Here is a 57,671-nt window from a genome sequence, read left to right on the forward strand (position 1 = left end):
ATTCTGATTCGGTCTTAAGTCATCTACCTTTTTCATTATTTTGGCGCGCAAGGGTAGCCTCTACCGTGGCAAACCAAATGCAAATCGTGGCAGTCGGTTGGCAGGTTTATCAAATGACCGGCAGTGCATTCGATCTTGGCATCGTCGGACTGGTTCAGTTCCTTCCTGCACTATTTCTGGCGTTGGTCGTGGGCCATGTCGCGGATCGTTATGATCGTCGCCAAATCGCCCGTATCTGTTTATTTATTGAAGGCATCGCCGCTGCCATATTGGCGCTCGGCAGCATTCAAGGATGGCTTTCAAAGGACGCGATTTTCGTCATTGTCTTTATTATCGGTGCCACTCGCGCCTTTGAATCACCCACCATGCAAGCATTAGTGCCCGGCCTGGTTCCCGCGAGACTATTACCACGCGCTGTTGCATGGGCAGCGTCCGCCACGCAAACCGCCGTGATTATCGGCCCTGCACTTGGTGGATTTATTTATGCTCTCGGAGCAAGTGCCGTATACGCCATCAGCAGCGCAGCGTTTATTATCGCAAGCGTATTGGTCAATCGTATACGAATTGAAACCGTTTTACCGAAACGAGAACCGGCAACTTTGACATCGCTATTTGCAGGTATTGCTTTCATCAAGAGTCGTCCAGCTGTTTTGGGCGCTATTTCACTCGACTTATTCGCTGTGCTACTCGGCGGTGCGACCGCTTTATTGCCGATCTTTGCGCATGACATACTCGCGACCGGCCCACTCGGGTTGGGCCTTCTTCGCTCAGCGCCTGCCATTGGTGCACTTTCCGTAGGTTTATATCTGACACGTCGTCCATTAACTAAACGCGTTGGCCGCAGCATGTTTATTGCCGTTGCGATTTTTGGCGTTGCCACTGTCGTTTTTGCCCTTTCCCGCTCCATGGCACTATCACTTGTGGCGTTGGTAATACTGGGAGCATCCGACATGATCAGCGTTGTCGTCCGATCCTCATTTGTCCAGCTTCAAACGCCAGACGCGATGCGGGGAAGGGTCAGTGCGGTCAATTCTGTATTCGTTGGAACCTCAAATCAGCTGGGTGAATTTGAATCAGGTATCACAGCATCATGGGTCGGCCCGGTTCCCGCAGTAATGATCGGTGGTATCGGCACCATTATTGTCGTGGCGCTATGGATTCGATTATTCCCTGAGTTATTTAAGGTTGATCGACTCACCGACCCATCGACCACAACAGAACACGCGCCACCTTCACAGCGCAAGCGAGCATCGAATTGAGTGGTCAAACTGACCTTCGCCACATGGGACGGCATGCATAATGCCCCGCGAAAAATAATCTGCGCCAGCAACGATCATTGGTTACCGCTATACTTTAAGACAACTAATACGCCGCATTAAATTGACCGAAAGCACGTTACAGATCACTACCATCCACAACATAAAGATCAACAGGATTAACGAAAAATCTACTGATGAACGCGATAAGTCTGATCAGTGGGCGCAGCAACGCTAAAGTCACTTTCCATATTCCAGTCAATTTCAACCGTCAAGATCGTGGTTGGCCTACCTTTCAAAGTGGTCATCGCGACAAAGGAACATACAATGCAATATCGCGAGCTGGGAAACACTAACCTAAAAGTAAGCCAGATCACGCTCGGCACGATGACGTGGGGAGAACAGAATACTGAGGCCGAAGCGCATGCTCAAATCGATATGGCGCTTGCGCATGGGGTGAATCTGATCGATGCAGCCGAAATGTATCCAGTACCACCTCGTCCTGAGACACAGGGCTTGACTGAAAACTATCTGGGCACCTGGCTAAAAAATTCTGGCAAACGCGATCAAGTATTGATTGCAACCAAAGCAACCGGTCCGGCACGCAAACCACACAATCCACGACACATCCGCGGCGGCGTCAATAATTTTGATCGTAAAGGTTTGACCGAAGCGCTCAATGGCAGTCTTGAACGGCTGCAAACAGATTATGTCGATCTATACCAATTGCATTGGCCGGATCGTAGCGTAAATTGTTTCGGTCATTTGAATTACACGCACCTTCCGGAGGAAGACACTGTTCCGATTGAGGAGACGCTGACGATCCTTGCTGATTTTATTCAATCTGGCAAAGTCCGTCACATCGGTATTTCGAACGAAACACCTTGGGGAATTGCGCAATTTATTCGCGCTGCCGAAAAATTCGATCTGCCACGTATTGTATCCATTCAAAATCCCTATAGTTTGCTGAACCGCACTTTTGAAATTGGGCATTCCGAATTTTCTTATCGGGAGCAAATTGGCTTGCTGGCTTATTCACCGTTGGCCTTTGGTGTTTTATCTGGAAAATATTTAAACGGTGCGCGTCCTGCCGGTGGGCGTTTGACGGTATTTGAGCGTTTTAGTCGATACACTAACCCGCAAGTTGATCGGGTCGCTGGCGATTACGTTGCGCTTGCACAAAAACACGGTCTCGATCCCGCGCAAATGGCTTTGGCTTTTGTAACGAGTCGCGGTTTTGTCACTAGTAACATCATCGGCGCTACTACGCTGCCGCAATTGCAAAGCAATCTGGACAGTATCAAAGTGACTTTAAGTGAGGAAATTTTGGCGGAAATCGAAGCAATTCATACGCGCCAACCTAATCCGGCACCTTGATGGTTATATGCGTTGTTCATTGCGTTATTGGTTGGGTGGCACACAGCTTTTTTCGTCAATGAATTGTACCGCCATGCTGAAGGCATTTTTTCTGCCTTCAGCACTCCGTCAATAACGCATCAAGCTTACTAAATTGGCGCAAGCAATCTGCTCTATACAAACATCAAACGGATGTTGAATCGGTCTTAACGATAATCGGCGGAGCCATAACCCTTGCCCGCTGAGAGTAGCGTTTTGCCAAAACTGCACAAACCATCAATTGTATTTGGTGAAATAACATCAGCGGCAATACCACCATCCCGACTGTGTGACTGGCAAATAATACGTTCGCCATGGGTATGCCGCTGGCTAAGCTTTTCTTAGAGCCACAAAATACGATAGTGATCTCATCTTCTTTATTAAATCCCAGGCGACGACTGAGAAAAGTCGCTATTGCCAGCATAACAAACAATAACAATGACAATACAACAAGTAATCCAAGCAACGAAATTGCGGGTAACTGCGACCATAATCCTTGTACCACTGCCTCGCTAAATGCGGTGTATACCACTAACAAAATCGATCCCTGATCTACGAACTTCAACAGGGCTTTGTGTTTATCAACCCAAACGCCAATCCAGCGTCGTGCAATTTGACCAGCTACAAACGGCAACAGCAGTTGATAGACGATATTCATAATCGAATCTAACGAACCATGGGATTGGCCATGTGCTACGACGATTAAACCAACCAGAACAGGAGTAAGAAATATCCCGATCAGATTGGATGCCGACGCACTGCACACCGCCGCTGGAACGTTACCCCGGGCGACGGAAGTAAAGGCGATCGAGGATTGGACAGTCGATGGCAAAGTGCACAAAAACAAAATACCCAGATACAAATCTGGCGTCACGAGCGGCAGGAAGATAGGTTTAAATGCCAAACCTAAAAGGGGAAATAAAACGAAACTAAATGCCAATACCGTTAAATGCAAACGCCAGTGCATCGCACCTTCGATCGCCGCTTCGCGCGACAATTTTGCTCCATGAAGAAAAAAGAGCAACCCGATAGCAAATGTCGTCAACATACTAAATCCGTGAGCGACTTCACCTTGAGCAGGTAAAAGACTCGCGATTAGCACGGTCGTGACAAGCATCAGAGTGAAATTATCAGGCAAAAAACGGGGACGAACCATGGTGGGATATGAATGTGATTAAAACGATTAAAAGACGGGCAAAATATTGCAGATAATATTGCATAGCTAAAATGTCGGCATGCAATTACCGGTGCCATGCCGCTAAGCGAGTTGAATGATTTGATCGGCCGGTGGGCTACTTGCCACATTAAGGTCAATATTTTACTCCGCCTCCACCAAACTTGCAGACTAGACATCAACTGGCTTGGGAAAATCGGTTTAAATGGCCCATTACAGCAGGATTAAAACAACAATGGCACCAAGCGGCGCCATTTAGTACATGTTAATACTTACATTTCAATAAAAAACGATAACCGTGGCAGCCAGCACCAGCAGGTGTTGTTAGGTTAACCTAGTGATTTGAGCAAACCCGGCAATTTTCACCATAACCAAAACATCAGCAACCAGGCAAAATTTACCACACCGAGAGCAGCTACTACTGGCGCCATACCAAGTAAGCGTCGCCCTGTTCCTGATGCGTATCGACCAGTTACACGCCATGCCAACCAGACGCTCCACAGCGTGGTAGCAATCAATAGAATCGCCCGCATGTCGTTCGCCCAGAACACGGGTAAATGTTCGGCCCGCAAGAGGCTGATGGTAGTCGCGGATAAGCCCACAAACACACCGCAACCCGCCAGAGGAATCGTAGACTGTACCAAATGATTAAAGCGGCTACGATCCCAATTACCCAACAAACGGGTACTCAAAGCAAACAGCAACGACAAAACGGTCCCCAGCACCAAGCCGGTGGTTAAAATGTAAGCAACTACGAGGCTTCCATCCAACCAACTGAAGACGTCACTTTGGGCAGGATAATTGGTAAATATCCACCACGGTGCATTGGTCGCAAAAGGCCACATGATGTCGCGATCTATTAACCAGGTCGCAATCGCTTGTTTGATCACAATGAACCATGGACTTGCCGACCAGTGGAATGCACCAATCGCTATTCCCATCAGGCCATAAAGTGCTAAAGCACTTTCCCACAGGCTATTTTGCTTTTCGCCCAGAGAGACTATCTCTAATGTCGGAGGACGCCATGTTAATGTGATCGCCTCGCGATGATTGCTACAGCGTCCGCACATATGGCAATCGGCAGCACCCGTCATTGCACGCAAAGGCACCAGCGGTGCACAATTAATGGCAATCGTTTTCTTACCGTGCGTATTGTACGAAGCACGCCAGGCCGCCTCATTAACCTTGTAATGAAAAGGCGCCAATTTTGCCAACAAGCCGAACACACCATTGACAGGGCAAAGGTATTTGCACCAAACGCGCTTTTCCCTACCATAAAGATATCCAACGATAATCGCACCAAAGGTCGAACCGCCCAATACAAGTAGAACCGCCTTGGGATATTGATAGACACTTACCATTTGTCCATAAACCGTCGTGAGCGCAAAAGCCACAAATGGCCATCCACCCCAACGCATCCAGCGTGGAATCGGCTTAAAGAGGCCATGCCGGCTGGCAAATTCAGTCAGTGCACCTTCAGGACATAATACGCCGCACCAGACACGCCCCATCAACACCATACTGATTAACACGAAAGGCCACCATACTCCCCAAAATGCAAACTGCGCAATTAAGGTCAGGTTGGACCAGATGTGCGCCGTTTCATCGGGTAGCGGTAGAAAAATTGGTACCAGAATCAGCAATGCGTAAATGAGAACGACGCCCCATTGGATGCCACGGATGAGCGGTGCATTGAGGCGCATCCACTCGCCGACGCGTGCCAAGCGGGTTGGCGACGTCGGCGATGCAGTTGATGTAGTGCAAGAGCTCATGAGTTTAGGTTGCCAGCTTAGCCTGTGCGGTGCTTTTTGGCGCGGCACGTTTTAAAAACAGTGACACTACCACCCAATAGCCAATGTAGACCAGTAAACTCATCAATGCCGGTTGAGCACGATAGCCGGTTAAGGTGCCAACCAAATTGCCGAAAGTACTGCTGTCATCGAGCAACCATGCGCTATTCCAGATCGGATCGATCAACGTGGGAACAATGTCTAGCGACATCAGGCGCTCAACGCCGGTGAGTAATAATCCCGCCGCCAAAAATAACAGCATGGTTTCGGTCACCTGAAAGAATCGACGCCAGGAAAAAATCTTGCCGCCTAATTGCAGAAGATAGAACGTCAAAACGGCTAGTCCAAACCCGATTATTGCAGCCAATATCAGCATCTGGAGACTGTTATGCTCGCTCTGTTTAATGCCATACAGGAAAATCACCGTCTCGCTACCTTCGCGTGCGATAGCCAACGCCGCCAGTACCGTCACGCCCCACCAGTTAGCAGCCTTTAAGTTGGCTTTCAACGAGGTTTCCATTTCGCGCTTCATCGTACGACCATGTTTGCGCATCCAGTACACCATCTGCACGATCAATACCGCCGCTATCAATACCATCGCTATCTGAAAATAGTCTTGCGAATCTCCTGACAGAATTTCGCTAAAACCCAGCAACGCAGCACCTAGGCCGATCGCCGCAATGATGCCGATGCCGACACCGGCCCACAAATAAGGCAGGCCACGGCGCGTTTCCGCTCCGCCGTTAGCCAACCAAGCGTGTAATATGCCAACCACTAGCAAAGCCTCAACGCTCTCGCGCCAGACGATGAACAAAACTTGACCCATCGCTTAATTCTCCATTACATCGTTAACAAGGTATAAACATTAAACATTTGAGCGATTTCCAGCGCCGCTTCGGTTATGAACCCGACAAAAACTCTCCTATTGAGATTACAAAAAATATCAACTAAAAAACCTGTTTTTTGTCAATTCAATTTAATGGTGTCAGGTTCCGAATAACTTTATTTGGCGACAATCAAGCCCTTTGCACTTAAATGAAAATCATCAAAAAATTTGTACTCACCAGGTGACAGCGGCGCAATCACGATAAATGACTGTGCGCCGGGTCCTAAAACTTTTTCTTTGCGTAACTGAACGCTCTCAAATTCCACCGCGGAAGAGCCGGTGTTGTGCACTTCGATCTTAATTTTCTGACCAGCCGGAACTTCAATTCGCGCCGGGTTTAAGACGCCATCTTTCATCTCCAACCTAAAAGTAGGTAAATCTACAGCGGACGAAAAGCCTGCGGTGCACAGCAAACCAATAGCCAGCACACCACGTAAATTTTGTACAAACATCGATATGACTCCTGATCGGAAAACGTCCACTTGAGGTTACTAAAGAAGCACATGGTGTTACATGCCGATTTAGCAACAGCATTATCTATTAATAGCCGCCCTTTTTACCGACGCCGGCAAAAACGAAATCATTCTTGACCTCAAACGGTTTGAACCAGGCGCTAACGCCGGTTTCCTTATCTACATGCCGACCAAAGTGCGCTGCCGCATTCGCAGACGGCGGTGAGATTTTCATAATCAACGTATATTTACCGGGACCTGCCAACTTGACGTTATCGCCATAATGCGGACCGTCGTTCGCTACCATCGGCATCATGTCGCCTTTGATGACTTCTTTTGATCCCACTTTTGTGAACTGATACGAGATAACCAAATTCGGCATCCAGTCCCCTTCAGCGAAACCATTAGGGTTATCTTTTACGGCACGAATGTCTGCCTCGACATGGATATCTGATAACTCTGCCTTGCGCATCATGCCTTCTGGTTCCATCTTGATAGGCTGCAAATAAACCGCAGCGACTTCAATTCCGTTCATGATTTGCTGTTTGCCGATTGGATATTCCGCAGCTAAGGCGCTATTTGTAAAGCCCGCAGTAAACAACATCGCCAAGGTCAAAAATTTCATATTAGATTTCGCTCCCATTATGTTGCTCTTTCAGAATAGTAAATGATAATGATTATTGTTTGATTGTATCACCGCCATCATAAAACCGCTTCCCCTCAAAGAATATGGCGGTCCATGCGCGCTTACCAATGTGAGGTACTAACGCTATAGCGGCGATTACCCCTTCTTTACCGGACGGGCTTTGACGATTAAAATTTATCCCGATTCAGAAAAATGTAGATTTTTTTAACAATAATGATTCATTCGCAATTTACCCCTTCCAAAATCACGCCACCTCGGCTATAATTTTGTCTTTCGCGGCTGTAGCTCAGCTGGATAGAGTACTTGGCTACGAACCAAGGGGTCGTGGGTTCGATTCCTGCCAGCCGCACCAGTAATACGTTGTGAAATTAAGGGGTTAGCGCTAAAAGCGTTAATCCCCTTTTTTTTGCTTGAGTGACTTTTGAATGGGTCATGTTTTTCATTGAGTGGCTGTTCGTTGCGCCAGTCGAAGACGCAGCGTGCGCATGTCGGCTTTTTTACTCCCTTACTCACTCTTAATTTCTTGCAACGCCTCGTCCATTTCCAGAATTTGAGCAACATTGTAGTGCAAGAACAGAGGTTCCTTTGCGTGCCCGAGAATGGCGTGGATCGTCATCTCCATCGGCGGTCCTTTTTTTTTAGAATCGGGCCTACACTCACGCTGCCAAACGAAAACATGCGTTTTATGCTTGCCGCGCATCGACTCGAGAACTTGTTGAGCGAAATCGCTGCAAACAATCTAATTAGCGTTACATCGAAAAATACTCTGGAGGAGAATGTTAATGGCGAGCAAGAAAGCGCAGACGCGGCTTGATGCATCACGGCAAAAGCGTCCACCATGCCAACGGAACATGATGCGTACATCAGAATAAACTATGGACCAAAATGCATTCACGCACTGTCTAGCTAGTAGGTTCAATTGATCGATTAGAAATAAAGCAGTTGTCGTAAAGCAAAGTGACATGCGGTGGTGCGACTGGGATGCCAACTTTTACTAACGCGATGTCTAGCGCGCCATATAGTGAATCCCCAAAAAACTTCAATAAACTTTTTTTTAAGCGCTATTGAGGATTTCCAAGCCTGCCATTCGATCAAATTGATTCAAAAAAAAGCCCGCATCTCAGCGGGCTTTCAGATACTTTCAACTTTTAAATACCGCCTCAGACGGCATTACTCTTTAGCTAAACAACGCCAAGGTTTGGTCTCACTTTTGTACGCAAAAAAATGGTTAAGATACATTCGGGCCGGGCGGTTAAAACCCACCGAAATTCTAGCTAGCGGTTAGATGAAGATGCCGCCCGAGACTTCGACACGCTGCGCATTTACCCAGCGATTGTCCGCAGAGAGCAAGGCTGCGACAGCCCCGCCGATGTCATCCGGCAAACCGACACGTCCTAGCGCAGTTTGGCTCGCTACAGCCGCATTCATCTCCGCGTTATCACGCACCATGCCACCGCCGAAATCCGTTTCAATCGCGCCCGGCGCCAGCGTATTAACGGCGATACCGCGTGTGCCAAGTTCCTTGGCCATGTACCGCGTCAGCACCTCGACGCCGCCCTTCATTGCAGCATAGGCAGCAAGCCCGGGAAACGTAAAGCGGGTCAGACCGGATGAGATATTTACAATACGACCGCCGTCATTCATCAGCGGCAGCAGTTTCTGCGTCAGGAAAAATGGGCCCTTCAGATGGATATTAAACAGCATGTCGAACTGTTCTTCAGTGGTTTCTGCCAGGCTTGCATGGTAGCCAACACCGGCGTTATTAACGAGAAAATCAAAGCGATCACGCTGCCAAGTAGTCGCCAGCGCAGTCTTTACCGCATCGGCAAACGCCGCAAACGACTTCGCGTCGCCGACATCGAGTTGCAGAGCCAGCGCCCGACGACCTTGCGCCTGAATCTGTTGAACCACAGCTTCTGCCTCAACTTCGTTACCCTTGTAGGTAACGATCACATCAACGCCGCGTTCGGCCAGCTTCAGCGCCGTGTTGCGCCCGAGACCGCGGCTAGCCCCGGTAATAAGCGCTATTGGAGAAGTTTGAATAGTCATTGGGAATCCTTAGTTGTTGAAACAGGTTGCGATAGCTGAACTTTAATCATTTCCTGACCGAGGATAAAGCCATCAAAACTGGTTACACTGTTCTTTTATAAAAACAATCGAGGTCGTGTAGCCATGGATTTTGATGAACTTCGGATCTTTTCAAGAGTCGCCGACTTAGCCAGCTTCAGCCGCGCCGCAGAACAATTGGGGCTGGCGAAGGGACATGTATCGACATCTATCCAACAGCTAGAAGCGCGCCTTGGTACTCGGCTGCTACAACGAACGACGCGTAGCGTGCGCCTGACAGAAGATGGCAAACGCTTTCTTGATCGCTGCAAGGAGTTGCTGATTGAAGCGGAACAACTTCAGGTCATGTTTCAACCCACTTCAGGAGGTCTCACCGGACGACTCAGAATCGACATGCCGAACATCTTCGCCCGCGATGTCATCATTCCGCGTCTGCCAGAATTTCTGAGCGCGCATCCGGGACTAGAAATCGGCATTAGTACAACCGACCGCCGCGTAGATCTGATCCAGGAAGGATTCGACTGCATCTTGCGCGTAGGCGCACTAGAAAACTCCGACCTGGTCGCCCGTCCTATCGGACTGATGCAGATGTCAAACGCGGCTAGTCCAGACTACCTAAGCCAGCACGGCGTGCCTCAGACACTCGCCGATCTGACACAACACCGCATCGTCCACTACACGCCAAATCTGACGTCGAACGATGCGAGATGGGAGTATTTCGATCGTACCAACAACACCTACAAAACATTACCGATGACCGCTGCGGTCTCAGTAAATGGCACCGATGCCTATCAGGCAGCCGCTTTGGCCGGTTTAGGCTTCATTCAGGCACCAACACTTGGCCTCCAGCGATTGGTTGATCAAGGGTCATTAGTTCTCGTACTGCCAGAGTTCACCGCGTGCCCAATGCCAGTTTCACTGCTATATGCCAATCGCCACCAGCTTGCGCCACGCGTTCAGGCTGTAATGCGCTGGCTGACGGACATCCTCACACCTTATTTGATTAAACTGAGGTGACATGCAGTGCCATGTCATCATATTTAGCTTCGTCAATTGAACGTTAAGTTTATGTGTGTTTTAAAGCAGATCTCAGTAATTTAACAGAGCGTTACTCAGCGGGAACGGGCAAAGGAACTGAAGGTCCTTGCAAAAGTGAGCGCATACCGATAAGTCCAAAAATCGGTCCGGGTAACAAGATCCAGGCAACCTTGTTGCCGACTATTGGGTAAGCCGACGTGGTAATTAGAATCGCGAAGGTTGTGAGTAGAAATCCCAGACTGTTTTGAATTGCCAACGCACTGCCAACCAATCCCGGTGGACAAGCCTTAACTGACATCGCCGAGAACTGCGGCGAGTCGGCGACCACTGCCAAGCCCCACAAGAGCATTAATGCCAGCTTCCAGAAAACTGGCAAAGTTTGTAAAAATGGAAACAGCAGGCATATCGCCCCCGATGTTGCCAACGCCCACCATGCCACGCGCGCACTTCCCACTCTTTCGCTGAGTAAGCCACCGGCGATGCACCCAATCGCACCGATGCCAATTACCGCAAATGCCCAACCTGAAATACTGTGATACGGCAGTGTTCCCGGGGATGACAGCACATCCAAAAGCAGAACAGGCACCAGAGTCCAGAACGCATATAACTCCCACATATGGCCAAAGTAGCCGAAGGCAGATGCCCGAAATTCTTTTACTCGGAATGCATCCATGACGTTACCGATCGAGCTTGATGCGTGGGTACGCCGCTGAAGGTGCGGACCATCGCCCAGCCAGCCAACCATCAACGCGCCGACAAGTGCCAATGCGGAGGATGTCAGAATAACCGTTTGCCACGAAACCATTCCGCCAACCATCCGTATTCCATGCGGCAATGCCGTGCCCAGCGTTAACATGCCCACTAGCAGGCCAAGACTTCGGCCGGCGCTTTGCGGACTCCAGCTGACGACGAGTTTCATTCCCAACGGATATATTCCGGCTAGAGACAAACCGACGACGAATCGAAACCACAAGGCGCTTTCCAGCCCGGTACTCAAAAGTGCAAAGAGGCCGTTGAAGACTGCGCCGAGGATGCAACAGACCGCAAATATCTTACTCGCGGCGAAGCGATCCGCAAAACCCGTAAAAGCAAAAATCAACGTCCCAACAATAAAGCCGACTTGAACAGCGTTGGTTAACCAACCGATATCTGCTGCACTTAATCCCCAGAGGCGCATTAAATCGTCTGCCGCACTGTTCGCACTAAACCAGAGCGATGTACCGAATAGTTGCGCCAGGACGATAGTGGTGATCGGCTTGTTCATGTAGACTGTGCTTCCGCAAAGCGGGCATCACGCCATGCGATCGCTGCCCGCATGCCACGATCTCGCGCGATGTCCATGAATGCGCGTTTGTCCGGCGAACCCTTCGACTCAATGGCGTGATCAATGTCCAGCGCTTCTTTCAACGCACTCTGCATTCCTTGAAGTTCATAGGTCCGATTCAGCGCCTTTTTTGTTTGACTGACAAGGACCGGATCCACCAATGCAATCCCGCGAGCAATGCTGAGTCCCGTCTCGACATGCGCACCTTGCGGAACTATACGGCTGATAAATCCCATACGAAGTGCATCTTGAGCACTGATTCTGTCTGCGCCGGTAAAAATGATATCCTTTGCATGCTTCGGCCCTGTCATCCAAGGCAACAACATCGTAACGATCCCCGCACCGAATTTCAGTTCAGGCTCACCAAAAATAGCATCTTCGGCAGCGATTGTAATATCGCAAGACAGTGCTATTTCAAACGCGCCGGCCATGCATGCGCCATGAACGGCGGCGATAGTCGGCTTAGGACTATTCCAGAAACGCATCGTGGTATTGAAGTCGAGATCGAGAATATCACGCCAGATTTTTGACCCTTGCGGTTGGCTTTCCATTTGGGCCTTTAAATCGAAGCCAGATGAAAAGGCACGGCCAGATCCGCTCACCAGGATAACGCGCACAGTCTCGTCAGACTCAGCACGATCGACGGCATCGTTAATCTCATGCAGCATCGTTTTATCTAACGCATTCAGGCGTTCGGGCCGGTTAAAGATGATGTGTGCGATACCGTCTTGGGACGTATATTGGATCGTAGTGAAGTCAGACATAATGGTCCTTTAATGTTCGCGTTAAACCCGGGTCGCTGCTGAGGCCGATGCGATGGCACCGGATTGGATCATCATCTTGAGCTGCCCTCTATCCGCCTTGCCAGTGCGTCCTAACGGCAGCTCATCAGATATGTAATAAGTATCGGGCTGCTTGAATTTTTCTACTCGGCTTTCAAGGTATTTTTTTAAAGACGCAATGTCAAGTGACGTACCAGTTCGGGGTACCACCAGAACGTGAATACGTTCACCGAGAACGGTATCCGCAATCCCCACGGCCATGGCGGCCGAAATATCGGGGTGAGAGCATAACAGTTGCTCCAATTCTCCTGGCGTAACCTTGTTCCCTCCGCGACTAATTATTTCCTTGCTTCGCCCCATGAGTTCAACCACCGAGCTGTCTATCAGGCGCGCCAGGTCGCCGGTTTTCAACCAGCCATCCGACAGGGCCGTGGTCGTAAGCTCTGGCTCATCAAGATAGCCGATCATCAAATAGGGACTGTGTATTTGTAGCTCTCCCAAAGTGCCCGATAGAACCGGTGCATCATAAGCATCAACTATGCGGAAACTAACGTTGGGCGACGGGCGGCCGATGCAGCCCGGATATTTCGCATAATCTTCCGGGAAAGAAAAAAAGTCACAGGTCGCCGTTTCGGTCAATCCGTAAATATCGATCAGGTCCGTACCCGAAAAGCGTTGTCTGATGGTAGACGCAAGCGAATGACCCAGTGATTCTCCACCAATTAAAATCTGGCGCAATTTATCTTGCGCAACTACTCGATCAATTTCTGATAGTAATCCTGAATCAGAAAACAGAACACGCATCATTGTCGGCACCATCCCGACACGCGTGATGTTGTTATCGACCAGCGTTCCCAGGAAGGTTGTTGGGTCAAATTTTTCAGCCATGACTAGCGTGCCGCCCCGCATCAATGTCAGCAAACTTATCCAGAGACCAAAGCTGAAAGTAATATTCAATACCAGCAACGTATTCTCGTAGGGTTGGAAATTAAGTAAGCTATCGATCTGCTGAATCTTGCCGTAAAACGCATCATGCGAGACCACTACTCCTTTCGGCGTACCGGTGGATCCCGAGGTAAATATAATGAATGCGGCATTCTCCAACAACGGCCTGTCAGGCGGGCGTGTCATTGTGATCATAGTTACTACGCTTGCGGGGTTGGCGGCGGCTGCTTGCATGTCAATCATCAATCGTGCCTTGGTTTTATCCAGAACCTTGGCTGCCACTGCTGCCGGCGTGGTGCGATGCACTGGAACCACGACCCCGCCCGCATTCCATACCCCTAACAATGCCGCTATATCTAGTGGATGATTCGACACGTGGACATGCACAGGCTCATTGGGCCTGATCCCAATGTTGCGAAGCGCATGTGATACGCGCTCCGCCTCGTACGCCAGCGCCGTATATGACAGCGAACCATGCGTTCCAGTGAGCGCGACAGCATCGTCAAACCTGCCGCACGCATTCTTCAGCGCATTTCCCAAGCCCATGTTTAATTTTATTTGCACAGCAGTCTCCATCCAGTTTTTTTGAGCGGTTTTACATCATTACGTTACCTTCGCAATGATCAGACAGCGTTCACATCAACTAGTACACGTCCTTTGAGTTTGCCGCCCAGCATGTCTTCCGCCGCACTCTTGACCTCGGTCAATGGCACTGTCGCCGCCGTAATACCATTTAACACTTCCAATGGCAGATCGTTGACGATACGCTGCCATGCACTAACGCGATCTTTGGTTGGCAGCATCACGGAGTCAACGCCGATCAACTTTACACTACGCAGAATGAACGGCATAACGGTTGTGGGCAGATCAGCACCGCCAGCGAGACCGCACGCAGCAACAACGCCGCCATAGTGCATTTCCGCCAGAACGCGCGCCAACACTTTAGAGCCGACAGTGTCGATCGCCGCGGCCCACCGTTGCGCTTCCAAGGCACGTGGAGCCTCACTCCACTCCAGTCCGTCCGCAAATGCGGTTGCACCAAGATGTTTTACGTAAGTGTGTTTGTCGGGATCGCCAGTGAGTGCAGTAACCGAATAACCAAGATTTGTGAGAATGGCGACCGCTACACTCCCTACTCCCCCCGCAGCACCAGTGACCAGCACTGGCCCGCTTTGCAGCGTGATATTGGCCGCTTCCAGCGCGTTAACGCAGAGCATTGCGGTAAAACCAGCGGTACCAATCATCATCGCCTGTCGCGTAGTCAGCCCTTCCGGTAGCGGGACCAACCATTCGCTTTTGACACGCTGGTACTGACTGTAACCGCCCCAATATTTTTCACCGACACTCCATCCTGTCAGTACCACTCTGGTCCCCGGCTGGTATTGCGGGTTGCTGGATTCAACGACAGTACCCGCAAAGTCGACTCCAGGCACCATTGGCCAAGTACGCACAATCTTGCCCTTACCGGTGACCGCCAGTGCATCTTTGTAATTCAGCGTGGAATAGTCAACTTTGACCAACGTATCTTCATCAGGCAGCGCATCCAGAGTCAGTGTTTCAATTGACGCATTGGTTTTCTTGTCTTCTTCGCGAAGAACCAGAGCTTGAAATTTGTTTTGCGACATGAGAGTCTCCTTAATTTTTAATGGGATTTACCCCGAAAAAAAGGCGGATGCAGGTGAACCTACGCAACAACCGCCACTATATTCAACTTGCTAGTCGAGTAGTCAAATATTTACCTGGGCGGAGTTCGACTTCAACACAAGCAGTTGCACTCGCCCATTTTTTTACGTCACTTTATAGTGTGCATTGATCGAACGGCAGCGGCCTAATGTGGAAAAAAAAGTAATGTGCCGCCCATTACTGCGCACATAATGAAAAAAGCGACCACGGTATAACCCATGACACGCCCCATCCCCACACCGGCAATTGCCAGCAGCGGAATGACCCACATAGGCTGAATCATGTCGGCGGCGCTCTCGCCGAGTGCGACTGCAATTGCCACCGCACCCTGCGCAACATGCAGATGCTCTGCAGCCGCTACCACAAACGGCGCCTGGACCACCCAGTGACCACCCGCGCTCGGTATAAACATACTAATGATCACGGACGATACAAAACTCCAAAATGGCAGCGTTTGCGTCGTTGAAAAACTAATGAACCATTGGGCGATGACGTCCGCCAATCCGGTGGCCGACATGATCCCCATAATTCCGCCGTAAATTGGGAACTGCAGCAAAATCGGTCCTGTCACTCGCGCCGCATTATTTACGGCACGTACATAAGCCTTTGGCGTCCAATGCATCAACAACCCAAGCAACAGAAATATGAGAACCAACATGTTCAAATCCATCGCAAATGCACCCTCTGATATTTTCAGCCCGATGTATGCCAGTCCAAGCCCTACCAGCGCAAGATTAAGTATCCAGGCATGGTCAAGCATTCCGGCGATGGTATGCGATACGCTTTCTTCCGGGATCACGGCATCTTCAGCCTTAAGACGAGCCGGGTCTGCTGCAATCGTCTCCGCATCGCTTGGCATCATCGCGCAAAATACAAGAGGAAGAATGATCGCCAGAATAATCAAAGGTAGGTAAATTAACGGAGAAAATAAAAACTCCTTAATCGGAAGCACGTTTCCAGTGATTTTTTCTATCACGTTGAGAGGCGAACCCTTGCTGGCACTCACCAGCGCGATCGAGCTCGAAATGCCACATACATAGAATGACCAGCCAGCATACGCGGCGGCTACCAACCAGGCAAAATCTACACGCATACGTTTTGCTATTTCCCGCGCAAATAGCGCCGAGACAACCAGGCCAACAGCCCAATTCAAAAGGCCGGCCGTCATTGAAACCAGGAATGTCAGGGTCATCGCCCCTTGTTTTGTAGTCGGGATCTGTGCAATTGTTTTAAGAAGACTTGCAACCGGTTTGGAGGTGGACAGGGCGTGACCGGTGACCAGTGTCAGTGCAACAAGAAAGGCAAAGCTAGCGATTTTGAAGACACCGTCGACCCAGCTTGTCAATATTTGGGGAACTGAGGCGTGCGGCGCTAAAAAATAAGCCAAAGCGCACGTGAGCATTGTCAACAAAATGGCAATGACAAACGGATCAGGCATGATCCGCTCGACAATCATTACGCAAAGTCTTGCAAACCGCTGCAGTGCGGCGCTAAGAAATCCATCACCGTCTCGCCTCGACGGGATGTCCGAAATTGTTTTTTCCACCACTTGTCTCCTTAATATTTATAAATGGACATTTTTACTCAAACTTGACGAACCTGTTTGAGCTAGTAACCGATAGTTCGCTTCTAACGAGCAAATTAAAATCAGCCACTCGGCGTATTTATACCGAGTAATAACTGACTGGTCAACTATATCTTTTGAAAGTCGTTTGTAGAAAAAATTTAGAAATGCTATCAAGGGTGTATGGCGCATCTAGTCTGAGATTTAAGCTATTTCCAATAACGGATTTACCAATTTTTCTTATTTAGTTGACCAGTCAGTTATAAACTATTATGATTCCTGAAGAAATATTTGATGTTCGAATCGCTAGGTATTGCGTGGGCACCTTACTAGGGTGAATGAATAGAACCTAGTCTTGAAAATCGAAGAGCGATTCGACGTCTTTAACGCAGAAAAAACAAATGTGGAGTCCTTATCGGATTTGATTACGAAAATCATGCCTACATTTTGCGCTTAACCGTTCATCCAATCGCTCACCTCAGCATCTCCAACCGGAATCACAAATGGCTAAAAATACAGTCGCATCTGCCCCTCGCGATAAAGGAAAACGCGCCGAACTCATTCGTATTGGGGTCGAGATCTTTACGGAAAAAGGTTTTCACAATACACCGCTCGATGAAGTCGTTAAAGCTGCTGGCGTTCCGAAAGGGTCGTTTTATTACTACTTCGAAAACAAAGAAACCTACACGCTTGCAGTGATCGATGGGTATGCCGATTATTTTGCGCACAAACTTGATCGCATATTGATGGACACTTCAATTCAACCTTTAGACCGTATCAAGGCTTTTACATTAGATGCTACAGCAGGAATGGCGCGATTTAACTTCAGGCGAGGTTGCCTGATCGGAAATTTGGGTCAGGAGTTGGCCGCATTGGACGATAAATTTCGCCTCGCTCTCCTTAGCGTACTGACGGATTGGCGTCAACGTATTCAAGCCTGTCTTGACGAGGCAAAAGCAGCAGGTCATCTAAGGGCTGATGCCAACAGTGAGGCACTTGCGCGCTATTTCTGGATCGTTTGGGAGGGAGCTGTGCTTTGCTCGAAACTTGAGAAATCCAGCGCACCTCTAGACGATGCAAGCAATGCTTTCATTGAATACCTAAAGCATTTACAACCGAGTGAATCCCATAACGGAACGAGTTGAAGCAGACGCGATAGCCTGACTGAAGCCAAAATGCATCGAGAGACGTTTTTGATGCATTTGGCTAACAATACTAAATATCAACGCAACGGCAAATGCCGGAAATGGAAGACAACCTAGCCCATCGAGAATCAAAAAAGTGATAGAGCACCGATCTTTGTGCCCGTAACAAAAAGTCGCACCCGTGCTTTACATCTCGCCAGTTGCACAAATACAACATACGTTCCCCATTCTTCATCATCAAAAATTGCTCCAACGATAATGTCGCTTTCAATTCCCTGTGAAAATTTCCACGACTCAATGAGATCCTGATTACGCCTAATCAATAGTAGAAACCCATCCGATTATCAAAGGCGTGGTGTTTAGATAAGGTAAAACGCAGCACTGCTATATCTGAAGTGGTAAATCTCCAAACGCGGCATCAAACACGTATTCACCGGACGTCCATTAATGCGGGGACTATTTATCCTACAAGCGAAACGCCACCTCCAAGCAGGGCGACGATTTCAGATAAGGATGACTTTTCACGAGATTGGCCGTACAGCAAACTGCCTGACAAAATATAGCAAAGTCGCGGAAGTTTTGCCTGAAGACTAATGAGGGACAGGTTGCGAAGATGCGCAAGGAAGATGCGTCTTTATCTTTTCTATTCGTAATACCCTGAGAATTTGAATGTACTGGCTGTGTGACAAAAAAACGAAGATGATTCGCTGACTGTTTCTTTGCCCCATTCCATTCTACAATAGGAATACGCGCCGTCATTTTGCATGTTGCTGTGACTTATTGGGGTGCCTTAGATCAAGAATTCTGCCAGGCTTAAAAGAAGGCAGAATTACACTATTAACTTTTGAACTAATGGATTAATACAGCACAAATAGCAGCATAGTTAATGCATCAACGACGAGGAGGATAAAGATCGCGGCCAACCTCATTAATTTGCTGACGCAAGGCGCGTCGCTCATCAGGTGACAAACGCCCACGCGGAACTGGCTGACCCGAATCTCTGTTGGCACGTTCGTTTTGCCATTCCTGATTGCGATTGCTGTCGTGTTGCGGTTCGTACTGGCGGGAAGAGCGTTGTGGCGACGGCTCTTCACGCTCACGATCTGACCGCGCAGTTGCCCCCGCCATTGCAGCAAGCAACAACAAACAAAGACTCATTTTTCGGAACATCATATTCATAACGTTTTCTTCTGTGAATGCAGGATAACGGTTAAGATTTACCCGCCACAGCTTAAGTGTAAGCCCCCTCACTTTTTGTCATAAGAGGTATTTGGTAAAGTTTGTAACACTTTGTAATCCACGCCCTTCCTGTATATTTTTAATGTGCACTGACGTTACCATACGACTATGAATACTCACAACACCCCTACCCAAACAGCTAACGCCCACCAGTATAAAATTCTTGTGGTCGATGATGACATCCGCCTACGAGATTTATTGCGCCGCTATTTGACCGAGCAAGGCTTTCAGGTGGTCACGGCAGAGAATGCACAGGCAATGAATAAATTGTGGATACGTGAGCGCTACGATCTATTGGTGCTTGATCTCATGCTACCGGGCGAAGATGGACTCGCGATTTGTCGCCGGCTGCGTGGTGCTGGAGACCAGACGCCGATCATTATGCTGACGGCAAAAGGGGAAGACGTAGATCGGATTGTAGGCCTTGAAATGGGCGCGGACGATTACTTGCCAAAGCCTTTTAATCCCCGCGAGCTGGTGGCCCGCATTGGTGCGGTGTTGCGACGCAAAGGTCCGGATGAATTGCCTGGCGCACCATCAGAGACGCCACAATCGTTTGAATTTGGTGAATTTGTTCTTGATCTGGGAACACGTTCCCTCAAGAAAAGCGGCGAATCTGTGCCACTTACAACGGGTGAATTTTCTGTCCTTAAGGTTTTTGCGCGCCATGCGCGTCAGCCATTGTCGCGTGAAAAATTAATGGAGTTAGCGCGCGGCCGTGAATACGAAGTATTTGATCGAAGTCTTGATGTGCAGATTTCGCGACTACGCAAATTAATTGAGCCTGATCCCGCTAATCCGCTATACATCCAAACTGTGTGGGGACTTGGCTACGTCTTTATTCCAGAAGGTCAACCGCGCTGAATGACCAATTCATGAGCACGCTATGACCACACCACAACGCTTGGCGTGGCTAAAAAGCGGCCTTCTCTGGCGCACCTTCTTTTTAATGGCATTCCTCATCACCATCAGTATGGTGGTGTGGGTTGCCAGTTTTCGCATTGTAGAACGTGGTCCCCGAGCACAGCAATTAGCGGCCCAAATCATTTCGGTCGTTACTATCACGCGGGCGGCTCTCACGCACTCCGCACCGGATTTGCGCCGCGAGCTGCTATTTGATCTCGCCAGCAATGAAGGCATACGCATCTATCCACTCGAAGAAAACGACAAGATTGAGCCACCGCCAGATAGTGCCGTGATGCCAGAACTGGAAGCCGAAGTACGAGCACGCCTCGGCAACGATACAAAATTTTCTGCCAGCGTCAATGATATCGGTGGTTTTTGGGTCAGCTTCACTATTGATGAGGATCAATACTGGCTGATGCTGGATCGTGATCGCGTTGAACGCAGCTCCGGTTTTCAGTGGTTTCAATGGGCGACCGCTGCCATGCTGTTGTCGCTATTGGGTGCGATGTTTGTCTCGGCATTGATCAATCAACCGCTGGCACGCCTTACCGCCGCCACGCGCGCGGTCGCCAAGGGTGAACAACCCGACCGTTTGCCAGAAACTGGTCCTACAGAAATCGAAGAAGCGAATCGTAGCTTTAATCAAATGGTTGATGATTTGCAGCGCGTCGATGCCGATCGGGCCATCATTTTGGCCGGTATCTCGCATGATTTACGAACGCCAATCTCGCGCATGTTACTGGAAGTTGAAATGGCGCATTTATCAGATGAAGCGCGAATCGGCATGCAATCGGATCTGGCACAGATGGACGGCATTATTGGTCAATTTCTGGATTATGCTAAACCAACTGACGTCAGTAGTTTTACCATTATTGACATGACCAATTTTCTCCATGACGTGGAGCAAAATGCCGCGCGTCATACCGATATCGAAATCCATTCCAGGGTTTCCGAGAATCTTTATATTCAGGGAAACGAAACTGAAATACGTCGGGTCTTTACCAACCTGATTGAAAATGCGCGTCGTTATGGAAAGTCCAACGGAACTGACATAGCGGTGATCGATGTCACTGCCATGCTTCAGCATGACAAAGTACTGATCGATATTTCGGATCGCGGCCCCGGCGTTCCCGAGGCTGAAATGGAACGACTACTCAGACCATTTACACGTCTCGATACCGCACGCGGCCAAGCCAATGGATCGGGATTAGGGTTAGCAATCGTGAATCGCGTTATCAAACGTCACGACGGCAAATTGCACCTATACAATCGAAGCGGTGGCGGTTTGTCGGTACAAATCATCCTTCCATTCGTCAAAAACGGCGGCAAATAGCGTTTTCGAAAAAATGTCAGGACTCTTTTTTTGCCAACAACGATAGTCACAAACGGAATAAAAGAACCACCGCCTCGGCAGCAATTCCCTCTTCTCTCCCCAGATAACCTAGCCGTTCGTTGGTTTTTGCTTTCACATTTACCTGACCCGCGGTAATACCACAGTCCTCGGCAATTCTTTCTACCATGAGTGGAATATGCGGTGCCATTTTGGGTGCCTGAGCGATCACGGTGCAATCAATATTACCGACCCCAAACCCAGAAATACTGACGCGTCGTATCGCTTCTCGCAATAATTTTCGTGAATCAGCACCGGCAAACTCCGCATCAGTATCTGGAAAATGGCGGCCGATATCGCCAAGTCCTGATGCACCAAATAATGCATCAATTATGGCGTGCAGCAACACATCAGCATCCGAATGCCCTAGCAAACCCAACCGATGCGGAATGGTGACACCACCAATAATCAATAACCGATCAGCGACAAGCGCATGGCAATCGTAGCCCTGTCCGATACGAAACCCTGGTTGACTGCTCATATTTTCTCCCTCAAAAAAATTTCTGCTAATGCAATATCGTGTGGCAACGTCACTTTAAAATTACGAGGACTGCCCTTCACTAACTTTGGCTGCAATCCAAGCATCTCAATCGCACTTGCATCGTCGGTGATGTGCAGCCCTTTCTTAAACGCGTTATCCAATGCACGATGCAACAAGCTATACCGAAACATCTGAGGCGTTTGGGCCGCCCACAATCCTGTGCGCGACACCGTTTCTGTGACCCGTGTCGTCAGCAGCTCTCGATCTTCTGCACCAACGTGACGGCCTTCATCACTGCGCTTCAGCGTGTCGACAACCGGCAAAGCCAGCAATCCGCCAACGTCATCATCGCGCAAGGCCGCAATCAATTGATCAATCAATGTCACCGTTAAACCCGGTCGCGCTGCATCGTGCACCAACACCCAATCGTCATCCGCTACATCGTCACCCATTACATTAAGTCCATTAAGGACCGATAGATGTCGACTTTCTCCGCCGTAATAAAGCAGCGTCACGCGCTCCTGCAAATGTGGCGCAGCAGCCATCAGGTCGGCGATATAGCCGTCCTCCGCACTGACTACCACGAATGTATGCGTAATCGCCGCACAGGCAACAAAGGTGTCCAGCACATGTCGTAACATGGCTTTGCCCGCCAGCGGCAAGTATTGCTTAGGATAATCGGCACCCAAGCGCGCGCCTATACCAGCTGCAGGAATCAAAGCGAAATTACGTGACGAATGCATGCGATTGAATATGGTGAAATTAAAAAAAAGAACATTTGGTCAAGGGTTGCGCAGGTCTCTCATCGACACATCACTTCCAGCGCGACATCTTTTAAAAGATCGTGTGCTTCTCTACAAGCTAACCGCAGTCGTGGTCAATCCACGCAGATTTATGAAGTTATTGTCGATTAGAAAGTTTCCGAACACAGCGCATAAATACCGCCTAACCCTGAGACGACCGCGCTGGCATCCCACATAATAAGGCTGACGAATAGACAATGGCGCCGTAGTTTATAATGTTGCACTGAATTTTAACTGTCAATACAGGTTAATTGTGGCTTTTTTGGCCTTCTCCAGTCGCCGCGTCGCTGAAGCCGATTATTATTATCCTTCACTCTCGCTGGGCTGGTATGGTCAAAGTCATGTCAAGAACGACACGACACTCTTCAGCTGGGTTGGAGGATGGGCAGCACATGCGCTCCGACCATGACCGCGTATTTTGTTCTTAAATAGGTTCCCACATCAAAACCAAAAGCCAGATGTACTTTGATCTAGATAAATCGCTGCCCAAACCGGGCGCTCGTTTCATGCTGCCAGCCGTCCATGGCTCAGCGGATGCTTACGCGTTGGCCCACGCTGCGATAACGCTGAAATCCCGGCAACAAATGTTGACAGTGATTGTCGCCAACGCCACCGACGCGCAACGACTCCTTTCCGAGATTCCATGGTTTGCCGAGCAGCATCAGAAGGAAACCGACGCTAAAAGCGGCACTAAGAGTGAAAACAGCGACACTGCGCCTAAGTTTCAAAATCGCAGCAGTTTGCGTTGCCATCTGCTGCCGGATTGGGAGACGCTTCCCTACGATGCCTTCTCACCGCATCAGGATCTGGTGTCGGAGCGCCTCGCCACGTTGTATGAAATTCAAAATGGGCATTGCGACGTATTGATCGTCCCGGCGACCACCGCTTTAGTGCGCATGGCACCGCCCTCGTTTCTGGCTGCTTACACTTTCTTTTTTAAGCAGGGCGAGATACTGGATGAAGCGCGCCTGAAATCGCAATTGACATTGGCAGGTTACAGTCACGTCACGCAAGTGATCTCACCCGGCGAATATTCTGTCCGCGGCGGATTGATCGACATTTTTCCGATGGGTTCAGTTCTCCCCTACCGCATCGATTTGTTCGGCGACACCATTGAGACTATTCGTACTTTTGATGCCGATACGCAACGTTCCTTATATCCGGTCAAAGAAATACGTTTACTCCCAGGACGTGAGTTTCCAATGGATGAAACTGCGCGTACTGCCTTTCGCAGTCGGTGGCGTGAAGTATTTGAGGGTGATCCATCCCGTTCAGCCATTTATAAAGACATCGGCAACGGTATCGCTTCCGCCGGTATCGAATATTATTTGCCGCTATTTTTTGATGGGACTGCGACATTATTTGAATATCTGCCAGAGAACACAACCTTCGCTTTGGTCGGCGATATTAATGACGCGATCATGCGCTTCTGGACCGATACGCAATCGCGTTACAAGTTTTTAAAATCTGATCGAGAGCGACCTTTACTTGCGCCGGAAACGATTTTTCTCAGTGACGAAGATTTCTTCAAATTGGTAAAACCGCATGGACGGTGGATTATTCAACAGGATGACGGATTAGCCAACGATAGCAACACCGAATCAGCGGTTACGGAATTATCCCAAGCAGCATCCTCTTCACCGAGTTTATCTGCATCTTTACCGAATATCGCCGTCAACCGACGTATTGATGACCCCCTTACCAATCTGCGTGCGTATCTTCTGCAAACAGGTAAACGGGTGTTGATCTGCGCTGAGTCAAATGGCCGACGCGAGACGCTTCAGCAATATTTCACCGAATACAATCTACCGCTGCAACTCTCCGAGAGTTACACCGATTTTGTCACCTCGTCCTCAAAGTTGATGCTGGGCGTGGCCCCGTTACACGTCGGGTTCGAACTTAACGATTTCGCCTTTATCACGGAAACCGAACTATACGCAGGCTCCGGGCGGCGTATCGGCAAGAAAAAACAGGAAGGCGCAACGCAGGTCGAATCGATGGTCCGCGATTTGTCGGAACTCAAGATCGGCGATCCGGTAGTCCACATTAACCATGGGATCGGCCGTTACATGGGACTGGTCAGCATGGATCTTGGTGAAGGTGAAACAGAGTTCCTGCATCTTGAATACGCCAAAGACACCAAGCTTTACGTGCCAGTATCGCAGCTCCACGTGATCTCACGCTATTCCGGTGCATCTCCCGAAGATGCGCCTTTGCACGCGCTCGGCTCCGGTCAATGGGAAAAAGCCAAACGCAAAGCCGCACAACAAGTGCGCGATACTGCTGCCGAATTACTGAATTTGTATGCGCGTCGTGCATTACGTCAAGGTCATACCTTCGAATACTCGGCCCATGACTACGCCACCTTTGCCGAAAGTTTTGGTTTTGAAGAGACGGTTGATCAAGCCGCTGCAATTAATGCGGTGATCGGTGATATGACCAGTGGAAAGCCAATGGATCGCTTGATTTGCGGCGACGTAGGATTCGGCAAAACAGAAGTCGCCTTGCGCGCAACGTTTGTCGCCGTGCTCGGCGGCAAACAGGTAGCCATTTTGGCGCCGACCACTTTGCTGGCGGAGCAGCATGCACAAACCTTTGCAGACCGATTTGCGGACTGGCCGGTTAAGATTGCAGAGCTATCGCGCTTCCGTTCAGGAAAAGAAATCACGCAAGCGATGAAAGGCATGGCCGACGGTACTATCGACATCGTCATCGGTACGCATAAGCTGTTATCGGACGACGTTAAATTTGCGCGTTTGGGATTGGTCATTATCGATGAAGAGCATCGCTTTGGTGTTCGTCAAAAAGAAGTACTGAAATCGTTACGAGCCGAAGTCGATGTCCTGACGCTGACAGCAACTCCGATTCCACGTACCCTTGGCATGGCACTCGAAGGACTACGTGACTTTTCGATTATCGCAACCGCACCGCAAAAGCGTCTGGCAATCAAAACATTTGTGCGCAGTGAAGATGAATCTACCATTCGTGAGGCCTGCTTGCGTGAGCTCAAACGCGGCGGTCAAGTCTACTTTTTACACAATGAAGTCGACACCATCCTGAATCGTAAGGCAATGCTGGAAGTCCTGTTGCCAGAAGCCCGCATTGCAGTCGCGCATGGACAGATGCACGAGCGCGATCTCGAAAAAGTGATGCGTGATTTCGTTGCACAGCGCTTTAACATCTTGTTATGCACCACCATCATTGAAACCGGCATTGACGTTCCCACGGCAAATACCATCATCATGCATCGCGCTGACAAATTCGGCCTGGCGCAACTACATCAGTTACGCGGTCGGGTCGGACGTTCGCATCATCAGGCTTACGCCTATTTGTTGGTAAACGACGTACAAGGACTGACCAAGCTTGCCCAACGTCGCCTCGACGCCATCCAGCAAATGGAAGAACTCGGTAGCGGTTTTTATCTAGCAATGCATGATCTGGAAATCCGAGGTGCCGGAGAAGTGCTAGGCGACAATCAATCTGGCGAAATGCACGAAATCGGCTTTCAACTTTATTCCGACATGCTCAACGAGGCTGTACGGTCACTCAAAAATGGCAAAGAGCCAGATTTGGCCGCACCACTCTCGACCATGACCGAAATAAATCTGCACGTTCCTGCATTGTTGCCTAGCGACTATTGCGGCGATGTCCACGAGCGTTTGTCGCTATACAAGCGTTTGGCGAATTGCAATGTGCAGGATAAGATTGACGATCTTCAGGAAGAATTGATTGATCGTTTTGGCAAATTGCCAGATCCGGCGAAAGCCCTGATCGAAACGCATAGACTCCGTGTGGCGGCCAAGCCGGTTGGTATCGTTAAAATTGATGCCCATTCAGAAGCGGCATTACTACAGTTCGCCCCGAATCCACCCATCGATGCCATGCGGATTATCGAATTGATCCAAAAGAATCGCCACATCAAACTCAATGGTCAGGACAAATTACGTATTACTATCCCCATGCCGGATTTGGCTGCACGCGTGAATCAGGTGAAGGCAACGATCCGGGCGCTCATTGGCTAATAACTTTTTTCAATTTGATTTAACTGTATCCAAAGTCCTTGAGGTTTTTAGGCCACTTGAGACTTTTATAATACTAAAGTTGAATCAATATCAAGTCAGGCTAATTAAAGTAATAAATCGACCACATTATTCAGTCGAATCAAGATTTCAACCAATATTATAAATACGGTTGAGATGTGTAGATGGATAAACGGATCAACGGATCAATTAGCAGGTATTAAAAAACACGTATTAAAAAATACTTAACAAAGCATTACGAAAGAATGACGACATGAATTTAATCCTGCAAGGCCTGAGCCAAGACCGCGCCGCCGCGACCCACATCGCCAATCTTGCAAGTGGCCGGCTCATAGACCTTTCAGCAACGACTTGGCGCTGTGAGGGTATCGCGATGTCGGATGCGCTGAAGGCTGAAATTGATAGTGCTTGTCACATAGCCAAGCTTGACTACGCGTTCATGACGCCAGAGCGTCAGTTATCCGATTTCAAATTACTTGCTATGGATATGGATTCGACGCTGATCACTATAGAATGCATCGATGAAATTGCCGACATGCAAGGTCTAAAACCACAAGTTGCGGCCATTACCGAGGCTGCCATGCGTGGGGAACTGGAGTTCAACGAAAGCCTGATTCGTCGTGTGGCCTTGCTAAAAGGATTGGATGCATGTGCCCTCGAACGGGTTTATGACGAGCGCCTTCAGCTGTCAATGGGCGCTGAAAAAATGCTAACAGCGATAAAAGCTGCCGGCATCAAAACACTACTGGTTTCAGGCGGATTTACCTTTTTTACTGCTCGCATTAAAAAACGTCTTGGCCTCGACTATACACACGCCAACGAATTAGAAATCGTCGATGGAAAACTCACCGGAAAAGTTATCGGTGAAATCGTCAATGCTGATGTAAAACAACGTACCGTAGAACGTATTTGTACCGAGCTGGGGATTCTGCCAGCGGCGGCAATCGTCATGGGCGATGGCGCAAATGACTTAAAAATGATGCGCGTCGCTGGCCTGTCCGTGGCGTTCCGCGCCAAACCCGTAGTACGCGCTCAAGCAAGTGTGGCCTTGAATTTTGTTGGTTTAGACGGCATCTTGCCACTATTGACCTAATAATCGCGCTGATCCGTAACTAAAAACGGAGAATCTGGTCTCATCGTCTAGTGGCTCGACTTACGCACACTATCATTTTGAAACAATTCAATGCAAGGATCGCTACGATGACACAAGAATTAGTATTCGATAACAAACTGAACTCTTTGAAAAATCTCGCGTGGTGGCTCTATCTATTCCACGGCGCTTGTCTGGTATTTTCTCTTGGACTATTTTCGTTTATTCCGCTCATTATTAACTATATGAAGCGAGAAGATGCCGCAGATACGTTCATCTACAGCCATCACAACTGGCAAATTCGTTCGTTTTGGTGGTATCTGGTCTGGGTTGCGGTTGGCGGCGTCTTATTTTTCACGATTGTCGGTATTCCACTGGCATTTCTCGTGTGGGGTGTCGCCTGGCTATGGAAAGCGTATCGTTTGATCAAGGGCCTACTCGACTTGAATGACAACAAGACTATGCCGATTTAAGACCCGCTTTAGCGCCCATGTCAGCATGGGCGCTAATATAAAAAACTTTAACCAAAAGACTATTCAGAATAACGACGGTTTTATTCAAGTATTCGACGGCAGCATGAGAAAGAGGCGGTGGACAATTTAAACGGACGATTTAGCCCGTTTTACCTAAAAGTCACTTTCTCGTCTTTGCTGGTTGCGGTGAGATTTTCATGACAACCAGCCCATGATTTGCCGCCATGTGGGGCAATTTTTAATCATTTCAGTTGATTTAGCGCCTGCTCTATATCTGCAATCAGATCCTGCGGATCTTCCAGTCCAATATTAAAGCGCACCAAAATTCCCTCTTCTGCCCAGTCTTTACGCATGCCTTGAATCCGATACGGGACTGCCAGACTATTCGCTCCACCCCAACTAAAACCAATCTTGAACAACTTCAGGCTATCAACAAAACGATCGGTTTGTTCTTCGGTATACCGCCTATCAAATAGTACGGAGAATAAACCGGCAGCACCGGTAAAATCACGCTTCCAGGTTTCGTGACCAGGACAATCGGCAAAAGCCGGATGCAACATCCGCGTAATTTCCGGCCGATTTTTGAACCAGGCGGCTACCGTGCGCGCAGCTGCATCATGCGCCTCAAAACGCAACTTCATTGTCGGTAAACTACGTAGCACCAGATAAACATCATCCATGCCGACGCCTAATCCAAGATTATTAAAAGCGATCTCAATCTTCTTTGCGACTGCCGGATCACGCGTAATCACCGCGCCCATCAATACATCCGAGCCACCGGACTGATATTTGGTCAGTGCATGCATGACGATATCAATGCCGTGATCAAATGCCCGAAACGCCAGACCAGCCGACCAGGTATTATCAAGCGCGACCAAAACGCCGCGAGCATGTGCGGCGGCGCAGATTGCTGGAATATCAGGCACTTCCATCGATACGGAACCCGGTGCTTCGGTCCAGATCAGCGTCGTATTCGGTTGAATCAGATCAGCAATTCCAGCACCAATCATCGGATCATAATAGCGTGAGGTGATCCCGAAATTAGTTGATAGCCAATTGCTCAGCACGCGATTGGAGCCGTACACATTATCAGGCACCAGAACGTCATCACCGCTTTTTAGAAATGCGAAGTCAACCATCGTAATCGCAGCCAAGCCACTAGGCGCGAGGCGACAATGCGTACCGCCCTCGATATCGGCTAGGCGCGCTTCTAGCGTAAAGGTGGTCGGTGTACCGTGCAAACCATAGTTATAAGCACTCTTATCGAGCCAGTCCCGCGCGCGCATCGCGGCGACATTTTCAAACAAAACAGTCGATGCGTGATATATCGGCGTTGGAAATGCGCCAAATCCTTGCGGAGCAACGTAATCGTTGTGAATGATAGAAGTTTGCAGTGACTTTTTGGACATATGGGATTACCCGATTGTTGAATTGATTATTGGCGCAATTACTGACCAGATTGCATACTTACATATTGGATTAATTACAGCCAAAGAGAATGCATTGATTACGACTTGCTTTACTAAACAGGTGAAGCTTGACAGGTGTGGCTTGAATCAGGCGCTAATCTTTAAACCAGGTTCAACCACACGCGTTTGAGCTACGAGCATAGCAACTTTTCCAGGTGAAGATAAAATGAATGATGCAATTCGCATGATGAATGTGACTTCGCTTCGAAATAATGTTGATTACAATTATTTTTTGGACGATTTTTTGCGTTCTTTGCTGGACTCAACTACCAACACAAAAGGCTTGGTAATCGCATCATCAATGGTTGACCAGGTGCCGCTGAATGTCTTGCCATCAAATTTGCCTGACCAGTCGCCAGACACGTCCTTGCCATTAATAGACTCTTCCATGATGACATCGCCACCGTCATACTCACCGGCCAACAATATTTGGGCAGATTGACCGGGAGCCGAATAGGTGCCTTGCAGCCCTTCGGTCGGGTCAGGCTTTAGCTGAAGATGCATTTCAATCGTCGCATCCCCCAACGTACCGCGGAACGACAGCGGTTGCGTGAAAAGGTCTGGTGTAACTTGCTTTTTTGCCGGTTGATCGACTGGAACTGAAACCGGAACGCCAGACATGGCCGAAAATTGCGGCGTCTCTGCTGCAATCGGTGCGGCAACTGCTAAGTGAGAGACTGTCAATAACGCGGTAAGTAAGACCGGAAGTAAGGATGTACACAACTTGGCCCTCCCGGCCGTCCAACTAACGTGATACCTCAACGTCATGCAGACGCCCACAGATCGTGCGAATCTGCAGCGGTAATCGTGACATCAACAAACTCGCCGACGACTAATTTTTTATGCGGCTCGTACGGCGGCTTGACATACACCACGCCATCAATTTCGGGCGCATCTGCGCTCGAGCGCCCAACACCACCACTACCATCGATTGAGTCGATCAACACCCGCATGGTTTTGCCGACTTTGGCTTTCAGTCGCTTTTTAGAAATTTCTTCTTGTAATAACATGACACGGCCACGACGTTCTTCACGCAGCTCTTCTGGAACAGGATTGGCAATCTCATTCGCGGTCGCACCGTCTACAGGAGAATAAGCAAAACAACCCAAGCGATCGATTTCAACTTCTTTCAAGAAATCCAACAGATATTCAAACTCCGCTTCGGTCTCACCTGGAAATCCAGCGATAAAAGTCGAGCGAATAGTAATGTCCGGGCACATTGCACGCCACGCCTGAATACGCTCAATATTCTTCTCGCCATTGGCAGGGCGCTTCATCCGCTTCAATACATCGGGATGTGCATGTTGCAGAGGCACGTCCAGATACGGCAAGATTTTTCCTTCAGCCATCAAAGGAATGATGTGATCAACATGCGGGTACGGATAAACATAATGCAGGCGAACCCACGCACCATATTGCGCAGCCAACTCACCCAGCGCGGTTACCAACTGGGTCATGTGGGTCTTGACCGGCTTGCCATTCCAGAATCCCATGCGGAATTTAACATCGACGCCATAAGCGCTGGTGTCCTGAGAAATAACGAGTAGTTCTTTGACCCCGGCCTTAAAAAGGTTTTCAGCTTCCAGCATGATGTCGGCGACTGGGCGCGATACGAGGTCGCCACGCATCGATGGAATAATGCAAAAGGTGCAGCGATGATTGCAGCCTTCAGAAATTTTCAGGTACGCAAAATGTTTGGGTGTCAGCTTGACCCCTTGCGGTGGGACCAAATCAAAAAAAGGCGCATGCGGCTTTGGGAGATGCTTATGCACCGCAAACATGACTTCAGTCAGCGCGTGTGGACCAGTCACTTCCAGCACTTTTGGATGAATTTTTTTGATGATATCGTCACCGGCGGCATCTTTTTTGACGCCTAGACAACCAGTGACAATCACCTTGCCGTTTTCGCTAAGGGCTTCACCGATGGCATCGAGAGACTCTTGCACGGCAGCGTCGATGAATCCGCAGGTGTTCACGATCACCAGATCGGCACCATCGTAAGACTTGGCAGTTTCATAACCTTCCGCACGTAATTGCGTTAGGATTTGCTCGGAATCGACCAACGCCTTAGGACAACCAAGGGAGACGAATCCAACTTTAGGGGCAACCGGAACGGCTACAGGAGTAACATTTGACATGATGGAGAAAATGGGGACGAAGCGAAGGCGCTATTGTACCCCTTCCGCTGACATGGACACCTTAGAACCTGTTTTAGATGAGATTTCCCTTTTTGTGGATGGAAAAATCTGTCTCATCTCTTCGTTCGAGGTGGTATTACCTCCTGAGAGCGCCACTTCAGCGACCACACTTCAGCGGCCCCACCTTTTATTATATTAACTTGTTAGGCGGGTAGAGCCGCATTACTCGCAACATGTTACGGACGCCTGTAAATGTATGCTGTTTTAGACACCAACCATCATTTTTCGTCTTTATCGGACGGCGGTGGGACAAAGGGGAATGTGCCAAACATATTTTTGCTTTGATTTTGCATTTTTTCCTGCATCTGAACAAATAATGTTTTGCTTTGCTCAATGTAGTTGCTCATCATGCCTTGCATCATTGGGCCCTGTACATTCATGAACTGTGCCCACATTTCAGGGCTAAATGGCTTACCTTCGTAAAAACCTTTAGAATTTTCAGTCAGCTTATTTTGAATATCGATGAATGCCTGGATATTTTTTTCCAAGTATGACCCCATCATGCCTTGCATGGCGTGACCATAATAGCGAATTATTTGAGACAACGCTGCGCTCGAAAACATCGGCGTTCCGTTGGACTCCTCTTCCAGAATAATTTGTAGCAATATACTTCGCGTCAAATCCTCATCACTCTTGGCATCAATCACTGCAAACTCTTCGGTTTCAAGCACTAACTGTTTGACGTCAGTCAATGTAATGTAAGAACTAGTCTGCGTATCGTAAAGGCGGCGGTTCGGGTATTTTTTGATCAGGCGCACAGAAATTTTTTTTGGTGTGGTCATGGGAATTTCCAGTTTATCGCGCATAAACGCATTTCAAATCAAGCATGTAAGTCAGCTCCCTCTTACACAATACAGTACACCGCTTGAAACGCGGTCAACTTACAGTATCATATTGCGCCAATTGCGCTGAGTTGTGGGATAAAAAGAAATAATGCAAGGCAACCGATGACGTTAGACTCCTTCTCACGCTAGTGTGAAAAGGAGTCTAACGGTACAAAAGACACGGATCACAGGGCCCGCGCTAGTGATACTCAACAAAAAAACGATAAAACATTGACGGCGTCAAACCTTTCGCCCGACCTCTCGATTGAGCAAAAAGCGTCACTTAGCCCATGTGCAAACCGCCATTCAGCGAGAAATCCGATCCGGTGGCGTAACCGCCCTCGTCAGACGCAATCCAGGCAATAATCGAAGCAATTTCTTCTGGCTCACCCAAACGTTTGACTGGAATTCCTGAAATAATCTTCTCAAGAACTTCGGGGCGTATCGAGCGCACCATATCGGTACCAACATAACCAGGAGAGACCGTATTCACAGTAACACCTTTAGTGGCCACCTCTTGCGCCAAAGCCATGGTAAAACCGTGAATTCCAGCCTTTGCAGTCGAGTAGTTGGTCTGCCCGAACTGACCCTTCTGTCCATTTACGGATGAAATGTTAATGATCCGTCCAAAACCACGATCTGCCATGCCGTCAATAACTTGTTTAGTCACGTTAAATAGTGAATTCAAATTAGTATCAATGACTGAATCCCAGTCTGCCTTTGACATTTTACGGAATTGACCATCCCGCGTAATGCCAGCGTTGTTGACCAGAATATCAACTTCACCAATTTCAGCTTTGACTTTGTCAAAAGCGACTTTGGTTGATTCCCAGTCTGACACGTTCCCTTCAGACGCGTGAATATCAAAACCTTGAGCGCGCATTGCTGCAAGCCAAGTGTCCTTTCGCGTTGAATTAGGACCACAGCCTGCGACCACGGTGTAACCATCTTTACAGAGACGAGTACAAATTGGGGTCCCAATGCCACCCATTCCACCTGTTACATAAGCAATTCGCTTGGACATTTTGTCTCCTCTTTCATTCAATTAACAAAAACCGATGCAGGCAACGCATCGCTAAAACTCCCTTGGGGGGATTACTATGCTGTGGAATTCTAGTGGTTGAATCTGGTTTATGAATTGTAGTATATTTCTGTCCGCGATAAGTTTGAATTATTATGAATTTAGTAATTTATTCAGCCCTTACTTTGACATAACGTCCCGGAGCTGGCTCAATTAATTTGTAAGTGGTATTACCTGGTTTGCGCGGTGCCGCCACTTTTTTACCACCGTTCTCAGCCAGGAACGCTGACCATTCAGACCACCAGCTGCCGGGATGTTCGGTTGCGCCGTCCAGCCACTTTTCTGCGGCTATACCCGCTGTTGAATTGGTCCAATAACTACGCTTATTCTTAGACGGCGGATTAATCACTCCGGCGATATGCCCGGAAGCACCTAATACAAATCGGTTACGGCTACCGTGCTTAGGATTAAGGAGTGTGGTTGATGCATACGCAGAAGTCCAGGGAACAATATGATCTTCACGGGAGGCATAAATAAAGGTTGGTGCAGCAATCTTTCCCAAATCGAGCTTCTCACCCGCCACCGTAAGCTTACCCGGCTCTTTTAGCGAGTTATTCAAATACATATTACGAAGGTAATAGCAGAACATTGGACCCGGCAAATTCGTGCTATCCGCATTCCAATACAATAGATCAAAAGCCGTTGGCTCTTCACCTTTCAAATAATTCGATTCGACATAATTCCAGACTAAGTCATTTGGACGCAAGCTCGAAAATGCTGATGCAAAATCGCGCCCCGGCATTAAACCGCCAGCGCCAATTTCCTGCTCGCGCTTAGCAATTTGTCCTTCATCGATATAGACATCAAGAATGCCCGTATCAGTGAAGTCAAGCAATGACGTTAGCAAAGTCAGACTTGATACTGGCTTTTCACCCCGCGCATACATGACTGCCAATGCAGAAGACAAAATCGTACCGCCGACGCAAAAACCTAGCGCGTTGACCTGATCCTGACCAGAAATTTCTTGCGCCACATGTACGGCCTGAATGCCGCCATCTTCGACGTATTGATCCCACGTGGTTTTTGCAGTAGACGCATCGGCGTTACACCATGAAATCAAAAAAACAGTATGACCTTGTTCAACCGCATAACGCACAAGCGAATTTTGCGGCTGCAAATCCATGATGTAAAACTTGTTGATACAAGGCGGCATGATCAACAATGGACGCTCATGCACAGTCTTGGTCAACGGCTTATATTGTATTAACTGAAATAAAGCATTTTCAAAAACTACCGAACCTTCTGTGGTGGCAACATCTTTGCCGATTTCAAAAGCCCCCTCATCGGTCTGCGATATTTTGCCTTTTTGCATATCGGCGAGTAAGTGCGCCATTCCGCGGGTCAGACTCTCCCCTTTGGTCTCGACCAACAATTGCTGTGCTACCGGATTGGTTGCCAGAAAATTGCTGGGCGACATGGCATCAATCATCTGCTGAACAGCAAATCCAATTTTCCGCTTGGTTTTCAACGGCGCATCGACAGCGTCGACTAAAGCGGTCAAATAATGCGCATTCAGCAAGTAGACCGCAGCGTTGTACGCATGCAGCGGATTACTCTGCCACGCAGCACCATTAAAACGCTTGTCCGGGAGGGACGGTGTACGCGCCGCAACCGCATCCTGCCACAATGCAGTGAGTTGCTCCGTGTACGATTTTTGTAGTTTTTCGAGAGATTCTGGTGCTAGTTTGATCCCTAGGTCGCCAAGCGCCGTATCGGAAATCAGCGGTGGTGCCAACGAATGACCAGGCGCAGAACTGAACCACGATAGCCATTTGTTCGGATCTGCAATTTGCGAAATGCCTTCTGACATATTCGGCGACACATTTTTAGAGAATTGTTCCAGCATTTGTTGTGACGCTTGCGACAAAAATGCAGGATCGAAGGGAGGAAATTTTGGATTAGTCATGCGGGTACCGTTGATTTCGCGTATTGTGCGGGATTGTCCGTTAGCCTAATTTCATTCTATGTATATCGTCGCTATTGCTTGGATTTACGTTGTCTTCATGATGTCAATTACAGAACAAACTGCTACCGCCGCAGTAATGACTTTTCTGCTATACGGCGTAATTCCTTTGTCAATAGTTTTATACCTGATGGGCACACCCCAACGCAAGCGAAATCGACAAAGAGCCGAACAACGCAAGAGAATGCTTGTCGAGAAGGATGCTGCCTTGCAAGTAAACGCTGAATCAGACGAACCAAAGGCCGATTCAACACAACTAGCAACACCAAAATCCAGAGAAAATCCGACACAAAAACTATAGTAAAAAAGAAGATTGAAGCAATTATTACCGTTGTGGATATATAACCAAACGAAGGATCAACAAGAGAATTGCGTCTAGGTTGCTTAAATAGGTTAAGCCACGCAAGTAGTACTGTAATTACTGTCCGAGCCGCGCTCAATCGGAGCGCCGCCATACGCCAGCATACGTTGATACGTTACGAAGGATGAGGGAGTCAGTCTTAATAGTCCCCGTAAAGCTTCTCCTGAGCCATAACTACAGCTAGAGCGCAATGCGCTTAGTAAAGTTTCGAGACAATCCTAAAAACACTATTTCAGCCAGATCAGCGAAGCGATGCGACCAGTAACTTGATCCCGGCGATAAGAATAAAACTGTCGGTCAGTAACGGTACAAGCACTGCCACCAGAAACACCGTGCACATCAACCTCACTCAATATAATGCGAGCAAGACTATAAATATTCGCCAGATATTTTCCTGGAGATTCAAAAATGGGTATGAAGGCGGAAGAAATCTGCTGCAAAGTTTCTGCCGATACTTTTCGCGCCTGAGCACTGTCTATAAATGCCGCGAGCACGTCCGCTCCAACCTCAAATTTTTGCGGCCCAATTGCGGGGCCAAGCCATGCGATGATTTCACCTGCGCCAGCATCCCGCATATGCGCTACGGTAAGTTCAAGGACGCCACCGACCAAGCCGCGCCACCCTGCATGTGCAGCGCCAACAACCCGACCTTCGACGTCACATAATAATACAGGCAGACAATCAGCAGTCAGGATGGCGCATACTCTCCCCGACTTTGTCGCAATGACAGAATCCGCCTCCACACCGGCAACGGCCCTATTTGCATCAGCCACTTGAACGCCATGAACTTGGGTCATCCAAAGAGGTGAAGAAGGCAAAAATGGCATCAACAAAGCCCGATTCGCCTCAACATCGGCCAACAGATCACCGACATGCGAGCCTAAATTAAGCCCACCGCCACCACTTCCGTCATCGTAAGGGGCACGACTTACGCCGCCGTCACGGGACGTCACCAAAGCGCCAACATTCGGTGGCGCACCGATCCAATCGGGAATAATCACGTTCATAAAGTGCGTCTATAAAGTGTTAATACGGGGCTTGGTTGAAGGACGCAATGACCATTGCGCCATTGCGCCCTTCAACTATGACGATAAGCTTTTCTCAAAGACTTATTTGCACAGTGTCAATCAGGTGCCGCAATACTAGAGCGCTTGATTAAATCAGCAAAATCATCCGGCAGCGGCGTGAACCATTCACACTCTTCACCAGTCGAGGGATGATTCAAGCCAAGCCGCGTTGCCTGCAAAGCCTGTCGTGGAAACGCGGGCATTAAATGCTGCTTGCCATATAACGTATCGCCAACCAACGCAAAACCGATCGACAACATGTGCACGCGAATTTGATGAGTGCGGCCGGTTTCAAGCTGGCAGCGCATCAAACTGACTGGGCGCCCATCCAAAAGCCCACTTTGCAGCCTTTCGTAATGCGTCACTGCGGTTTTGGCGCTGAGGCTTTCAGACACCGCCATTTTGATACGGTCCCGAGGATGACGCGCCATTGCGGCATCAATGGTTCCGTTAAGTTGAGGCGTGCCCCATACCAACGCCAGGTATTGGCGTTTTACCGTCCGCGCGGCCAACTGGCGAACCAGATCGGTCTGCGACTCTAACGTCTTCGCCACCACCATCAATCCACTGGTATCTTTATCCAGCCGATGCACAATCCCGGCACGCGGCACGCCAGCTAATTCTGGCCAGCGATACAGCAAACCGTTCAATAGCGTTCCCGACCAATTGCCAGCGGCAGGATGCACCACTAGTCCCGCCGGTTTGTCGATCACGATAATATCGTCGTCTTCGTATATCACCGAAAGCGCCATTTCTTCTGGCGTATAAGCATGCTCATCCGGTGCCGGTTGCGGCTGCACGATTACGGTCTCGTCGCCGAAAGCAATCATTTTGGTCGTGGCAACCTTGCCATCGACACTAACATGACCTGCTTCCATCCATTGTTGGATCCGGCTACGGGAAAATTGGGGAATCTGACTTGAAATAACCTTATCAAGTCGGGTTCCACACACCTGAGGCGTCAATATCAAGACGATTGGCGCAGCGGTATTTACCGCTACCTCAATTTCTTCGCTATCATCGATATCGGCTTCAAATTCTATTTCCGTAGGGTTTTCAGCCAAATTTGGCTTTGTAAATGACGTCACTGCAAGTCCCATCGGCTATAATCTATCAATTGTTTACACGCATTCTTGCGAACCACCATGCAAAAAAAACTCTCCACACTAGCTGCTGTCGCATTCGCTCTCTCATTATCGGCATGTGGCCTACTGCCCGACAAGGTCGATGAAACCGCAAACTGGTCTGCTCCCAGATTATACTCGGAGGCAAAGGATGAAATGAGTAGTGGTGGTTACGATAAAGCAATTTCATACTTTGAAAAGCTGGAATCGCGCTACCCATTCGGCACCTACGCCCAACAAGCACAGATGGATATCGCTTATGCGCACTACCGGCAGGGTGAACAGCCAGAGGCGCTTGCGGCCATTGACCGCTTCATTAAATTGCATCCAAATCATCCAAACGTAGACTATATGTACTATTTACGTGGCCTGGTTAACTTTAATGACAAGGTCAGTATCTTTGATTTCTTGTCAAAAGAAGATGCCACCGAACGCGATCCTAAAGCAGCCCGCGACGCTTTTGATGCTTTTAAGCAAGTCGTCGAGCGCTTTCCAGATAGTACTTATGCGCCGGATTCGCTAACGCGCATGAAGTACCTGGTTAATGCGATGGCCCAATACGATGTCCACGTAGCAAACTATTACTTACGCCGCGGTGCTTATGTCGCAGCAGCGAACCGTGCCCAAAGTGCAGTACAAGAATATCGCGATGCCCCCGCCGTTCAGGAAGCCCTTTACATTATGGTACGGTCCTACGATGCGCTGGGAATGAAAGAATTGCGTGACGATGCTGCGCGCGTTCTGCAAAAAAACTACCCTGATAGCGTTTATTACAAGGGTGGCCCAGTCGCCGAGAAGAAACCTTGGTGGAAAATCTGGTAAGCGAATCGCTCATGGAGCCATAATTGACGATCAAATCAAAAAACCTCGCAATGCGAGGTTTTTTGTTGTGTAATCGTCTCTATCCTGTTTTGATCCCGAGAAAATTTGGCGCATTAAACTTCGAATCTTGCGTATTTTGCCATACTGACGGACGGTGCCAGATAAGAAAAAGTATTGATACACGTTATAAAATAAGTATAGCGATCAGGATATTATGGACATTTGCGCCCATTCCATCGTTTTAATAGCATCAACTCGATACAAACTTTGCAAAAACTGTTGTGTCGCCAATTCCCACGAATAGGTCAGCGCATGCTCGCGTACCTGATGTCGATCCAGCCGAAGCGCCTGAATACACGCACGCCTTAAGTCAAACTCCAGACTCCCCGATACACCGTCCCTCACCACATCGATCGGTCCACACACTGGATATGCTGCAATAGGGACACCGCAAGCCATTGCTTCCAGCATGACCAATCCAAACGTATCTGTTTCGCTTGGAAACACCAATACGTCGGCACAGTTGTAATAGGCGCTTAATTCCTGATGTAATTTACTACCCAAAAAGTGCGTATCCGGGTAGCGTAGCTGCAACTCTTCACGCATTGGACCATCGCCAATAATCCACTTACTGCCAGGTAAATCAGCATCTAAAAATGCTGCTATATTTTTTTCGATCGCCACTCTTCCAACATATAAATATAAAGGCCGTTGAATACACGATCGATCCTGCTCGATGCATTGGAATCGCTCTGTGTCAACTCCGCGTCCCCACAGCACCAAACGCCTAAATCCGCGCTTTTGCAGTGCGGCTATCATATGCGGGGTCGGTACCATCACCGCCTTGGACGGCCAGTGAAACCAGCGCAACCATCGATAGGTCACCGCCTTTGGCATCATCGCGCGCGCACTCAGATATTCAGGAAAGCGCGTGTGATATGCCGTGGTAAATCCTATTTTGTGACGCAAACAAAAACGTCTGGCCGCCAACCCCATCGGGCCTTCGGTCGAGATGTGTAGGCAATCGGGCTGAAAATCGCGCAACGAAGCAGCCACTCGCCGATAAGGCTTATAGGCTAATCGGATTTCTGGATAAGTAGGACAAGCGAACGTGGCAGCATCGTCGGGAGTGAGCAATAAGACCTCATGACCGATATTGCGCAAGCATCGACAGGTTTCTTGCAACGTATTGACGACACCATTAATTTGCGTAAGAGAAGCGTCCGCTATGATGGCAATTCGCATAGCTCTCCAACATTGGCGCTGGCTATTGCACTCTTCTGTCCCACGATTTCTTGCCACGACACTAAACGCAACGTACCGCTGGCGTCCTCTACCAATGCGGTTAAACTCTCCACCCAATCGCCGTCGTTGCAATAAGTGATCCCATTGATCTCACGCATTTCAGGCTTATGAATATGTCCACAAATGACGCCATCAAGGCCCTTTTTGGCTGCTTCTGCTGCTAAAGCATTTTCAAAAGAAGAAATATAATTCACTGCATTTTTTACTTTAAGCTTTAAATATTGGGATAGCGACCAATAAGGTAATCCCGCTCGAGCACGCCAGCCATTGAACCACTGGTTAAACTTGAGAATCACTGTGTACAAACTATCACCGACATACGCCAACCATTTAGCGCAGGAAATAACGCCATCAAAGCGATCTCCATGCAGCACCAGAAACCGCTTTCCTTTGGCGGTGGTATGTATCAACTCATCGCGTATTTTGATACCGCCAAAATCAAGATCGATGAATTGACGGATCGCTTCGTCGTGATTGCCAGGAACAAAAATAACTTCAGTCCCCTTTCGTGCTTTTTTTAATACCGTTTGAACGACGTTATTATGCGCTTGATCCCAATACCAGCGCCGCTTCAATTGCCAACCATCTATGATATCGCCAACCAGATAGAGCGTCTCCGATTCAGTCGCCCGTAAAAATTCCAGTAAGCGCTTCGCCTGACATCCGGTTGTCCCAAGATGCACATCAGAAATCCAGATCGCCCTGAAGCGAATTGGTTCGCGTTTGATATCCGTACCTGAACCAGAAAATCCGCTGCTCAGAAAGCGTTCGCTTGGTTTCATCCTGGACTCATTTCTTTGCGATAATGACGTGCATAACGACTATCAAGTCTGGCTAACGGCAATAACAGGAAAAAATCGGCAGAATGAAAGTCAGGGTCCCAGGCCGGTTCACCACAAACCCATGCACCACTGCGTAAATATCCCTTTAAAAGCGGTGGCATAATCGGCACATGCCCGGGTTCGCGTTCATAAACCGAGAACGGCGTAATTGGCGTAACCCGATACTCTGGAGGAGAGAAATTCTCGTCGGTCATAGAGTGATACAAAGCCACAGCATTATGGCCCCCGTCAGCAAGGCTAACGCTGACGCATCCCATCAAATAGTCGCAACGTTCACGCCGCATATACGCCGCTAATCCCGCCCACAAAAGCATGATGACACTGCCACTACGATAGTCGGGATGTATGCAAGCGCGCCCTGCTTCGGCAAGGTGATTGCGTAAATGGTCGAGCCGACCCAGATCGAATTCCTTTTCAGAGTAGTAAGAACCCATGCGACGCGACGCATGCGGACTCATCACGCGATATGTGCCAACTACGCGCAAGGTTTTGTTGTCACGGACAATCAGGTGATCGCAGTAAGCGTCAAATTCATCGACATCAAGGCCGTCTACATTCACCAGCGCAGACAAACTAAATGCCTCAACAAAAACTTTATACCGCAAGCGTTGCACTTCCCGTATTTCTTCCTGTGTGGTGGCAATACTCACCGTTAGCTTGGGAAAAATCGGGTTTGCATCGCGGGGTATGGTCAATAAACGCATGCATTGTCCTTTTTAGATGTTGACAATGCCAGAGTAACGAGCGATTACTTCAGGAAAATGACACATTTATGTCTGTTTGATGACTTGGCAACAGTATTTAAAATGCTCCGTGAAGACGTGCTAAACGACTTTCTTTCGTCTTCAATATTCAATAATTCAGTCCCACAGATCACCAATTTGCGGACGTCGGTCGATTTACCCGCTCCAGCCAGCAGCTCTTGTATTGATAGCCGACCTGACGTAAGCCATAACGACAAGATACTTCTTATCGCCACTGGTCAATTGATGGGTTAAGGCCCGACCGCCGCGACCGATGTAACCCCTTTAACGTAGAAAAAATTTGTTCATAATCTGCGTCAACGGATAAGTCACCATGGATTCAATCATCGGGGGCAAGTCCAATGGCCGGATAACCATCTTAATCGTCATATCGGCAGATAAATGGCGGCGGACCATCTCATTCATTTTTTTACTGATGTTTTTGATATATGCCGCATCGTTGGCGTGTGAGGGAGACTTGATTTGAACGACGTGCCTTAACGCGCAACTAGTATCCTGATTTTTTATTTCTAGCATCCGGTGACACAATGTCCACAATATCCGATGCCGACGCAATCCCTCCTCTTTCCGGAATCGGCGGAAATAGCGATAAAAATACTTATAGTGACTAACCTCGTCGCGCCCAATCAACGATGCCATTTCTTTTAATATCGGTTCAGTAGTGCAACGCGACAGAGCCCGATATAGCGCCGCGGTACTCGCCTCCACTGCACAATGCGCCACCATCTCCAGACCCTTGGTAGGTGCTAAAAGCTCTACCTTGCAATGATCAGAATACTCTTTAAAAAAATGTCGATAACCAGTTTCCCAGTCAAACTCTGGCCATACATAATTCACATATGCCCGCAAAGCTTGCCCGTGTTGAAGCTCTTCAACTTCCCATTGATTGCGCAACCAATCTTCAATTTCTGGTTCATCCCGGTAATATTCAACCAGATTCTGCGTATATAAACTTGATCCACTCTCGATAAATGATGCGCTAGTCACTAAATAGAAAAGGTTTTCATCTAGCGCTACCTGCGCAAGGTCAATCGTAGAAAAATCAAGATCAGCTATTTTCCAATGTGTACTTTCTATTCCACCATTATAATTTTTATTCAATCTTTTCAATTCCTTAATAATATAAATGGGAAGTATCTCCACGTGACTTTCAAATCACGACCGTAATGAAGCCTGCAACCGTTGTGCCATCAAATAATTTACCTGCGACGAAGTTAATCACCTGCTTGATTACAGGAGAAATGAGTGGTTGAATTACACCGGTGGACGATTATTTTTGTTGATCAAGACATGCTTGTTGTTCAGTTTCGATCCTCGTTTTATCTGCGTAAATATCAGAGATTAATATGTTGCACGATATTTTTTACCAGTTGAAAAAGTTTCAGCTCGTTAAAAAATGGCGTCGCCAAACGCAAGCATCGTAAGTAGCGATGAGGCGATAACAGTTTGTTTGAATTACAAATTTTGGCCTTCCATTACCTATGAGACGAAGTTACCTCAATGCCAAAAAGCAGTTATCGTCCCATCCAAAGATCATAGTTCTTAAGCAGATCCGTGGCAGGTAATTCGATTATTTTCATGAGTCATATTGCTAGCCACTTAGCCTAAAACAGAGCTTTGAATAGTGGCCCATGTGTCTTCCACATCTGGCAAGCCGAGAATCCAATTGTCTGCGCCTTTTTGGCATGCAACTATCTGTTCATCGGTCATTTTTTCGATCGAATTACCTAATCTTTTACGTATCTCATGGGCGTATTTTTTATCCGACTCGCCACTCTCATCGGGATAATTGGCGGCACGCATTAGCCAGACACATGCCGGAATCGGATCACGTTTTTTAGTCCACATTAGAAATGAATTTTTATTCAAAAAACCATTCTCTGTATATTCAGCAATCCTTAATAAGCTAACTCGTATACTGATTATTTTCATTAATCCATTGATCTCAGGCGTGATCTCGACACGCCTGTTAAGGGAGCGTCCCTGGAATATGACAGCACCCGCAGCGGCAAGCATTTTGATTGCCTTGCGCTCTCCTCTCTCGGCCCGCTCCAGCAATTGACCCACCGTTACATCCTGCATTACCGCAGCAGCTGAAGCGAAAGAAACAGGCATGAAGAGAACGAACATTAATAAGAAGTTATACAATTTATACCCGTAAAAAAAATGCCAAAATGCGGAAATGGCACGAGGGCTTGAATGTAGTTTCACGCTTGCTAATCGATGGGTAATAAAATACCAATCGCATGTTGTGTTGCTGAACTAAAAGTCATTGGCAAGGAGAATATAGGTTTTTTGCGGAAATGTATCTAGGATCATTCTTATAATTCGCGTTTATTTTTTTTAGAAATTGGGAGAAATATAAACCAGCCAGACGTTGCATCTGGCGTTGCGTCGAACCGTTACACTGGCAATAGTTTCTTCGAAGGGGTCAAAGACTTAGCAATAAAACGCGCCTTCAAAAATATGGCTCACGTCCCATCAGGGCACCGACAAAAAAAGTTATTAATTTTCCGGAAAGTAAAATCAACTAAATTAGCAAAGATTCAAACAACGCATCACCACGCGCTGCAAACCATTACAAACCCATCAAGGCGCATCCGTGCCATTTTCGAACAAATCACCTTGTGCTCGCTGTGACGCTGTGCTCGCCACCCCTTTTCTCTCCAACGCACTGACGCGTACGCCAAGTAACCGCAGCTTTTGATGGAAAGAGACACGGCGGAGACATTCTCCTGCAGCACGCCGAATAGCGACCGCATCGTCGGTGCTTGAAGGAAGAGTGACGTCACGTGTCACCGCACTGAAATCAGTAAAGCGTAACTTGATTCCTACCGTGCGCCCAACGTAGCCTTTGCGCTGTAGATCGCCAGCGAGGCGCTCACATAAACGTGTAAATATTTCTGTGAGTGTTGTGCGATCTGCCGTTGCATGAAGGTCGCGCTCGAAAGTAGTTTCGCGACTGATCGACTTGGGTTCGGAATGCGTCACAACGGGCCCATCATCAATACCGTGTGCAACGCAATGCAGCCATGCGCCATAACTGCTACCGAAATTTTCCTGAAGCATGCCAGTGTCTGCGTGGGCCAGCTCCGCAATTGTACGAATACCTAACAAGGTTAATTTCTCGGCTGATTTTGGTCCGATACCATTAACCTTGCTTACCGAAAGCGGCCAGATACGGGTTGCTAAATCGGCTTGCGTCAGAATGGTCAATCCATTCGGTTTTTCCAGATCAGAACAGATTTTTGCGAGTAGTTTATTAGACGCAACGCCAATCGAGCAAGAAAGCCCGGTGGCATCATTTACCGCCTTTTTTATACGCGCTGCAAGAATAGCAATCGGTTCTGTTTGTCCGCTAAGATCAATGTAAATTTCATCTATACCACGGTCTTCAATGAGTGGCGTAATGCTCGCCACGGCAGCTTTAAATAATCTTGAATAATGTCGATACGCTTCAAAGTCGGTGGGCAATAAGACTGTATCCGGGGCCAGTTTTGCAGCCTTCATGATTCCCATTGCCGAAAAAATACCCAGCGCACGTGCTTCATAAGTAGATGTCGTGATTACACCGCGACCGACATAATGTCGGAGAGTTGCATAGCTGCGCGTCCCGTCCGCGTTTACGACCGGTTGATGGTCCGATCCACCACCAATGGCAACAGAGCGACCACGCAATTCCGGATAGCGTAATAGCTCTACCGAAGCATAGAAGGCATCCATATCGAGATGCGCAACATAGCGCGTTGGCAGTGACATATCGTTGGGAGTTTCGGACATTATCGACGTTGAATACTCTTAGTTGTTTTTAATAGTTCTGCGCCGCCAGACTAACACTCGGCGTGGCACTCTCATATTGCAGCAACTCACGACGCCAATTGCGCAAGCCAACAATCGCCAGAATAATAAACATTGCGTACAAGCCCGCAGTCAACTGTAAATCTTTGTAGACATACACGCCAATGTAAATGACGTCGACGGCTATCCATAGCCACCAGTTTGCAATGTATTTACGCGCCATCCAATATTGCGCCACCAGACTAAAACTGGTCAGAGCAGAATCAAGCCAGGGAATATGCGCATCCGTAAAGCGCGCCATCACGTAGCCCAGCAAGAGACTTCCCGCAGCGCCGATCATCAAACCAACCCAACAACCGGCGACTGACAATCGTCGGGGCATGATGTGTACTTTATCTTCATCTCGCGATGCATCCGGCAAGGTTTGGGAATGCGTGCGGTTGCGCGTCCAATGCCACCAGCCGTACAATTGCATGACAAAAAAAATCAGTTGCAGCAGCAAGTCAGAATACAATTTGGCATCAAAAAAGATCTGCGAATAAAACATCACCGATACACAACCAACCGGCCAGCACCATATGTTACGGCGTGCCGTGAGCCAGACCGCCAGCGCGCTGACAATGACCGCCACTATTTCCAAACCGGACATTTTTTTCTTTCAATTATGGACTGAGGAAGTTTATCTCTTCCAGGATTGTTCTCTTTTGAGATTGTCACTTCTTCGTACTGCGATCCCGCATATACGCTAACAATCGCCGTCCCGCATCGCTATTAAACCATTCTGCATGACCCAATAAATACGTATCATAAGCCACTGTTGCATTCTCCGCGGAGCCTTGAACGCCATAAAAATATGCCAGCTCGGAAAGCGCAAACTCCACGTGTGCAAGCGGCAGCAGAGCGGTCACGGCAGCCATATCGAACGCCGACAAAGGAACCACGGCTTCATAGCCATCCAGCAAAAGCGCCAATTGATCAAAGTGTACTAATTGATCGTCCTGTAACTGATTATTAGCGTCTAGCTGCGGAAGTTTCAGCCATTCGACAATATTCGTAACAATGGCGATAGCCAAATCGTAGACCGCGCAGGTTTGATCGCATAGGCCAAAGTCCAGTATTGTCGCTACTTTCGCCCCGCCAGCATCGTTCTGATCGTCTGATGCGCACCATAACAAATTGGAAGCATGCCAGTCGTTATGCGTCCATAAGGGCACCAGATTTTTTAGCAACGGTTGCAAGCATGCGTAAAAAGGCATCAATACACGCTCTACATCCTGACGCCAATCACGTTGTGCGACGTAGGTCGCCAAGCCTGGCCGGGCGTCGATGTAATGCGCCATCGCGGTGAGAGGATCATCGTCGCTAAATATTGAAAACCCCGACACCAGCAACATTGCCTTGCGTGCAGGAGCGTTATAACCGGCTGCACCCTGATGCATTTCCGCCAGGGCACGGCCGGCCGCATAGGCATGTCCGGGGTGCAAAAATGGTGTCCAGGAAAAGGCATCCCGATAGACGTCATTTCCCTTCGCCAGTCGATGCACTTCATAGGTCCAGTCGCCGTCGGCAATCGCTGTGGCACCATGCATATCAGCAAGAACTTCGCTGACGGCGGGTCCGTCAACCGACATATGCAATGCTAAATGTGCAATAAACCGATGCTCTTCCAAAAGATCAGCGGCACTGCGTATCGCCTTTATCAGACGCTTAACAAACAACATGCCTGACGTCGTCTCCACCACACAGGCGCTGGAAAACGGCCGTGGGCTAAACCATGTAAGGCGTATAACCTCACCGGTTTGTGGATACCGCCTCAACAAATCCTTTATTTCGGCCAGCTTCAGTGGCGGCCAGGCGGGTGGCACGTCATTCGCGTCCAGGCCATGACTGAGCAATGAAGTGTTATCGGTTTGGTGGCTCATCTTAAAATCAATTTCGACCTGCTTAAAAATCGTATTGGACGGACAAACGGGCGGTGCGCGGCGCGCCTAAATGCAAATAACCATCACCGAGGTATTCTCCAACGTCTTTCCAGTATTGCTTATTGAGCAGGTTATCGACGGCCAAACGAACGACTGCCTTGTGACCAGACAACACAGCGGCATAGCGCAAACCGGCATTAAATACATTAACGGACGGCACATCAACATCGCCTGAACGTGTCGCGGCCTTGCGCGCGCTATATTCCCAACCGCCCAGCAGATTCAGACCATCGATGCCCGGAACCGCATAGTCAGCGTAAATACTGCCTCGCAAACGTGGCACATTAATGGCTTGATGGCCATCGTATGCGGGTGTTCCCGTATTGGTAGCAATAGCCTGCGTTCCCGCAAAACTAGCGGTCAGTCGCAACCGTTTGGTGACTTGGCCAGCTGCGCTTAATTCAATGCCTTTATTAGTCTGTGTTCCTTCTTGCACATACTCAATATCGGCACCTTCCGGTTTCGGATATTCGTATGGCTTGGTCATCTGGAAAATGGCCGCGCTCAACATCAGTTGATTACTTACTTCAAATTTAATACCAGCTTCAATCTGGCGCGACACGGTCGGCGGCAAAAATGCCGAAGGGTTAATCGTCGCCCAAAACGGCGCCTGACCACCCATCGTCAGACCCTTGCTGTAGCTGGTATATAAAGTCATCGTTGCAAGCGGCTTATAGATCAATGCCAGTTGTGGTAACAGCATCGATTTGTCAGTTGTTCGCGTCGTCGCGCCGGTGTCATCGAATGCATTTTCACGCAACCAGACCTGACGTGCACCCGCCAGAATTTGCCAACGCTCGCTAAGTTGTATGCGATCCAATGCAAACAAACCCTGTTGCCGACTATCGAGACGGCGCGTGGAAGACGACGGTATATCAGTCGATGGCGCAAAAATTAACGGAGTCGCATTGTAGATATTGTCGCTGCCGACATACTGGTTGACGCCGTCGCTCAAACTCACCGTGCGACGGAAACTACTCGCACCGAACGTGAGGTCATGGCGTAATCCACCAAGCATTGTTTTGCCTTGCAAAATTGCCTGAACCTGATCGTTGCGTCGTGTGTCATTCGGGAAGCGATAATCGTAAACATCAACATCCCCGGTCGCGCTAAAGTATTGCGGCGGCGTGCCACCGGCCCCGCAACTACTCACATAAAAGCAGCCATAAGGAAATGTCGAATTATCATCAATAATCACCCTGCTCCGGCTAACTGCTAAAGAGCCATGCCAGTCCGGATTGATCGCTACGTCGAGACGCAAGTTGGTGTTCAACGAATCCATAGTGACAGGCTTGCCCCAAGGCTGCCCACCGAGCAAACGGTAAGGAGAAACACCGCTTGGGATAACAGTGCCGCCAAGTAGTTGATAACCCGGCACAGAAAGCTGCTGGCTATGCTGATCTTCAATATTAAACTGCAGCGTCGCAGACGGTGAGAGAACCCAATCCGCCGCTACTGAGACAAAATTGCGATTACCGCTCACGCCATCGACGTAGGTATTTATTCCTTCATGCGCGGCGTTAACCCGTAAACCGAACTGTTTTTGATCGCCAAATAACGTCCCGACATCGGTCGCCAGATAGCGCGATCCGCGCGAGTCGGTTCCCAACGTCACAGACGCGACATCGGCCGGTCGCTTGCTAATATAGTTGATCAATCCGCCGGGTGCGGCAAGGCCGCCCTGCAAGCCAGCTAATCCCTTCAATACCTCTACCCGCTCTTTATTTTCCAGTGCCACATTTTGCTCACCCGAAATCGTCATGCCATCCAGTTGGTAGCTAGACGCCAAATCTAACGAAAATCCCCTGATGCTAAAATTTTCGTAATAGCCCAATGGCGTGTAATTATTATCAATCGAGGCATCGTTACGTACCACATCACTGAGTAACCGAGATTGCTGATCGTCCAGCTGACTGCGCGTAACCACCGAGATCGACGCTGGTGTGTCTAACAACGTCTCGCTGCCAAATGTACCGACTGTCGCTGATCTGGCACGATAGCTATCCTTTGCTTCACCTTCTGCCTTGACGGTAACCAGCGGTAATTCGTGTGTATTTGGAATCCTAACCGCTGTCGTGGCGCTCTGACTGGACGGCTGATCTACTTCAGTTTCTGCACAGCTAACGCCTGCGCCAACGGTAGTCGTTGCAGCAACCAACATTGTTAACAGTTTTTTTGCAAAAGGAAAAGAAGAACTGATCAGGCTGCGAACTGGCAATTTTTTTATCGATGTCATGTAGGTAGTGCGTTAATTATTGCAGTTAAAAAGTGGGAGGAAAATTGCTTTATTAACAATTGTTACAATACTCAGATGAGTCAATTGTGATTTCAAATTTCAAGCGAAAAGCATTCCGACGTTGCGTTAGTTACTTTGAGCAGCATCATCTGATGTAGCAAAATTTATTCTGCGAAAGTGGAATCTCTGCCTCGGTTTCTATCCAGATCTCTGTCCTAATCTAAATCCTGATCTGTCCACTCAACCGAAAAACAACGCGCTAGATTATCCTTCGACAACACCAGTTCTGGCAATAAAGCTTGAAATCGATATAAATACGTCGTGTTTTACAACACTTATATTTAAAAACTCACTTCACAATTTGCACGACTGGTCATCACGATAATTTCCCAAAAGCATCTCTTTGAAGTCGATTGCGGTTAAGAACCTTACGGTAACTGTACGTCCTCGTTAAAATCCGATATTTATGAAAAATATAACCGCCACAAAACGTTAATTTTACCTAACGATACGGATCAAATTGCGATACAGTAACCATTATCCGTACCCTGGTACGGGCACCGCTCATCAATTACTTTTATTCAGCACCAGCAAAGGTTTATTTGTGAGCTTATTCAGTAAAACTAAAAAAAATGCAGGTTGGTTAGCGATTGGTTGTCATTTCGATGGTGTTTACGCCGCCCATTTAAAAAGGTTGCCGTCTAGCAAGCCTAGCGTGGAATTATTATCTTTTTACCCTTCAGAAAAAACTACAACAGCCGTTACGCTCAGTAAGCTTGCGCAAGATATCAACGTAAATCGTTATCAATGCTCCCACTTACTCAATATCGGTGAGTATCAACTACTCTCCATTGATCCGCTAAATGTGCCGCCAGATGAGCTTAAAAAAGCCGTACGCTGGCGCTTAAAGGATATGCTGGACTATCACGTTGACGACGCCACCATTGATGTTCTTGCTATCCCCATCGACAAAAATGGGCCATTACACAGCAACGCGCTGTTTGCAGTGGTGGTCCGCAATCAATTAATCGAACAGCGTCAAGCGTTATTCGAAGATGCCAATATTGCGTTACGCGTCATTGATGTTCCTGAAATGGCGCAGCGTAACATCGCTACATTACTAGAACCAGAAGGACATGCCGTCGCGTTGCTGTCCTTCAATTCGGAAGGTGGGCTCGTTACCATCACCTCCGCAGGTGAGCTCTATTTGTCACGCCGAATGGATACCACCATCACCCAACTACAAGCGGCCGACGCATCTCAAATCACAATCATTTACGAACGCATTACACTCGACCTCCAACGATCATTAGATCATTTTGATCGACAGTATCACGCGCTGTCATTGTCAAAATTAATACTCTCCCCGATGGGAGAAGAGGGAACAGCGCTGCAGGAATACCTTTCCGCCAATCTATACATTCCAATTGAAACCTTGAATTTAGAAACCATTCTAGATTTTTCCAAGGTGCCGGAACTCTACAAGATTGAGCAACAACAACGCTACTTCATCACGCTGGGTGCGGCGTTGCGCCTTGATGAGAAGAAGTTATGAGTCAGCAGATCAATCTTTTCAATCCCATATTTTTAAAGCAAAAGAAATATTTTTCTGCGGTAGCGATGCTTCAGGCGTTGGGATTAATAATCCTTGGTGCCGCATGTATTTCCGTTTATTCTGGCTATCAATTTTCTAGCGTCAGTAAAGACGAGGCCAGTACTTTTGCGCAGTTAATAGTGGTTCAGGCCGAGTTAAACAAAGTCACTACTGAATATGCACCGCATCCAAAAAGTCAATCTATCGAGGATAGCGTTACAAAGACAGACCTGGAAGTCAAATCCTTGCAACAGGTATTCGATAAACTGGAAAAAGGTGACATCGGCAATACCAGCGGCTATTCAGCTTATTTAGGCGCCTTTTCTCGTCAAATAGTGGATGGCTTGTGGTTAACCGGTTTCAGTATTATCGGCGCTGGCAACGAGATGGATTTGCGCGGCCGCGCATTGCGCCCTGAGCTAGTGCCCTATTATATTGGTCGTCTTAAAAATGAGACCGTCATGCAAGGAAAAACTTTTTCCAGACTTGATATCCACGTCCCGCAAATAGCAGCGAGCGGCAATGCGCATCAAGCTAATTCTCCGATCGCTGCGCCCTACGTGGAGTTTGATCTGCGATCATCAGGCATAGCGAAAGACAAGACGGCCTCTGACATCGCGTCATACACCGCGCCACCCTCCGCGATTCCTTCTATCATGCCAAATATTCCGGCAACGACCGCTGTACAAAACGCCAAACCCGTCAAGCAACCGGCAGAATTACGCGGAGAAAAAGGGTAATGAAACACAACCTCCAGCCAATCATTTCAAAAATTGATGCCATGAGTCTGCGTGAGCGCATCATGATCTTCATCGGTGCTGCACTGACGCTCATACTATTATTCAATACATTATTATTTAATCCACAATTTGACCGACAAAAACTAATGTCGCTCCACATTCAAAACAATCAATCAAAAATTGCTGTAATACAGACTGCGATTCAAGAACGCCTGAGATCAAGAGCCTTCGATCCGGATGTTATCAACAGTGATCGTTTAAAAATTTTGCAGGAGCAATCGCAACAACTCCATTCCAAGCTGTTGGGATTAAATAGCGTGCTCGTCAAGCCGGAGAACATGACATCGCTACTCGAAGATATCTTGAAACGTAACGGCGCGTTACGCTTAATTTCGCTCAACACACTTCCCGTCAGCACGCTAAACAATCCCAACCCCACACCCACTGACGAAAAAATTTCGCTAGAAAAGCCATCTGTAACGGGAGCACAGGCAGTGCGTGGCATCGAAAACGGCAGCGGCATTTACAAACATGGTGTCGAAATTGTTATTCAAGGAAGGTATCTCGACATGATGCATTACATGTCGGCACTGGAAGCAATGCCTTGGCAATTATTTTGGGGCAAAGCAACGATGCAGATAGACACTTATCCGGACGCCACCTTAAGTCTGACGCTGTTCACCTTAAGCCTGGATGAAAAATGGCTAAATCTATGAGCACATTTGCCAAATGGATCGCAACAGCAGCATATTGCTCCTTGCTGATAGCATCAACGGTCATGGCACAAACTACGCCTGACCCGACACGCCCACCAGATTCCATCGGTATCAGTACCGGACACGGCGAAGCGATCCCGGCAGCCAGTGGCCCGGTACTCCAATCCGTCATCATTTCAGAGCATAGCAAGATAGCGATTATCAGCGGGAAAACAGTCAAACTTCGTCAAAAATTCGGTGAATTTCGTCTGGTAAAGATGAGTGAAACCGAAGTCATTTTACAAAATGGAAAAGAACAACAAGTGTTGAAACTTTTTCCTGATATACAAAAAAAATCAGTCAACAAATCTACACCTTAAAATGTACATCAACAGGCTTTAGAAAAGAATGCAAAAGACTCTCATAGCTATTTTGATCGTAGGATTGACAGGATGCGCTTCACCGGCCTCTAAGCGTGAAACGTACGACCTTATCAATACCGAGATGAATAGCGCGGTAGAAAACAACGCGAAGCGCACCCAGCAGGAAGCCGTTTTTGCGTCGCTGTTGCCGCCGCTCAAAATTGAAATGCCAAAAACGCGGCAACCAATGGAAGAGCGATTTAATTTATCGTTCAATAATGTGCCAGCAAGTCAGTTTTTTATGGCGCTGGTTGCCGGTACGCGTTACAACATGCTGGTTCATCCTGACGTCACCGGCACTATTTCGGCCAATCTTAAAAACGTGACATTGTTTGAAGCACTGGACGCAATCCGAGAACTCTATGGCTATGAATACAAGGTTGAAGGCACGCGTATTTATGTTAAACCGTTAAGTTTGCAAACAAGTATTTTTCAGGTCAATTATCTCAGCGGCAGTCGCAAAGGATCATCTGATATCCGCGTTACTTCAGGTTCGGTGAGTGACGTTGTATCCAGTAATTCGGGTAGTAACAACACGCCCGGATATCAGTCGCAGTCCGGAACGACCTCGCGTGCAGTCGACAGCAGCAAAATTAGTACAACTTCAAACAACGACTTTTGGGGCGAACTGAAGGCCTCTTTAAACGCCATCATTGGCGACAAAGACGGACGTAGCGTCGTGATCAGCCCGCAATCGGGTGTCGTAGTGATTCGCGCCATGTCGGATGAATTGCGGAATGTCTCGACGTTTTTAAAGGCGACCCAATTATCGGTAGATCGCCAGGTGATTTTGGAAGCCAAAATCATTGAGGTCTCACTCAATGATAATTTTCAATCTGGCGTTAATTGGTCTGCCTTTGGCGGCAAAGGTAGCCGGACTTCGCTCGGCTATGTCGCACCTGGAACAACGCTTTCGTCAGTCGCTGGCACAACCTTGACCAACGGTGGTACTAACGCAATCAACGCCGTTGCTGGCAGCACCTTGGGCGCGGTCAACACGGCGGCTGGCTCGCTGTTCGGTTTGGCCTTTCAAAATAGCAATTTTGCAGCGCTGATTTCGTTTCTCGACTCTCAAGGAACGGTGCATGTCTTATCCAGTCCCCGCATCGCCACGATGAATAATCAAAAAGCGGTCTTGAAAGTCGGTACAGATGAGTTTTTTGTGACGAAATTGACGACCTCCCAAGGCGTAAGTTCCGGCAATACGACTACGCTACCGATCACTACCGTGGATGTGCAGCCCTTTTTCTCTGGTGTATCACTGGATGTGACGCCTCAAATTGATGCAATCGGCAATATCACCTTGCATATTCACCCGTCCGTGAGTCAAGTAACAACAGTCGACAAAGTGATCAATTTGGGAGCAAGTGGCGGCACATTGAGCTTGCCTTTAGCCTCCAGCGCAATCTCCGAGACCGATAGCGTGGTCCGCGGTCAGGATGGACGGATCATTGCCATTGGTGGTCTGATGCGCCAATCGTCCTCATCTGATCGCGCCCAAGTACCCGGGGCCGCTGATGTGCCAGTGCTCGGTAATCTATTCCGCAATAACAGCCGTGTGTCGCAAAAAAGCGAATTGGTCATCTTGCTCAAACCAACCATCGTTCAGGGCGAAGATAGCTGGGATCAGGACATGCTTGATAGTCAGCGCAGATTGCAAGGTTTGGTACCGCGCAATATGGGCGACGGAGACGCACAGGTCCAAGGACAGCGCTAACCATGTATAAAGCACATTTCTGTTTACGTGAATTACCATTTGGTATAACACCCGATACCAGCTTTTTTTTCGCATGCTCGAATTATCAGGCTGCCTTAAATACGCTGTTGATTGCGACCAATAATGGTGAAGGCTTCATCAAAATTACCGGTGAAGTTGGCACCGGAAAAACAATGTTATGTCGCAAGTTCATGTCAACCCTCGACGATAGCTTTGTGACAGCTTACATACCCAATCCATCGCTTGAACCGCGCCCGTTGATGCTGGCGGTAGCAGACGAATTGGAGATTGTGCTGGAGAAGGATGTCGACCAACATCATTTGATGAAATCAATCAATCTCCGTTTACTTAAACTGGCCGAACAAGGAAAAAAAGTCGTACTGTGCCTGGATGAAGCACAAGCGTTGCCGCTGGAAAGTCTGGAGGCGCTGCGTTTATTAACCAATCTGGAAACAGAAAAAAGAAAGTTATTGCAAATCGTCCTGTTTGGACAGCCTGAATTAAATCTGAAATTGCAAAACAATACGATTCGGCAATTGAAGCAGCGCATCACATTTGAATACGATATTGCGCCACTGACCAAAGATGACATGGCGTTTTATATTTCGCATCGTCTGAACGTTGCTGGATTCACTGGTAGCCGCTTGTTCACCCATGGCGCACTGCGACGCCTGTACAGAGCGAGCGGCGGAATTCCGCGATTGGTAAATATTTTAGCCCACAAATCCTTGATGGCTGCTTACGGCAAAGGCCATCAGCAGGTTGGTCCGGCAAATGTCCGTGTGGCAGTGAAGGATACCTTTTCCTCAAAACCTCATTCATGGTTCTGGCGACTATTAGGCGGCTCGGCGTTCTTTTTTTTATTTATAGATATGGCTGTGGATTATTTTAAATGAGTCTTATCAATCAAATGCTGCAGGATCTCGACAAGCGTGGATCCACCGTTGGTGTAGTTATCGGACCGACCGGGACGGGCGCCTTGTCGCAAAACCACATCCGGACAGTACCGAATGTAGATAATAAATCGCGACGTATCTGGTGGGTGGCGGCGCTGTTGTTGTTGTTGTTGATAGCCATAGTAATCGGTGCAGTGTGGGGATTGCGGTATTGGCAAAAAGCATCGCCTGCCGCAGCCATCGTTAAACCTGCGGCGTCAGGGCAAGCAATAAAAGCTACGCCTTTACCCGCTCCCGCATTAACAATATTACCCGCGACACCTGCGATACCTGCGATACCAACCGCACCCGATGCCCTACCGACCGATGTATCCCCTGCAGGGACATCAGAAATAAAGCCAGCGTTGACTTCCCCCTCAGAAGTGCTTCCTGTTAAACCGCTGCCGGCGCCTATGAGCATTGGCAAAAGCACCGCGAATGATCCAACAAAGAATGATGAGACTAAGTCGATCACCAATAACAATACAGACATTGCTGGCAGGATTGCCAATACGCTGAATGCCGATGCAAATGCGTCAACAATCCTTAACGCCACGCCAGTCTTGCGCTCTACGCAAAATGACGTAAAAGCAATTCCCCGCAATAACACAAAAAAAAAAGGGAAGGCTGACTCAGAAAACGACGGCAAGATAGCGCCTCAAGCCAAAGAAGTGACCCCGCAACAAGCCATAGACAATCATTATCGCAAAGCCGTTACGCTGATCGATGTCGGGCAGATATCACAAGCTATCGATATGCTGCAGCAAGTTTTACAGCTTGATCCAAAACACGCGGCGGCCCGCCAAACCTTGGTTGGTTTGCTGCTCGACACAAAGCATCAGGATGATGCCATGCGCAAGTTGCAAGAGGGAATAGCCATTGATCCCGCTCAAACAGGCATGGCGATGATTTTGGCGCGTCTTCAGGTTGAGCGCGGCAACACACGGACAGCGCTGGAAACGTTGGAGCGATCGCTCTCGTATGCACTGGCTGATGCGGATTACCAAGCTTTTCTGGCGGCTTTATTGCAGCGTGAAAAACGACACAAAGAAGCCATTGATCATTATGCAATTGCGATCCGCAAGATGCCTGAAAACGGTCTTTGGTGGATGGGCTACGGTATTTCTTTGCAGGCTGAAAATCGCTTACCAGAAGCCAAGGAC

General features: G+C 48.4%; 49 protein-coding genes and 1 tRNA gene (1 of these 50 running past the window's edge). 19 read left to right on the forward strand and 31 right to left on the reverse strand.

Annotated features, from left to right (window positions below; genetic code table 11):
- Both QN379_RS06910 and QN379_RS06915 read left to right on the forward strand, forming a co-directional pair.
- Positions 1-1,259: MFS transporter (locus QN379_RS06910; RefSeq protein ID WP_323506326.1), on the forward strand; the 1,259-nt coding region annotated here is incomplete at its 5' end.
- 324 nt (positions 1,260-1,583) lie between these two features.
- Positions 1,584-2,633, forward strand: a complete 1,050-nt coding sequence (locus QN379_RS06915) for an NADP(H)-dependent aldo-keto reductase (RefSeq protein WP_322238052.1) — start codon at positions 1,584-1,586, stop codon at positions 2,631-2,633.
- Positions 2,634-2,796: 163 nt separating this feature from the next.
- Here the strand turns inward: QN379_RS06915 and QN379_RS06920 are convergent, their stop codons facing one another.
- The 5 genes from QN379_RS06920 to QN379_RS06940 all read right to left on the reverse strand — a co-directional run bounded on the left by QN379_RS06920 (position 2,797) and on the right by QN379_RS06940 (position 7,578).
- The gene (locus tag QN379_RS06920) at positions 2,797-3,807 is read right to left on the reverse strand and encodes a bile acid:sodium symporter family protein (protein WP_322238051.1); all 1,011 of its coding nucleotides are present in this window, start codon (positions 3,805-3,807) and stop codon (positions 2,797-2,799) included.
- A 380-nt stretch (positions 3,808-4,187) separates the two neighbouring features.
- Positions 4,188-5,528, reverse strand: coding sequence for a 4Fe-4S binding protein (locus QN379_RS06925; RefSeq protein ID WP_322240623.1), 1,341 nt, complete (start codon positions 5,526-5,528; stop codon positions 4,188-4,190).
- A 73-nt stretch (positions 5,529-5,601) separates the two neighbouring features.
- Positions 5,602-6,441 carry an FTR1 family iron permease gene (locus QN379_RS06930; RefSeq protein ID WP_322238050.1) on the reverse strand — a complete coding sequence of 280 codons (840 nt, stop codon included), beginning with the start codon at positions 6,439-6,441 and terminating at the stop codon, positions 5,602-5,604.
- A 176-nt stretch (positions 6,442-6,617) separates the two neighbouring features.
- Positions 6,618-6,953, reverse strand: coding sequence for a cupredoxin domain-containing protein (locus tag QN379_RS06935; protein ID WP_322238048.1), 336 nt, complete (start codon positions 6,951-6,953; stop codon positions 6,618-6,620).
- An 88-nt stretch (positions 6,954-7,041) separates the two neighbouring features.
- A complete protein-coding gene (locus QN379_RS06940) occupies positions 7,042-7,578 on the reverse strand; it encodes an iron transporter (RefSeq protein WP_322238046.1) in 537 nt (178 codons plus the stop codon).
- A gap of 296 nt (positions 7,579-7,874) precedes the next feature.
- Between QN379_RS06940 and QN379_RS06945 the strand changes: the two genes are divergently transcribed.
- Positions 7,875-7,951 (forward strand) — tRNA-Arg (locus QN379_RS06945).
- A gap of 929 nt (positions 7,952-8,880) precedes the next feature.
- On the opposite strand, the gene QN379_RS06950 is transcribed toward QN379_RS06945, so the two are convergent.
- The gene (locus tag QN379_RS06950; protein ID WP_322238044.1) at positions 8,881-9,648 is read right to left on the reverse strand and encodes an SDR family NAD(P)-dependent oxidoreductase; all 768 of its coding nucleotides are present in this window, start codon (positions 9,646-9,648) and stop codon (positions 8,881-8,883) included.
- Positions 9,649-9,771: 123 nt separating this feature from the next.
- Here QN379_RS06950 and QN379_RS06955 point away from each other — a divergent pair, with 123 nt between their 5' ends.
- On the forward strand, positions 9,772-10,683 hold the full coding sequence (locus tag QN379_RS06955) for a LysR family transcriptional regulator (RefSeq protein WP_323506327.1): 912 nt from the start codon (positions 9,772-9,774) through the stop codon (positions 10,681-10,683).
- A 91-nt stretch (positions 10,684-10,774) separates the two neighbouring features.
- Here QN379_RS06955 and QN379_RS06960 read toward each other — a convergent pair whose 3' ends face one another.
- The 5 genes from QN379_RS06960 to QN379_RS06980 form a co-directional block, all read right to left on the reverse strand.
- On the reverse strand, positions 10,775-11,968 hold the full coding sequence (locus tag QN379_RS06960) for an MFS transporter (protein ID WP_323506328.1): 1,194 nt from the start codon (positions 11,966-11,968) through the stop codon (positions 10,775-10,777).
- Positions 11,965-12,792: an enoyl-CoA hydratase/isomerase family protein gene (locus QN379_RS06965; RefSeq protein WP_323506329.1), complete on the reverse strand. Its 828-nt coding sequence runs from the start codon at positions 12,790-12,792 to the stop codon at positions 11,965-11,967. The genes QN379_RS06960 and QN379_RS06965 overlap by 4 nt, the downstream gene beginning before the upstream one ends.
- Positions 12,793-12,813: 21 nt before the next feature.
- Complete coding sequence (locus tag QN379_RS06970) at positions 12,814-14,319, reverse strand: class I adenylate-forming enzyme family protein (protein ID WP_323506330.1); 1,506 nt, start codon at positions 14,317-14,319, stop codon at positions 12,814-12,816.
- A gap of 59 nt (positions 14,320-14,378) precedes the next feature.
- Positions 14,379-15,380 carry an MDR family oxidoreductase gene (locus QN379_RS06975; protein WP_323506331.1) on the reverse strand — a complete coding sequence of 334 codons (1,002 nt, stop codon included), beginning with the start codon at positions 15,378-15,380 and terminating at the stop codon, positions 14,379-14,381.
- 203 nt (positions 15,381-15,583) lie between these two features.
- On the reverse strand, positions 15,584-16,984 hold the full coding sequence (locus QN379_RS06980) for a TIGR00366 family protein (protein WP_323506332.1): 1,401 nt from the start codon (positions 16,982-16,984) through the stop codon (positions 15,584-15,586).
- Between the two features lie 521 nt (positions 16,985-17,505).
- Between QN379_RS06980 and QN379_RS06985 the strand changes: the two genes are divergently transcribed.
- Positions 17,506-18,147 (forward strand): TetR/AcrR family transcriptional regulator, encoded by a 642-nt coding sequence (locus tag QN379_RS06985; protein ID WP_322238033.1) that lies wholly within the window; start codon positions 17,506-17,508, stop codon positions 18,145-18,147.
- 891 nt (positions 18,148-19,038) lie between these two features.
- Here QN379_RS06985 and QN379_RS06990 read toward each other — a convergent pair.
- Complete coding sequence (locus tag QN379_RS06990) at positions 19,039-19,326, reverse strand: hypothetical protein (RefSeq protein WP_322238031.1); 288 nt, start codon at positions 19,324-19,326, stop codon at positions 19,039-19,041.
- Positions 19,327-19,494: 168 nt separating this feature from the next.
- On the opposite strand from QN379_RS06990, the gene ompR reads away from it, so the two are divergent.
- Positions 19,495-20,250 (forward strand): two-component system response regulator OmpR, encoded by a 756-nt coding sequence (ompR, locus tag QN379_RS06995; protein ID WP_205321144.1) that lies wholly within the window; start codon positions 19,495-19,497, stop codon positions 20,248-20,250.
- Between the two features lie 22 nt (positions 20,251-20,272).
- Entirely contained in the window at positions 20,273-21,625 is a 1,353-nt protein-coding gene (locus tag QN379_RS07000; RefSeq protein ID WP_322238029.1) for an ATP-binding protein, read from the forward strand.
- A 46-nt stretch (positions 21,626-21,671) separates the two neighbouring features.
- Here the strand turns inward: QN379_RS07000 and ispF are convergent, their stop codons facing one another.
- Positions 21,672-22,163: a 2-C-methyl-D-erythritol 2,4-cyclodiphosphate synthase gene (gene ispF, locus QN379_RS07005; protein WP_323506333.1), complete on the reverse strand. Its 492-nt coding sequence runs from the start codon at positions 22,161-22,163 to the stop codon at positions 21,672-21,674.
- Positions 22,160-22,906, reverse strand: a complete 747-nt coding sequence (gene ispD / locus QN379_RS07010; RefSeq protein WP_322238025.1) for a 2-C-methyl-D-erythritol 4-phosphate cytidylyltransferase — start codon at positions 22,904-22,906, stop codon at positions 22,160-22,162. The genes ispF and ispD overlap by 4 nt, the downstream gene beginning before the upstream one ends.
- A gap of 518 nt (positions 22,907-23,424) precedes the next feature.
- On the opposite strand from ispD, the gene mfd reads away from it, so the two are divergent.
- The 3 genes from mfd (at position 23,425) to QN379_RS07025 (ending at position 28,569) form a co-directional block, all read left to right on the forward strand.
- On the forward strand, positions 23,425-26,988 hold the full coding sequence (gene mfd, locus QN379_RS07015; protein ID WP_323506334.1) for a transcription-repair coupling factor: 3,564 nt from the start codon (positions 23,425-23,427) through the stop codon (positions 26,986-26,988).
- Positions 26,989-27,259: 271 nt separating this feature from the next.
- The gene (serB, locus tag QN379_RS07020) at positions 27,260-28,099 is read left to right on the forward strand and encodes a phosphoserine phosphatase SerB (RefSeq protein WP_323506335.1); all 840 of its coding nucleotides are present in this window, start codon (positions 27,260-27,262) and stop codon (positions 28,097-28,099) included.
- Positions 28,100-28,206: 107 nt separating this feature from the next.
- Entirely contained in the window at positions 28,207-28,569 is a 363-nt protein-coding gene (locus tag QN379_RS07025; protein ID WP_322238019.1) for a DUF4870 family protein, read from the forward strand.
- A 242-nt stretch (positions 28,570-28,811) separates the two neighbouring features.
- Here QN379_RS07025 and QN379_RS07030 read toward each other — a convergent pair whose 3' ends face one another.
- The 6 genes from QN379_RS07030 to phaC form a co-directional block, all read right to left on the reverse strand.
- A complete protein-coding gene (locus QN379_RS07030; RefSeq protein ID WP_322238017.1) occupies positions 28,812-29,978 on the reverse strand; it encodes a cystathionine beta-lyase in 1,167 nt (388 codons plus the stop codon).
- 285 nt (positions 29,979-30,263) lie between these two features.
- Positions 30,264-30,761 carry a hypothetical protein gene (locus QN379_RS07035; protein WP_323506336.1) on the reverse strand — a complete coding sequence of 166 codons (498 nt, stop codon included), beginning with the start codon at positions 30,759-30,761 and terminating at the stop codon, positions 30,264-30,266.
- Between the two features lie 41 nt (positions 30,762-30,802).
- Positions 30,803-32,176 (reverse strand): 30S ribosomal protein S12 methylthiotransferase RimO, encoded by a 1,374-nt coding sequence (rimO, locus tag QN379_RS07040; RefSeq protein WP_322238013.1) that lies wholly within the window; start codon positions 32,174-32,176, stop codon positions 30,803-30,805.
- 278 nt (positions 32,177-32,454) lie between these two features.
- Positions 32,455-33,018: a polyhydroxyalkanoate synthesis repressor PhaR gene (gene phaR, locus QN379_RS07045; RefSeq protein ID WP_322238011.1), complete on the reverse strand. Its 564-nt coding sequence runs from the start codon at positions 33,016-33,018 to the stop codon at positions 32,455-32,457.
- Positions 33,019-33,343: 325 nt separating this feature from the next.
- Positions 33,344-34,084 (reverse strand): 3-ketoacyl-ACP reductase, encoded by a 741-nt coding sequence (locus QN379_RS07050; RefSeq protein ID WP_322238009.1) that lies wholly within the window; start codon positions 34,082-34,084, stop codon positions 33,344-33,346.
- Between the two features lie 166 nt (positions 34,085-34,250).
- Positions 34,251-35,987, reverse strand: a complete 1,737-nt coding sequence (phaC, locus tag QN379_RS07055; protein ID WP_322240618.1) for a class I poly(R)-hydroxyalkanoic acid synthase — start codon at positions 35,985-35,987, stop codon at positions 34,251-34,253.
- A gap of 118 nt (positions 35,988-36,105) precedes the next feature.
- Between phaC and QN379_RS07060 the strand changes: the two genes are divergently transcribed.
- Positions 36,106-36,405: a hypothetical protein gene (locus QN379_RS07060; RefSeq protein ID WP_322238007.1), complete on the forward strand. Its 300-nt coding sequence runs from the start codon at positions 36,106-36,108 to the stop codon at positions 36,403-36,405.
- Positions 36,406-36,692: 287 nt separating this feature from the next.
- On the opposite strand, the gene pgeF is transcribed toward QN379_RS07060, so the two are convergent.
- Together pgeF and QN379_RS07070 are read right to left on the reverse strand one after the other, a co-directional pair.
- The gene (gene pgeF, locus QN379_RS07065) at positions 36,693-37,472 is read right to left on the reverse strand and encodes a peptidoglycan editing factor PgeF (RefSeq protein WP_323506337.1); all 780 of its coding nucleotides are present in this window, start codon (positions 37,470-37,472) and stop codon (positions 36,693-36,695) included.
- A 116-nt stretch (positions 37,473-37,588) separates the two neighbouring features.
- A complete protein-coding gene (locus tag QN379_RS07070; protein WP_322238003.1) occupies positions 37,589-38,632 on the reverse strand; it encodes an RluA family pseudouridine synthase in 1,044 nt (347 codons plus the stop codon).
- A gap of 45 nt (positions 38,633-38,677) precedes the next feature.
- Here QN379_RS07070 and QN379_RS07075 point away from each other — a divergent pair, with 45 nt between their 5' ends.
- Complete coding sequence (locus QN379_RS07075) at positions 38,678-39,478, forward strand: outer membrane protein assembly factor BamD (protein ID WP_322238001.1); 801 nt, start codon at positions 38,678-38,680, stop codon at positions 39,476-39,478.
- A 204-nt stretch (positions 39,479-39,682) separates the two neighbouring features.
- On the opposite strand, the gene QN379_RS07080 is transcribed toward QN379_RS07075, so the two are convergent.
- The 9 genes from QN379_RS07080 to QN379_RS07120 all read right to left on the reverse strand — a co-directional run bounded on the left by QN379_RS07080 (position 39,683) and on the right by QN379_RS07120 (position 50,405).
- On the reverse strand, positions 39,683-40,723 hold the full coding sequence (locus QN379_RS07080; protein ID WP_322237999.1) for a glycosyltransferase family 1 protein: 1,041 nt from the start codon (positions 40,721-40,723) through the stop codon (positions 39,683-39,685).
- Complete coding sequence (locus tag QN379_RS07085) at positions 40,705-41,565, reverse strand: UDP-2,3-diacylglucosamine diphosphatase (RefSeq protein ID WP_322237997.1); 861 nt, start codon at positions 41,563-41,565, stop codon at positions 40,705-40,707. Before QN379_RS07085 ends, QN379_RS07080 begins: the two co-directional genes overlap by 19 nt.
- On the reverse strand, positions 41,562-42,329 hold the full coding sequence (locus QN379_RS07090; protein WP_322237996.1) for a GNAT family N-acetyltransferase: 768 nt from the start codon (positions 42,327-42,329) through the stop codon (positions 41,562-41,564). Before QN379_RS07090 ends, QN379_RS07085 begins: the two co-directional genes overlap by 4 nt.
- A 324-nt stretch (positions 42,330-42,653) precedes the next feature.
- On the reverse strand, positions 42,654-43,490 hold the full coding sequence (locus tag QN379_RS07095) for a ferritin-like domain-containing protein (protein WP_416186825.1): 837 nt from the start codon (positions 43,488-43,490) through the stop codon (positions 42,654-42,656).
- 498 nt (positions 43,491-43,988) lie between these two features.
- The gene (locus QN379_RS07100; RefSeq protein ID WP_322237994.1) at positions 43,989-44,600 is read right to left on the reverse strand and encodes a hypothetical protein; all 612 of its coding nucleotides are present in this window, start codon (positions 44,598-44,600) and stop codon (positions 43,989-43,991) included.
- A 378-nt stretch (positions 44,601-44,978) separates the two neighbouring features.
- Positions 44,979-46,148 (reverse strand): DNA polymerase IV, encoded by a 1,170-nt coding sequence (dinB, locus tag QN379_RS07105; RefSeq protein ID WP_323506393.1) that lies wholly within the window; start codon positions 46,146-46,148, stop codon positions 44,979-44,981.
- Between the two features lie 49 nt (positions 46,149-46,197).
- Entirely contained in the window at positions 46,198-46,836 is a 639-nt protein-coding gene (gene pnuC, locus QN379_RS07110) for a nicotinamide riboside transporter PnuC (RefSeq protein ID WP_323506338.1), read from the reverse strand.
- A 64-nt stretch (positions 46,837-46,900) separates the two neighbouring features.
- Complete coding sequence (locus QN379_RS07115; RefSeq protein WP_323506339.1) at positions 46,901-48,109, reverse strand: phosphotransferase enzyme family protein; 1,209 nt, start codon at positions 48,107-48,109, stop codon at positions 46,901-46,903.
- A gap of 22 nt (positions 48,110-48,131) precedes the next feature.
- The gene (locus QN379_RS07120; RefSeq protein WP_323506340.1) at positions 48,132-50,405 is read right to left on the reverse strand and encodes a TonB-dependent siderophore receptor; all 2,274 of its coding nucleotides are present in this window, start codon (positions 50,403-50,405) and stop codon (positions 48,132-48,134) included.
- A 715-nt stretch (positions 50,406-51,120) separates the two neighbouring features.
- Here QN379_RS07120 and QN379_RS07125 point away from each other — a divergent pair.
- The 7 genes from QN379_RS07125 to QN379_RS07155 all read left to right on the forward strand — a co-directional run.
- A complete protein-coding gene (locus tag QN379_RS07125; RefSeq protein ID WP_322237987.1) occupies positions 51,121-51,960 on the forward strand; it encodes an agglutinin biogenesis protein MshI in 840 nt (279 codons plus the stop codon).
- Complete coding sequence (locus QN379_RS07130; protein WP_322237985.1) at positions 51,957-52,739, forward strand: MSHA biogenesis protein MshI; 783 nt, start codon at positions 51,957-51,959, stop codon at positions 52,737-52,739. The genes QN379_RS07125 and QN379_RS07130 overlap by 4 nt, the downstream gene beginning before the upstream one ends.
- Positions 52,739-53,455 carry an MSHA biogenesis protein MshJ gene (locus tag QN379_RS07135; protein WP_322237983.1) on the forward strand — a complete coding sequence of 239 codons (717 nt, stop codon included), beginning with the start codon at positions 52,739-52,741 and terminating at the stop codon, positions 53,453-53,455. Before QN379_RS07130 ends, QN379_RS07135 begins: the two co-directional genes overlap by 1 nt.
- A 62-nt stretch (positions 53,456-53,517) precedes the next feature.
- A complete protein-coding gene (locus QN379_RS07140; protein ID WP_323506341.1) occupies positions 53,518-53,814 on the forward strand; it encodes an MSHA biogenesis protein MshK in 297 nt (98 codons plus the stop codon).
- Positions 53,815-53,842: 28 nt separating this feature from the next.
- On the forward strand, positions 53,843-55,573 hold the full coding sequence (locus tag QN379_RS07145; RefSeq protein WP_322237979.1) for a secretin N-terminal domain-containing protein: 1,731 nt from the start codon (positions 53,843-53,845) through the stop codon (positions 55,571-55,573).
- Between the two features lie 2 nt (positions 55,574-55,575).
- Positions 55,576-56,469: an ExeA family protein gene (locus QN379_RS07150; protein ID WP_323506342.1), complete on the forward strand. Its 894-nt coding sequence runs from the start codon at positions 55,576-55,578 to the stop codon at positions 56,467-56,469.
- On the forward strand, positions 56,466-57,671 hold the 5' portion of the coding sequence (locus QN379_RS07155) for a tetratricopeptide repeat protein (protein WP_323506343.1). Its footprint extends 87 nt past the window's final position; the window shows 1,206 of its 1,293 coding nt (coding positions 1-1,206); it begins with the start codon at positions 56,466-56,468; the stop codon falls past the right edge of the window. Before QN379_RS07150 ends, QN379_RS07155 begins: the two co-directional genes overlap by 4 nt.

Source organism: Glaciimonas sp. Gout2, from assembly GCF_035018905.1.
In the GTDB taxonomy this organism is placed as follows: domain Bacteria; phylum Pseudomonadota; class Gammaproteobacteria; order Burkholderiales; family Burkholderiaceae_D; genus Glaciimonas.

Bases quoted from the DNA above. Each gene is read 5' to 3' on its own strand.
- QN379_RS06915 (WP_322238052.1), top strand. From the start codon at position 1,584: ATGCAATATCGCGAGCTGGGAAACACTAACCTAAAAGTAAGCCAGATC.
- QN379_RS06920 (WP_322238051.1), bottom strand. From the start codon at position 3,807: ATGGTTCGTCCCCGTTTTTTGCCTGATAATTTCACTCTGATGCTTGTC.
- QN379_RS06925 (WP_322240623.1), bottom strand. From the start codon at position 5,528: ATGCGCCTCAATGCACCGCTCATCCGTGGCATCCAATGGGGCGTCGTT.
- QN379_RS06930 (WP_322238050.1), bottom strand. From the start codon at position 6,441: ATGGGTCAAGTTTTGTTCATCGTCTGGCGCGAGAGCGTTGAGGCTTTG.
- QN379_RS06935 (WP_322238048.1), bottom strand. From the start codon at position 6,953: ATGTTTGTACAAAATTTACGTGGTGTGCTGGCTATTGGTTTGCTGTGC.
- QN379_RS06940 (WP_322238046.1), bottom strand. From the start codon at position 7,578: ATGAAATTTTTGACCTTGGCGATGTTGTTTACTGCGGGCTTTACAAAT.
- QN379_RS06950 (WP_322238044.1), bottom strand. From the start codon at position 9,648: ATGACTATTCAAACTTCTCCAATAGCGCTTATTACCGGGGCTAGCCGC.
- QN379_RS06955 (WP_323506327.1), top strand. From the start codon at position 9,772: ATGGATTTTGATGAACTTCGGATCTTTTCAAGAGTCGCCGACTTAGCC.
- QN379_RS06960 (WP_323506328.1), bottom strand. From the start codon at position 11,968: ATGAACAAGCCGATCACCACTATCGTCCTGGCGCAACTATTCGGTACA.
- QN379_RS06965 (WP_323506329.1), bottom strand. From the start codon at position 12,792: ATGTCTGACTTCACTACGATCCAATATACGTCCCAAGACGGTATCGCA.
- QN379_RS06975 (WP_323506331.1), bottom strand. From the start codon at position 15,380: ATGTCGCAAAACAAATTTCAAGCTCTGGTTCTTCGCGAAGAAGACAAG.
- QN379_RS06985 (WP_322238033.1), top strand. From the start codon at position 17,506: ATGGCTAAAAATACAGTCGCATCTGCCCCTCGCGATAAAGGAAAACGC.
- QN379_RS06990 (WP_322238031.1), bottom strand. From the start codon at position 19,326: ATGAATATGATGTTCCGAAAAATGAGTCTTTGTTTGTTGTTGCTTGCT.
- ompR (WP_205321144.1), top strand. From the start codon at position 19,495: ATGAATACTCACAACACCCCTACCCAAACAGCTAACGCCCACCAGTAT.
- QN379_RS07000 (WP_322238029.1), top strand. From the start codon at position 20,273: ATGACCACACCACAACGCTTGGCGTGGCTAAAAAGCGGCCTTCTCTGG.
- ispF (WP_323506333.1), bottom strand. From the start codon at position 22,163: ATGAGCAGTCAACCAGGGTTTCGTATCGGACAGGGCTACGATTGCCAT.
- ispD (WP_322238025.1), bottom strand. From the start codon at position 22,906: ATGCATTCGTCACGTAATTTCGCTTTGATTCCTGCAGCTGGTATAGGC.
- mfd (WP_323506334.1), top strand. From the start codon at position 23,425: ATGTACTTTGATCTAGATAAATCGCTGCCCAAACCGGGCGCTCGTTTC.
- serB (WP_323506335.1), top strand. From the start codon at position 27,260: ATGAATTTAATCCTGCAAGGCCTGAGCCAAGACCGCGCCGCCGCGACC.
- QN379_RS07025 (WP_322238019.1), top strand. From the start codon at position 28,207: ATGACACAAGAATTAGTATTCGATAACAAACTGAACTCTTTGAAAAAT.
- QN379_RS07030 (WP_322238017.1), bottom strand. From the start codon at position 29,978: ATGTCCAAAAAGTCACTGCAAACTTCTATCATTCACAACGATTACGTT.
- rimO (WP_322238013.1), bottom strand. From the start codon at position 32,176: ATGTCAAATGTTACTCCTGTAGCCGTTCCGGTTGCCCCTAAAGTTGGA.
- phaR (WP_322238011.1), bottom strand. From the start codon at position 33,018: ATGACCACACCAAAAAAAATTTCTGTGCGCCTGATCAAAAAATACCCG.
- QN379_RS07050 (WP_322238009.1), bottom strand. From the start codon at position 34,084: ATGTCCAAGCGAATTGCTTATGTAACAGGTGGAATGGGTGGCATTGGG.
- phaC (WP_322240618.1), bottom strand. From the start codon at position 35,987: ATGCTGGAACAATTCTCTAAAAATGTGTCGCCGAATATGTCAGAAGGC.
- QN379_RS07060 (WP_322238007.1), top strand. From the start codon at position 36,106: ATGTATATCGTCGCTATTGCTTGGATTTACGTTGTCTTCATGATGTCA.
- pgeF (WP_323506337.1), bottom strand. From the start codon at position 37,472: ATGAACGTGATTATTCCCGATTGGATCGGTGCGCCACCGAATGTTGGC.
- QN379_RS07070 (WP_322238003.1), bottom strand. From the start codon at position 38,632: ATGGGACTTGCAGTGACGTCATTTACAAAGCCAAATTTGGCTGAAAAC.
- QN379_RS07075 (WP_322238001.1), top strand. From the start codon at position 38,678: ATGCAAAAAAAACTCTCCACACTAGCTGCTGTCGCATTCGCTCTCTCA.
- QN379_RS07080 (WP_322237999.1), bottom strand. From the start codon at position 40,723: ATGCGAATTGCCATCATAGCGGACGCTTCTCTTACGCAAATTAATGGT.
- QN379_RS07085 (WP_322237997.1), bottom strand. From the start codon at position 41,565: ATGAAACCAAGCGAACGCTTTCTGAGCAGCGGATTTTCTGGTTCAGGT.
- QN379_RS07090 (WP_322237996.1), bottom strand. From the start codon at position 42,329: ATGCGTTTATTGACCATACCCCGCGATGCAAACCCGATTTTTCCCAAG.
- dinB (WP_323506393.1), bottom strand. From the start codon at position 46,148: ATGTCACTGCCAACGCGCTATGTTGCGCATCTCGATATGGATGCCTTC.
- pnuC (WP_323506338.1), bottom strand. From the start codon at position 46,836: ATGTCCGGTTTGGAAATAGTGGCGGTCATTGTCAGCGCGCTGGCGGTC.
- QN379_RS07115 (WP_323506339.1), bottom strand. From the start codon at position 48,109: ATGAGCCACCAAACCGATAACACTTCATTGCTCAGTCATGGCCTGGAC.
- QN379_RS07120 (WP_323506340.1), bottom strand. From the start codon at position 50,405: ATGACATCGATAAAAAAATTGCCAGTTCGCAGCCTGATCAGTTCTTCT.
- QN379_RS07130 (WP_322237985.1), top strand. From the start codon at position 51,957: ATGAGTCAGCAGATCAATCTTTTCAATCCCATATTTTTAAAGCAAAAG.
- QN379_RS07135 (WP_322237983.1), top strand. From the start codon at position 52,739: ATGAAACACAACCTCCAGCCAATCATTTCAAAAATTGATGCCATGAGT.
- QN379_RS07140 (WP_323506341.1), top strand. From the start codon at position 53,518: ATGGCACAAACTACGCCTGACCCGACACGCCCACCAGATTCCATCGGT.
- QN379_RS07145 (WP_322237979.1), top strand. From the start codon at position 53,843: ATGCAAAAGACTCTCATAGCTATTTTGATCGTAGGATTGACAGGATGC.
- QN379_RS07150 (WP_323506342.1), top strand. From the start codon at position 55,576: ATGTATAAAGCACATTTCTGTTTACGTGAATTACCATTTGGTATAACA.